The sequence below is a fragment of the Streptomyces sp. NPDC046197 genome, from assembly GCF_040646295.1.
GTDB lineage: Bacteria > Actinomycetota > Actinomycetes > Streptomycetales > Streptomycetaceae > Streptomyces.
In genome coordinates this window covers 1-56,806 of the sequence record NZ_JBEYZY010000001.1, presented here as the reverse complement: position 1 = coordinate 56,806, position 56,806 = coordinate 1, and the positions used below count along the sequence as shown (strand labels likewise).

Below are 56,806 nucleotides of genomic sequence, written 5' to 3'. Positions count from 1 at the left end.
TCTTGACGAGGAGCAGCTGTCCGTACCGGGTACCGGTGAGCGCCGACCAGGAGCCGACTTGCCGCCAGGCCTGGTAGGTCCCGGTGGCGACCAGCGCGAGGACGGACCCGAAGGCGAGATTGGAGAAGCGGCGTACGGCCGGTGTCTCGATCGGGGTGTCCGCGGGCGCCCGGTACAGCGCCACGAGGAGGGCGACGAGCCCGCCGAGCCAGGCGGCGACCGCCAGCAGGTGGACGACGTCGACCGGCATCGCGATCCCCGGCTGCAGGCCGGTCGAGGCGTGCTCGGCCATCGCCCAGCTCGCCGCGAGCCCGGCGGCCACGACCACTCCGCCGATCGCGAGCCCGAAGGTCAGGTCCCGCTTCTCCTCGTCCTCGCGTTTGTCCCAGGCCCCGAACAGCACCGCGATGAACAGCGCCGCCGCGGCGAGCAGCAGGAGCCGGGAGACGAGGGCCGCGCCCGTCTTGGTCTGCAGCACCTGCCCGAGGAGGGTGAGGTCGAAGATGTCGCCGACCTTGCCCGAGGTGGTGTAGGAGCCGCGCAGCAGCAGCAGGGCGAGGGTCGCCGCGGTGAGCGCGACCCAGCCGGAGACGACCAGCCGCTGCACGGCCCGCACGCCCGACCCGCGGTGCCAGCAGGCCAGCACGAAGGCGGCGCCGCCGACCAGGACGATGAAGCCGGCATAGGACATGTAACGCCCGAGCCCGTACAAAAGGCCGACGACCCCGCCGCCCACGTTCTGGCCCCCGACCACGGCGGAGGTCTTGGAGGGGGCGCCGATGGAGAAGGTGTAGGCCCCGCCGACGGGGTGGCTGTCCGCCGACACCACCTGGTAGGTGACGGTGTACGTCCCCTTGGCCAGACCGCCGTGCAGCTGCACGCCGTACGTCGTCCCGCTGATGTTGGCCGGTTTGCCCGCGTCGACGCGTTTGCCCCGGGGGTCGAGCACGCGCAGCGAGTCGTCGTTCATGGCGACCTTCTCGGAGAAGGTCAGCGAGACCTGGGTGGGCGCCTTGTCGACCACCACCCCCTGCTGGGGGTCGCTGCCGGTCAGCGCGGCGTGCGCGGAGGCCGGGCCGGCGCCTGCCAGGAGCATGCCGGTGACGGCCAGGAGCAGCAGCACCAGGGTCCGGACGCGGGGGGTGATGGTCTGCGTCAAGGTGGTCCTTCCTCAGTGGCCGGTCACAGGGTTGTACGTGGCCGGCTCCACCGGCATCTCGACCCTGAGGTCACCGGATTTGGCGAAGTGCAGATCGACGGTGACCGTCTGGCCCTGTTTCGGGCTGCGCTTCAGCTTGTCGAACATCAGATGGTTGCCGCCGCTTTTGAACACGAGTCGACCATGTGCCGGGACGACGAGGCGGTCGGCCTCCCGCATGGTCCCCCCGACGGTCTCGTGCGCGGTGACGTCGCCCGCGATGTCGCTGCTGACCGAGGTCAGCTCGTCGTTCGCGCCCCCCTTGTTCGCGATGGTCAGGAAGCCGGCCGCCATGGTGTCCGAGACGGGCTGGGGCATGTACGCGGAGCTGACGGCCAGCTCGGCCCTGGTGCTGCCGGAACCGGATGCCGGGCCGCCGCAGCCCGTCAGGAGGGCGGTGCCGGCCAGGGCCGCGGATATCGCCGTCGCCGCGGGTGCGGGGCGCCTCACGGGTTCTCCCCCTTGACGATCCTGGGGAGGCCCTTGGTGTAGTCGTCGACGGTGGCGTCCTCGCCGTAGAGGAGGTAGCCGCCGTCGGTCCTGGGCGAGAAGGCGACGACCTGGGTGCCGTGCACCGAGACGGGCTTGCCGTTCTTGTCCTTCGTCGTCGGCTCGATGGAGATGCCGAGGGTGCGGGCGCCGGCCTGGATGGTGGGGAAGTCGCCGGTCAGGCCGACGAACTGCGGGTCGATGCCGCCCAGCCACTTGCCGAGTTCGGCGGGTGTGTCACGCGCCGGGTCGGTGGTGACGAACACGACGCGCAGCCTTTCCTGCTCGGCCTTGGGCAGTGCCTTCTTGGCCACCGCGATGTTGCTCATGGTGGTCGGGCAGACGTCGGGGCAGTGGGTGTAGCCGAAGTAGATCAGCGTCGGCCGGCCCGCGGTCTCCTTGCGGAGGTCGTACTTCTTGCCGTGCGTGTCGGTGAGCACCAGATCCGGCTTCTCGAACGGCTTGTCGAGGACGGTCGCGGCCTTGTGCGAGGTGTCCTCGGAGACGACGGCGACGGGGTCCTTGCCGGTGTCGCCGCTGCCGCAGGCGGAGAGGGTCAGGGTGGCGGCGGCGAGCAGCGCGGCCGCGGCGAACGTCTTCTTGCGCATAGAAAAATGTCCCAGATGTGAGAACTCCGGCGCGCACCGGGGTCGTATGCAAGAGTCGCACGACCCCGGTGCGCGTGACGGGTGGGCCGGATTCAGGCGGTGGTGCGTCGGCGCCCGGCGAGCACGCCGTACGCCACGCCCGCCACGCCGACGAGGATGCCGACGACGCCGAGGACGCGGGCGGTGGTGTCGGTGTCGTTCTTCGACGCGTCGGCGGCGGTGTCCTGGGCCGTGGCCGTGGTGTCGCCGGCGGCGTCCTTGGCGGCCGTGCCGTGGTGGCCGTCGCCCGAGGCGGCGGCCAGCTCCAGGACCGGCGCGGGGTTGTCGGGCTCGGCCCGGCCCTTCTGCGGCACCTCGATCCAGCGCACGACCTCGTTGTTGGAGTACGTCTGCAGCGCCTTGAAGGTGAGCTGGTCGGTGTCCTCGGGCAGCGCGCCGACGGAGACCGGGAACTTCTGGAAGTAGCCGGGTTCGATGCCCTTGCCGACGGCGGTCCAGGTGACCCGGGTGACGGCCTCGGAGATTTTCCTGCCGTGCATTTTCAGGGGCTTGGCCGGCTTCGACTTGGTGATGTCGATCTTCCAGCCGTCCATCGGCTGGGGCATCACCGAGGCCAGCGGGTGGTCGGTGGGGAAGTCGACCTCGACCTTGGTGGTGGAGGCGTTGTCGCGCTCGTTGGGGACCTTGAAGTCGACGACCGTGTAGCCGCCCTTGGCGGGCGTGGTCTCCGGCTGCACGGTGACGTGCGCGAACGCGGGGACGGACAGGGCGAGGACGGCCGAGCCCGCGACGGCACCGGCGACGGCGAGACGAGAAGCCTTCATGGCAGGGAGCACTCCACTTCGAGTGAGTTCCGGTGGTGAGGGAATGCGCGTGCGCCGGGGCGTCCGACAGCGGACTTCCGGGAGAAGGGCACGCGCGCGTGCCGCACGACGGCGGCCGCTCCCTCCGGCGGAACTCCGCTCGGTGGTGGGGGTCGCGTCGCGTCAGGCAGCGAGGGCGAGAGCGGCCGGCGGGCCGCGCCGGATCACCGTGTGCTGGAGTGCGGTGGTGAGGGGCGCAGGGAAGGTGAAGTGGGCGGTGCGCCGGAAGCGCGGGCCCGCCTGGGGCGCGGCCGGCAGCCCGGCGCGCAGGGCACGCACCAGCGCGAGCGCCCCGCGCAGTGACCGGAGGGGCGCCCCCTCGGCGACTCCGTGCGCCGACAGCTCGATCAGCCGCAGCAGGGCCAGGTCGCCGCGGCGCAGCAGCCAGCCCGCCGCGACCGCGGCGAGGACATGGCCGAGCAGCATGGGCAGGGACGGCAGCAGCGAGGCCAGGGCCCCGGCGCTCGACAGCGCGTCCGCCGGGTGGTGTGCGGCACTCACGCCGCTGCCCGTGCCGTAGTGGATCCGCGTGTCGTCGATCCGCGCGTCGAGGAGGATCCGGTGGGCCTTGGCGGGGCTGATCGACGCCGCCGTGGCGCCGCACAGGAGCCGGGCGGCCCGTTCGACGAGTGCGGCGTCGCTCGTGGCGGCCATGGAACCCATGCCGGGCATCGAGCTCATGGCGCCCGGCGAGCGCATCGGCATCGCACCGGAGGTCATGGCGGCCGTGCCGTACTGGCCCAGGCCGAACAGCGTGTGCAGCACGGTCTGGCCGACCGCGAGCAGCGCCGCGATGCCCGGCAGCGAGCGCTCGCGTCCGGCGAGCGGCACGACCACGGCCAGCGCCCCGAGGAATCCGGCGCCCAGCGTCCACAGGGGGACCGTGGCGCAGGAGGCCAGCGTGTGACCGGCCGCGGCCAGCACGACGCAGACCGCGGCGAACACCGTGGCCCGCAGGATCCGGATGTCGCTTCCGGAGCGCGCCGTGCGCGGCTGGGGGGCAGTCATGGCGGCCTCATCATCCCACTGGCCCGCGCGCGCCGTGCGGCAGGCCCGCAAGATGCCGTACGACCGGAAGGCGTCGCCTGTCCCTGAAAGTCCGACATCTGCCCACATACACCGATTCTGTTTCGACCGCATCCGCCGATCGGGCGGTGGTCCGTCAACTCAGTGCTTACCGCAGGGCCCCTGGGGCAATACGTAACGGTATGTCGAGCCGCAGCCAGGAGGCTGGAGCATGAGCATCTGGTGGTCACTCCATCTGCGGCGGGAGGCTGCGAGCGTGCCGCTCGCCCGGCGACTGCTTCTCGGCACGATGGAGACCGCGGGCGTCGATCCCGAGATCTCGTTCGACCTGTCCGTCGCCCTGAGCGAGGCCTGCGCCAACGCCGTTGAGCACGGCGGGGACGGCGGTTCGTCGGAGGCCTACCGCGTCACCGCGTACCTCGACGGGGAGAAGTGCCGCATCGAGGTGGCCGACGCGGGCCCCGGATTTCCGCCGGGCGGCCACCGCGGCCCGATCCGCGCCGCGCACGTCGAGGCCGAGCACGGCCGCGGTCTGTGCCTCATCCAGGAGCTTGCCGACCACGTCCAGATCGGCAACAAGCCGGGCCGGGGCGGTGCGGTGGTGAGCTTCGACAAGATCCTGAAGTGGCGCAAGGGCGCGCCGCTGATGGCGGTTTAGAGCCCGGTCTACGACGCCGTTTCCGCGTCTTCGGTTCTCTCTCCCCACCGTGATGAACAGCACTCCTGCCTATGCGGGGGATATTTTGCGCCATGATCAACTCCCGTTGTAGGAATGGGATCCGCACGCCCCGCCCGTCGATCCGGGTGCGGCGGGCTGACGGTTTCCTGATCCGGAAACCGCTTTCGGTATTTCACGGGGAGACAACTGAATGACCAAGGGCATACGTATGCGCCTGATGTCCGGGGCTGCCGCCGCGTTCGCGGCCGGGGCACTCGTGCTGACGGCCTCTCCGGCCCAGGCCACCTCGGCCTCCACCACGGTGGGTCTGCCGGGCGGCAACAAGATCTCGATCAACGCCTGGCACTGCGGCTTCTACGTGACCGCCTGCGACTGGAAGGCGTCCACGAAGATGTCGGGCAGCAACCCGCGCAAGGCGAAGTGGATCCAGAACCGCGCCGAACTGCAGGCGCACGGCGTCAGCGTCTCCATCAAGATCTCCAAGAACCCCGAGGCCACGCTCACCATGAAGAGCCGGTCCCTGGGTGAGGTGCGCTGGAAGAACACCAACGCCAACATCTCCGACACCTGGGGCCAGATGCGCCCGGGTGGTGCCACGACCTATGTGTCGACCAGGAGCTGTGGTTCGGCGCAGGTGACGAACTCGATCAAGGTCAGCGAGAAGTGCGCCTACGCGGGCGCCGCCTGATCCGATTCCGATGAAGGTGTCACACCGTCAGGGCCCGGCGGTGTGGCACCTTTTCGCGGGTTGGTTTCCGGGCCTTGGAAAACGACGCACGGGGGCGTTCGGTGAAGTTCGGTGCGGCGACGATTGGCGCAAAACGTGCGTCGCGGTTCGTCGGGGCGGCCGTGTGTGCCGCTCTCATGACGTCATGCACATCCGGTTCCGCGGACTCCGGAGGCCGTGAACCGGCCGCCGCCCGGCAGTTCGACCTTCTGGTCAGCAAGCAGAACGGCTACTACTACCACCCGTTCCTGCGCCTGCAGCCCGCGGGCCCGCGGGAACAGTCCTTCGCCCTGCGGACCCTGTCCGAGCTGGGCCGCGACCCCAGGACCAGCATCGACTCCGCCCAGGCGCGGTCCCTTCGCCAGGACGCGCTCGGGGCCTCCTCGCTATGGGGCCGCGACTGGCTGATCCCGCTGCGCCGGGCCGGCGCCGACGAGGCACTGGGCGACGCCGATGTCACGGACGTGAACAGGTCCCGGGCCAAGGGCGGTTGGTACGTCGACTCCGCTCTGGGCGACGACGGCGTGGCGGCCCGCCTGGGAGCGACCTGGGCCGCCCTCGAAGTGCTCGACGCGCTCGGGCGCCTGGACGACGTCCCGGCCGCGGACCGCTCCGGCACCGTCACCTGGCTGCGTTCCCTGGCCGGCGCGCCCCGCCCGCTCGACCAGAGCAGCGCCCTGGCCCGCTCGCTGCAGTTGCTGAAGCAGCCCGTCCCCGCCGCCCTCACCCGGATCCCGGCACCACGCACGGACGACTTCGCCGGCCTCACCCCCGACGCCCGGGCGACCCGCCTCGCCGACACCTACAGCTATGTGCTGATCCAGGAGGCGGCGGGCAGACGGCCCGCCGTGCACCGCGAGGTGTGGGAACCGGTGCTCCGGGACGGCGCGGCGACGCTTCCCTACGAACAGCTCTACGAACTGGTCCACGCGCTCAAGGCGGCCGGCTCGCCGAAGAGGGTGTTCGCGCCGGTGCTGAAGAGGCTCGAGGGCGAGCGGCTCGACGACGGGACGGTACGGGACCCGGACGCCTACCTCGGCAACCCGGACGCCTCCCTGTTCGTGCAACGGCTGCGGACGCTGGCCGGCTGGTCGCAGGAGGACCCCGGACTGCTGGCCGCGCTGGACCGCGAGGAGCACTCCGGTGACGTCAGCCAGGAGGGCGCCGAGCGCCTGAACCGGGCCGCCCTGCGCAGGGTCACCACGGGCGCAGACACCAGCGCAGCGGCCCGGCAGCTGTGCGCCGACCCGCGGCTGCTGCCCGCCACCGTGACCGAGGCCAACGCCACACAGTGGCAGCGCACGACTCTCAACTGCGCCGACGCCGGCGTGCCGACCGGTACGCCGAAGACCGGCACCTGGAGCCTGGACACCCCGGACCGGGTGGCCGCGGCCGCCACCGTCACCGTGGGGCTCGCCGACAGCGGCCACCGAGACGCCGTCCCGTCCTGGATCACCGCCGCCGCCCTGAGGCAGTGGGCCCAGAACCCGGGCCGGTTCACCTCCGTCTACCCCTACACGCTGGTCGTACGGGCCTACTCGCTCCTCGGCGGAGCCCTGGACCCGGCGTTGCGCGACGCACTCGGGCGCGGTGTCACACCGTACCGGGGCTGCCCCGGGCTGCCCGACCTGTACCAGGTCGGCGGCGGCGACACCGCCTGCGACCTGAAGACGACCTGGGGTGTGTGGTCGCTGGACCGTCAACTGCACGGCGCCATGGGATGGTTGCCGGCCCGTACCCCGAAGAAGAGAAAGTGAGCGACAGTTCGGTGAGCGCATTGCTGAGGGCCGAGGGTGTGGGCAAGTCCTACACCCTGCGGGGGAGGAGAGTCGACGTCCTGCACGGCGTGGACCTCGCCGTGCGAGGAGGCGAGGTCACCGCCCTGGTCGGCCACTCGGGCTCCGGGAAGACCACCCTGCTGCACATCCTCGGGCTGCTGACCCCGCCCGACAGCGGCCGGGTGCTCCTGGAGGGCACCGACGGCACGGGCCCCGTCGACACCTCGGGCCTCTCGGACGGTGCGTTGGCGGACCTGCGCCGCAGCCGGCTCGGGTTCGTGTTCCAGTCGTACAACCTGCTGCCCCAGCACTCGGCACTGCGCAATGTCGTCCTGCCGTTCACCGGTCGCCGCGGGGAAGGCGAGGAACGCGCCCGCGGCCTGCTGGAGCGGGTCGGTCTGGCGGACCGCGCCGACCATCTGCCGGGCGAACTGTCGGGCGGCGAGCAGCAGCGAGTGGCGCTGGCCCGCGCGCTGGTCAACGACCCGCCCGTGGTGCTGGCCGACGAACCGACCGGGAACCTCGACACCGACAGCGAGGAGGTGCTGCTCGGACTGTTCCGCGAACTCGCCGGCGAGGGCCGGGCGGTGCTGCTCGTGACGCACAACCCGGCCGTGTCGGACGCCGCGGACGTCGTGCACCGCCTGGAGAAGGGCGCGTTCAGCTCCGCGGACGCGACCACCTCCGCGGACGCCACCTCCGCGGACGCCACCTCCGCGGACGCCAGCTCCGGGGACGCGGCCACCTCCGCGGGCGCGACCACGCAGACGGCCGCGGAGACGGAGAGCACGCAATGAACCCCTTCACTCTGGCGCTGGCCAACGTCCGCGCCCTGCGCCGCCGGTTGTTCGGCCTGGTGGCGCTGGTCTCCGTCGCGGCCGCCGTGTGCCTCGGCGCGCTGGGCATCGCCGACCGCGCGCAGGGCGCCACCGACACGGGCGTCAAGGAGAGCAGTGCCAATCGCAGCATCACCGTCGACAAGCCCGACGGGCGTCCCGACACCCCGCAGCTGACGGACCGTACCGCTGCCCGACTGGCCAGGCTGCCCCATGTGGAGTCGGTGCAGCACCGGGCGCAGGTGTCGTTCGGCGTCATGACCAAGGCGGGTGACACGGTGCTGCTGTACGCGACGACGTACCGCCCGGCGCTGACCCCGCCGGTCACCAAGGCCGTGCGCAAGAACCTCTTCCCGCTGCGCCCGGGCGAGATCGTGGCCCCGGCCGCGTCCCAGGGCGCGGACCTGAGCAAGCTGGTGGGGCAGGAGGTCGACATCGAGACCACCCGCTTCGTACGGCAGGGCGAGGGCACCGGGGTCAGCGGCCGCGCCCGCCTGGTCGGCGTGTACGACCCGAGCTGGCAGCTGGACAACCCGGATGCCGCGTACGCCGACGACGCCACGGTGATCAAGTGGGCGGCGCAGCGGTCCGGCGAACCGGAGAAGAGCTACCTCGCCACCATCGGCTACGACCAGCTGACCGTGGTCGCGAAGACGGCCGCGGACGTGCCCGCCGTGACGCAGTCCGTGCAGCGGCTGGGCTATCCGGCGGTCACCCTGCAGCAGCAGCTCAGCGCGCTGCCCGCGGTACTGGAGATGATCAAGGTGGTCGGCCGGGTCCTGCTCGGCGTGCTCGGCGTGCTCGCCTTCGTCGGCGCGGTCACCGTGACCGGTGCGCTGTCGCGGCAGCGGGCGCAGGAGATCGGCATCCTCAAGGCGGTCGGTTTCCGCACCAGGTCGGTGCTGGCGATGCTGGTCACGGAGATGGCCCTCGTCGGGGCCGTGGCCGCGCTGATCGGCACCGTGCTCGGCGCGGTGCTCGGCGGTGGCGTCGCGGCGCTGCTGCGGGGCAGCGCGGATCTGGCGCCCTACGTCCAGGGCTGGGTGCTGCTGCCGCCCGCGGGCACCCTGCTTCTGCTCCTCGGCCTGACGGTGCTGGTGGTGGCGACGGGTTCGCTGGTCCCGGCCCGCAGAGCGGCGAGGCTGTCCCCCACAGATGCGATGAAGGACTGGTGAGTCAACCCCCATGCCGTACCTCACGACACCCGGGCGCGCCGAGCGCCGTCCACGGCCGGCCGGTCCGGCCCGCGCCTCCGCCGTCCTGGTCGCGCTCGGCTCGGCCCTCGCGCTGACCACGGCCTGTTCCGGGCCGGGCGGAGTGGATCTGGGCAAGGACTGGAAGGGCTCCGGCACCTTCGCGCTCGCCAGGGTCGACGGCCTGGTCACGGTCGTCGGGATCAACCCGGACCAGGCCAGGGCGGAAAGCCTGGCCGTCGTGCCCCAGCAGGCCGACGACACCGACGCGATCAGCCCCCACATCGTCCGGCTCGCCGACGGACGCTGGCTGCTGACCGTGCCCCGCAAGGGCGGCAAGCCCGACCGGCGGTACGAGATCAACCGCACCGAGCACACCCTGGACGGGCTGACGGGCGACGAACGGCTGCGCCGGATCCTGCCCGGCCGGAGCCTGGTCGCCGAGGTCGCGGGGCTGCCCGACGCCAGGTCCGCCGACGGCGCCGCCGCGTCCACCGTGCTGGTGAAGGAACCGGCCCACTGGACCACCCGGCGTGAACTCAAGGTTCCCGGCACGGTCGACTTCGCGGCCTCCGACCCGGCCTCGGACACGGTCTGCCTGGGCAGCACGCCGAACGGCGGCGACGGCACCACCATCTCCGTCGCGGGCCTGGCCGACGGGAAGATCACCCCCGTACCGGCGCCGAGCGGGCTGGAGGTCAAGGACCTGCTGTGTCCGTCCGGCCGTCCGGTCGTCGTCGGATCCCCGGCCAAGGCGAAGACCGGCGACATCAAGGTCACGCTCAAGCGCACCGCCGTCGGCGCCGTGGTCACGGTGGACGGCGGCCGGGTCGACGCGACGGCGGCCACGGACCACTCGGTGGTCGTCGCGGCGGCCGTGGGCAACGACACCGAGCTGGTGGAGGTCGACGCCGCCAACGGCAAGGAGCTGCACCGCGCCCGCATCAAGGGGCTGTCCGCGTCGCTCAGCCTCACGTCCACCTCGGCAGGCTGGCTCGTCTACGCCGAGAAGACCGTGACCCGGGTGGACCTCACCACGGGCCGGTCCAAGCAGTTCGACCTGCCGGGAACCCTGCTGGACTCCTGAACCCGGCCGGAAACGGGCCCGTTCCGGACCGGGGACCCGGGACGGACCGGGGCCCCGCTCCGGACCGCGGCGGAACGTTTCACGCTGCGGTGAGGACCTTCACCAGCACGTCCAGCGCCTCCGGATACATCCGCTCCCGGGGCGTCCCGTAGCCGACGACCAGCCCCTGCCGCCGCCCCTCGTCCGGCGCGTGCCAGTGATCGCCCAGACGGCCGACCGCCAGGCCCTCGGCCTCCGCGCGCGCCAGCACCTCGGCCTCGTCGGTGACCTCCACCAGCGCGTGCAGCCCCGCCGCGATCCCGCGCACGGGCCGCCGGGAGCCCAGCCGGTCCAGAAGCTGGTCCCGTCGGCGCCGGTAGCGCAACCGGCACGCGCGTACGTGCCGGTCGTAGGCATGGCTGTCGATGAGCTCGGCGAGCGCCAACTGGCCGATGGACTCGGTGTGGTGGTCGCTGTGCAGCTTGGCGTCGGCCACCGCGTCGACCAGCTGGGGCGGCAGCACCATCCAGCCGAGCCGCAGCGCGGGCCCGAGGGTCTTGGAGGCGGTGCCCAGGTACACCACGTGACCGGGCGCCATGCCCTGGAGCGCGCCGACCGGCTGGCGGTCGTAGCGGAACTCCCCGTCGTAGTCGTCCTCGACGATCAGCCCGCCACGCGCGCGTGCCCAGTCGGTGAGCCTACGGCGCCGCTCGGGGTGCAGGATCACGCCGGTCGGGTACTGGTGCGCGGGAGTGACGACCACCGCTCTCTCCTCGTCCAGGTCCTCGGCGCAGGCGCCCCGCTCGTCCACCCGCACCGGCACCACGCGCCCGCCGTTGCGCCGCACCACCTCACGGTGGAAGGGCAGCCCGGGATCCTCCATGGCGACGGCACCGCCCTCCAGTACGCGGGTGAGCAGCGCCAGCCCCTGCACGTACCCGGAGGTGATCACGATCCGCTCCGGCGGCGCCGTCACCCCGCGCGCCCGGGCCAGGTAGCCCGACAGCGCGGTGCGCAGCTCGATCCGGCCGCGCGGGTCGCCGTAGTCGTAGGCCAGCGAGGGCGCCGTCGCGATGGCGCGGCGCAGCGCCCGCAGCCAGGCCGCCGCCGGGAACGCCCCGACGTCCGGGCTGCCGGGCCGCAGATCGAAACGGGGCGCACGCGCGCGTGCCGCCGCGCCCGGTTGCTCCGCGGCCACGGTGGTCAGCGCGGCGACCTGGGTGCCCGAGCCCTGCCGTGCCGTCAGATACCCCTCGGCGACCAGCTGGTCGTACGCCGCCTTCGCGGTGCCCCGCGAAATGCCGAGCTCGGCCGCGAGCCGCCGGGTCGCCGGCAACCGCGTCCCGGGCGCCAGCCGCCCGTCGCGCACCGCGTCCCGCAGCGCCTTCTCCAGCCCGGCCCGACGGCCGGCCGCCGGTTCCGGTTCCCGATGCAGGTCCATACCGAGCCCGGACCAGAAGTCGTTCACGATCCCCCCACGTCAGTACCGCGCCCCAACGGGGGCGCGGGGCAGCAACATCATGCGGCTCCGCCGCGCGGACGCGATCTGCCACCGACCACCCCGCGAACGACTCAAGCCACCGACCACCCGCAGACGAATGGCCGGGCACCACAGCAGTACCCGGCCATCCTCGATGTCACGTCAGCCCTTCAGCGCGGCCATCCACTCCTCGACCTCGTCCGAGCGGCGGGGCAGCCCGGCGCTGAGGTTCCGGTTGCCGTCCTCGGTGACGAGGATGTCGTCCTCGATGCGGACGCCGATGCCGCGGTACTCCTCCGGGACGGTCAGGTCGTCGGCCTGGAAGTACAGGCCCGGCTCGACGGTGAGCACCATGCCCGGCTCCAGCGTGCCCTCCACATAGGTCTCGGTGCGGGCGGCGGCGCAGTCGTGGACGTCCATGCCGAGCATGTGGCCGGTGCCGTGCAGCGTCCAGCGGCGCTGCAGGCCGAGCTCCAGCACCCGCTCCACCGGCCCCTCGGCCAGGCCCCACTCGACGAGCCTCTCGGCGAGCACGCGCTGCGCGGCGTCGTGGAAGTCGCGGTACTTCGCGCCCGGCTGCACGGCCGCGATACCGGCCTCCTGGGCCTCGTACACGGCGTCGTAGATCTTCTTCTGGATCTCGCTGTAGCGGCCGTTGACCGGCAGCGTGCGCGTGACGTCGGCGGTGTACAGCGTGTGCGTCTCCACACCCGCGTCCAGCAGGAGCAGGTCGCCGGAGCGGACCGGGCCGTCGTTGCGCACCCAGTGCAGCGTGCAGGCGTGCGGGCCGGCCGCGCAGATGGAGCCGTAGCCGACGTCGTTGCCCTCCACGCGCGCGCGGAGGAAGAACGTGCCCTCGATGTAGCGCTCGGACGTCGCCTCGGCCCTGTCGAGGACCTTCACCACGTCCTCGAAGCCACGCACGGTCGAGTCCACGGCCTTCTGCAGCTCGCCGATCTCGAACTCGTCCTTGACCAGCCGCATCTCCGAGAGGAAGACGCGCAGCTCCTCGTCGCGCTCGGCGGTGACCTTGTCGGTCAGTGCCGCCTCGACGGCGGCGTCGTAGCCGCGCACGACACGGACCGGGCCGGTGGCCTCGCGCAGCCCGTCGGGCAGCTCGCGCACGTCCGAGGCGGGGATGCCGTACAGCTGCTCGGCCTCGGCGAGGGAGTGGCGGCGGCCGACCCACAGCTCGCCGTGGCCGGAGAGCCAGAACTCGCCGTTCTCCCGGTCGGAGCGGGGCAGGAGGTAGATCGTCTCCTGGTGGCCGGCGGTCCCGTCCGGGGCGGTGGTGGGCTCCAGGACCAGGACACCGTCCTCGGTCTGGTTGCCGGTGAGGTAGGCGTACTCGACGGAGGACCGGAAGGGGTACTCGGTGTCGTTCGAGCGGGTCTTCAGGCTGCCCGCCGGGATCACCAGACGCTCGCCCGGGAAGCGCGCGGACAGCGCGGCGCGGCGGCGCGCGGTGTGGCCGGCCTGCTCGACGGGCCTGACGTCGCGCAGCTCCGTGTCGGCCCAGCCGGACTTCATGTTCTCGGCGAGCTCGTCGGACACGCCCGGGTACAGGCCGTTCTTGCGCTGCTTGGTGGGCTCGTCTTCAGCGGCCTCGGGGGTCTCCGGGGTCTCCGGGAGCTCTTCCGCCACGGTCATCCTCCTCGATACGGCACTGGACCACCGTCCATCGTACGGTCGCACGGAAGAGGGCCCAGAGCCGTACAGGACGTTGCCGGGGAGCCGCCCGGGAACTACTCGGAGAGCTACTCGGAGAGCTACTCGAAGGGCTGGTCGAAGACCTGGTCGAAGAGCTAGTCGAAGAGCTAGTCGAAACGAGCCGCGACCAGCGCGACGTCCTCCGCTCCGTTCGTCGCGTCCAGGCCGTCGGGCAGCACCGTGCGCAGGACGTGGTCGGCGACGGCCCCGGGGTCACGGCGCAGGGTGCGCGGGACGCTCGCGGCCGCGGCGTGCAAGCGGGCGAAGGCCCGGTCCACGGAGTCGCCGGTGCGGTGCAGCAGCCCGTCGGTGTAGAGCAGCACCGTTTCACCCGCCTCCGCCTGGAACTCCACGCTCGGCGCCTCCCAGCAGGACAGCATGCCCAGGGGTGCGGACACGGACGTCTCCACGAACTCCGTGCGCCGCTCGCCGACCAGCAGGGGCGGGCTGTGTCCGGCACCCGCCAGCGTGACCCTGCGCAGCACGGGCTCGCAGTAGGCGAACAGGGCGGTGGCGCAGCGGGCGGGCTCGGTCAGGCGCAGCAGCAGTTCGAGGTCGGACAGGACGGCGACCGGGTCCTCGCCCTCCATCACGGCGTACGCGCGCAGCGAGGCCCGCAGCCGGCCCATCGCGGCGACGGCGCAGGGCCCGGAACCGGTGACCGAGCCGACCGCGAGGCCGACCGCGGCGTCGGGCAGCGGCAGCGCGTCGTACCAGTCGCCGCCCCCGCGCGGCCCGCTGCGGTGCCGGGCGGCGAGCTGCACGCCGGGCACGCGGGGCAGCCGCGAGGGCAGCAGCCCCTCGGCGATCGTCGCCATGCACGCGCGCGTGCGCTCGACGTCGAGGAGCCGTGCCAGGTGCTCCGTGGCGTAGCGGACGTACAGCCCGGCGAGGTGGCGCCGGCGGTCGGTCGGCGCGGCCGGTTCGTCGTAGAGCCACACCGCGGCGCCGAGCCGGCCGGCGCTCTCGGTGGACAGGGGCAGCGCGTAGCTCGCTGCGTAGCCGAGGCGGGCGGCCACCTCGCGGTGGCGCGGGTGCAGACCGTCCTCGGTGAACAGGTCGGAGTGCACGACCTCGCCCGCGCCGCCCGGCAGCCCGGCCGCCGTGTCGAGGAGCGCGCCGTACGGCATCGCGCTGCGCGGCACGGTCTCCATGTGGCCGAGATCGGCCCGGGCCAGTCCCAGACCGATGGTGGTGGCCGGGCCCAGGCCGTCGTCCGGTTCCAGGACGGCGAGACCGCGCCGGGCGCCCACGAGGGCGGCACCGGCGCGCAGCAGCTCCTTCAGGGCGGCGTCGAGTCCGTCCGTACGGGCCAGCCGCTCGGTCAGTTCGTGCAGAGTCGTCAGGTCCGAGACCCAGCCCGCGAGCCGGTCCTGGATCATGGCCCCGGCCGCGTAAGGGCTGTGGGGAGGGTCCGCGCTGTGCGGGGGGTCGACCGGAGAGGTACCCGGGGCGGCGGACACGGGCGCGACAGTGTGTGCTGGTGCGGGAACCGTTGAATCGATTCCAGCCACTTTCGGAGGGTGAGGGGCATTCATGTTGTCCGGCTTTCCGACCGGTGCGTACTGCTCAAAAGCATCGCAAACCCCCATGTCTTCTGCGCCACCGGCAGTGTCTCCACATGTACACGCACTCGTAAGGGGATGTCCAGCATTGTCCTGCCGGGATTCCTGGTGTCAGAACGCCTCCCTGGTTCTTGCTCCCGCACCCTTGCGGATGAGCAAAGTTGGCTTAAAACTGCCTCGGGTAAGGCCTTATTGCGGTCGACTGGGTTTGCTCCACGGAGCGTCACAGCGGTCGTGATGGGTACGTACTCGGAGAAGGCCAGGGGTGGTTGGGGGTCACCCGGAACCTGGCGACGGACCCGGGCGTCTTAGCCACCGACGACCGTGCCCCATCCTCCGTGGTGGAGGCGGAGAGCAAAACGCGCGACGGCAAAACGCCACGCTCCGCCACCCCACGCCATGCCCGTGCTTTTGGCGGACGCAGTATGAATTGGGTACGCCGGGGCAGTCGCGGCAGCAGCACAACGCTCGGCCCATGGGGGTTCCCCGTGCCTGAAGGCAGGGGTGTGATGCGCCAATAGGTACGCACAGTGAAGTGATCGACACATGGTGTGATGTGGTCCTCGGTGTTGCCAGCGGTGCAACGGAAAGGAACGAGCGCTCATGCGCGAGATCCTCGGAAGGCGACGCAGGCCCCTGTCCCAGCGCAGCGACGGGAAGCCTGAGTTGCTCAGCGCGGCCCTGACCTTCGCGACGCAATGGCAGTGGCCCGTACTCCCGGGCGTGGCAACGGATCCGCAGCGGCGGGACCGCTGCGGCTGCCCCGACCCGGAGTGCACGGTGCCCGGGGCGCACCCCTTCGACCCCGGTCTCCTCGCGGCCACCACCGACGCCCGCATGGTCCGCTGGTGGTGGACCAACCGGCCCGCCGCGCCCATCATCCTGGCCACCGGGGGCACCGCCTGCTCGAGTCGCCCGAGCGGAGCAGGCGGCGGGGCGTGCAAGGCCCCGTGCGCCGTGAGCCTGCCGGCCCTCGCGGCCGCCCGCGCCCTCGAAGCCCTCGACCGCGTCGGCATGCGTCTCGGCCCGGTCGTCGCCTCGCCCTCGCGCTGGGCACTGCTGGTGAAGCCGTACTCCCTGGAGCAGCTGGGCGAGCTGCTCTACGCCAAGGACTTCGTGCCCGGCTCCCTCCGCTTCCACGGCGAGGGCGGCTATCTCGCCCTGCCCCCCTCCGGGACCGGGGCCGGGGTGATCCGCTGGGAACGCGCCCCGCTGCCCGGCTCCGCCTCACCCTGGGTGCCCGACGTGGAGGCCGTCGTCGACGCCGTGGTGGAAGCCCTCACCCGTACGGGTGTGAGCGCACCCGAGTTGTAGGGGTTTCGGGCGCGCACGGGACCGGGCGCCCGTCTTGGGCCGTTATCTTCCCTTCATGCTGCGTCATTCTGGGCGGCACGGCAGCAGGCTGCCGTCGCGCGGACCAGATCCCCGAAGAATCCGTCTGCTCGCTCTCGTGGGCGTCGTGACATGTGCCGTCGTGCTGCCGCTCGCCGTGGCGTCCGCGGGCCCGGTGAGCGAGGGGGGCCGTGCCGCGGCGCGGTCTGCCGTGCGTTCCCTGCCGCGCGGGGCCGGTGACGACAAGGTGCCGTCCGCCCTGCCCAGCCGCTCCCCCCTGCTGCTCGGCCTGGGGCTGGCCACGGCCGCCCGCTGCGGTCCCGAGGTCTCCTCGCCCGACGGCATCGAGGCGCAGACCTGCGTGCTGACGCAGGGCGAGGAGACCTGGGCGCGCACCTACTACCGCAACGCGACCGGCGAAGCGCTGGAAGTCGCGCTGAGTCTGATGGGCCCGGGCGACCGCACCGTGCAGATGCGCTGCCTGCTGGACGGGGGCGACGAGCCGGGGATGTGCGAGACCCCCCGGGAGCCCACCCGGGGTGCGCCGACCACGTACACCGCCGTTGCGGAGTTCGCCCGGCCCGACGGCCGCGGACCGCTCCTGCTGCGTTCCGGAAGCAACGAATCTACGACCACAGACGGTTGACGCGCGCCTGCACGCCGTGAGCGTCGACGCGTATGGGAAGACCCGGTTGCTGGCGACGGGGGATGCACCAGCAACCGGGCTACTGGAACGGTAACAAGAGATCGGCGGTTCGCAAATTCGATCTCGGCTTTCCAGTCACCGCGTGGGTCGTCATTCCGGTCACCGACTCGCCCACGGCGAGCGGGAGTTACGACTGCGGCAACCCACTCGACACGGCCCGTGCGGCTGACCGGTCGGTCAGCCGCAGCCGTGGATCAGCTGAGCGTTACCTGGCGGTTGGTGAGGCCTCCGCGGGCCCGCCGCTCGTCCGCGGTGAGCGGCGTTTCCGCCGCCAGTGCGGCGGCCAGGCGCTCGGCGAACTCGACGGCCGGCTTCTCGACTTCCTCCGCGCCGACCCCGGTCGGCAGGTCCCACACGGGCACTGTCAGGCCATGGGCGCGGAAGGAACCCACCAGGCGGGTGCCCTCGCCGAGGGTCGACCGGCCCGCCGCGTGCAGCCGTGCGAGAGCGTCCAGAAGCTGCTCCTCCGGATGCGGCATGACCCAGCGCAGATGGTTCTTCTCCGGCGTCCGGCACCAGTACGCGGCCGCCACACCCTGCAGGCGCACGGTCGGGATGGCCGCGGCGTTGGCCCGCTCCAGGGAGGCGGTCACCTCGGGCGACGCCTGCTCGGCGTCCGGCACCCAGAACTCGAAGCCGGTGTGCACCACCGGTTCGAAGGGGTCCTCGGCGGCGAGCAGGTCCTGCAGCCGCGGCCCGTCGGCCGGAGCGCGGCGGCCCGGCACGGGCGTGCCGGGCTCGGCCTCCAGCGCGCGCAGCAGGGTGTCGGCGATGTCGCGGCTGATGTCGCCCGACGCCGTGTCGTTCTGCAGGCCGAGCAGCACCGAGCCGTCGTCGCGGCGCAGCGCGGGCCAGGCCATCGGCAGCACCGTGGCCAGCGTGACCGACGGGACGTCCTCGGGCAGGCCGTCCCTGAGCGTCAGCGCCACCGTGGCGGCCGGCACCAGCTCGCGCAGTGCCACCCAGTCGCACTCGCCGGGCAGCCCCTCGAACGGACGCTGCACCAGCTCGGTCGCCGCGTGGGCGGCGGCCCGGCCGTGGCAGGCCTTGTAACGGCGGCCGCTGCCACAGGGGCACGGCTCGCGGGCGCCGACGACCGGGATCTCTCCGTCCGTCAGCTGCGGGCGCTTGGCCTTCGTCTGGGGTCGCTTCTTGGCCATCTGGGTGTCTCCCGGTTACGGCTCGTCTCGTACGGGCGGGAGCCTAGTCGGTCAGGCCAGAACCGACGGGATGCTGTGGACAACGCACCGAATGTGGACAACACGGCTACCTGTTGGGGGGATGCCGCCGCCGATCGCCGGCCGGCGCGCTGCCGGTCGGGGGCGGCAGGCCCGGGGCCGCGAGTCGGCGCGCTGGCGGTCCGGGGTCGTGGGTCCGGGGTGGTTGGTCCGGTCCGTGGGTCCGGGGTGGTCGGCCCGGTCCGGGGTGGTCGGTCCGGTCCGTGGGTCCGGGCCGGGTGGTTCGGATCCGTTGGACCGGCTCGGTCGGTCCGGGATCGTGGGCCTGGGGTGGTCGGTCCGGTCCATGGGCCCGGTTCGTCGTCCCGAGCGATCAGTCCAGGTCGTCGAACGCGTCCGCGAAGTCCAGCTCGGGGATCGCGGACACCGCGGGCGCGGTGACGCGCGTAGCGAAATCGTCGCGGCGGTGCCCGGCATCAGGGTCGTACACGTCGTCGTGGACCACCACCCACACGGTGACCTCACCGCGGGCGTCGTCCCGTACGCCCCAGTCGTCGGCGAGCGCGGTGACGATGTTCAGCCCGCGGCCGCCGTGCGCGGTGACCGAGGGAGTGGCCGGGGCGGGGCGGGTCGGGCCGCCGCCGTCGGTCACCTCGACGACCAGCCGGCCGCCGGCGTCCACCCGCCACGCGGCCCGGACGTCGCCGTCGCCCGAAAGAGCACCGCCCAGGGGGCGACCGTGTTTGCACGCATTGCTCAGGAGTTCGGAAAGGATCAGTACGGCATCGTCGATGACCGGTTCCGCCACGCCACCGCTGCGCAACTGATCACGCATCCGGTGTCTTGCTGCCCCCACGCCCGCAGGGCCATGGGGTACGGCCATGCTCGACGACGTGGGCACCTCCTGTGCCACCACCAACGCCACCCCCGAGACCTCCTTTGCCCCACGCCACGGTGTGGATGCCCCATTGGCCTGTACCGGAAACCGGCCAATCCCTGTCCGGCGACGCATTCGCAACGATCGAACACGCACCGAACGCGCCGGAGCACTCCCTGCCATCGTGTGGCTGGATTTCTGCGGTGTGGCCCGGAACCGGAGGATGCTGCAGTCGGACGCCCCGGTCAAGGGCTGCGACCGATCAGCGGCCGAGCTGATGCAGAACCGCGCGCGGGCGGTTGGTGATGATGGCGTCGATGCCCAGGTCGAGGCAGAGATCGACGTCCTCGGGCTCGTTCACGGTCCACACGTGCACCTGGTGTCCGGCCTTCTTCAGCCGCTCGACGTACGCCGGGTGGTTGCGCACGATCCGGATCGAGGGGCCCGCGATCCGGACGCCCGCCGGCAGTCGTCCGTCGCGCAGCCGGGGCGAGACGAACTGCATCAGGTAGACGGTCGGCAGCGTCGGCGAGGCCGCCCGCACCCGGTGCAGGGAGCGCGCGGAGAAGCTCATGACCCGCACCGGCGACGCGGCGGGGGAGGCCGGGGCATCCAGGCCGAACCGTTTCAGGAGCATCAGCAGCCGCTCTTCGACCTGGCCCGCCCAGCGGGTGGGGTGCTTGGTCTCGATGGCCAGCTCCACCCGGCGTCCGGCGTCGGCCACGAGTTCGAGCAGGCGCTCCAGGGTGAGCACGGAGGTGTCCTCGGGGTCCTCGGGGCGCACCTCCCAGTCCGGCTCCTCGTCCCGGCCCCGCCAGGACGCGCGGGTCTTCCAGGAGCCGAAATCCAGCGTGGCGAGGTCGGCGAGCTCGAGGGCGGACACCGCTCCGCGGCCGTTGGACGTACGGTTGACGCGACGGTCGTGGACGCAGACGAGATGGCCGTCCGCGGTCAGGCGTACGTCGCACTCCAGGGCGTCCGCGCCGTCCTCGATCGCCTTCTTGTAGGCGGCCAGGGTGTGCTCGGGTGCGTCCTCGGAGGCGCCGCGATGGGCGACGACTTGGATGTGGTGCGTGCGTGCGTGGGTCACCGCGTCATGGTGCCACCGCACCGGGGCACGCGTGACTGCGAACGGCCGTCGATAATGTGTCCGTTTCATGTGAGATGACCTATATAAAGAATGACCCTGGACCCACAGCCACCGCTTATGGTGCTCTGACGGCCCGTGGGAAAAGCTGAAGACATACACATGCACATGCACAGCTGGAACACGCCGGGTCGCCCGGCAAGCGTGAACGAGCGTGACCGAGTGCGACCGACAACAACAGCCGTGGATCGAGGAGAAGAGCTGTGAGCACCGAGAACGAGGGCACCGCGGTACCTCCGGCCCCGTCTGCACCCCCCGTGCCGGTGGCCTCTCCCGCTGCTTCCCCGCCGGAGTCCGCCCCGCAGGGCGGAGCCCCCACACCTCCGCCGCCCAGCGTGCCCCCGCACGCCCCCGGGGCGACGGCGTACGACGTGGCGCAGCCCGGCCCGCCGTCCGCCCACGCGTCGGCGGGCGCCCCCGAGGGCGTGGGCGCGCCCGGACCGCAGGGTCACGGCATGCCTGCCGAGGGCTCCTGGCCGCCCCCGCCCCCTCCGACCCCCACCTATGCCGACGGCGGCGCCGGTTCCGGTTCCGGCTGGGGCAGCCCCTACGCCCAGCCCGCGCCGAAGCCCGGTGGCCGGCGCGGCGGACTGGTCGCCGCGGTCCTGGTGGCCGCGCTGGTGGCCGGCGGCCTGGGCGGCGGCCTCGGCTACACACTGGCCAAGAACAACGACGACACCGGCTCCACCACGGTCGCCGCATCCGACACCGGCGCCTCCCAGGTCAAGCGGGATCCGAACTCGATCGCGGGCGTGGCCGCCAGGGCCGTGCCGAGCACGGTCACCATCCAGGCCGAGAGCACCAACGGCCAGGGCGGCACCGGCACCGGCTTCGTGTTCGACACCCAGGGGCACATCGTCACCAACAACCACGTGGTGGCCGAAGCCGTCGACGGCGGCAAGCTCACCGCGACCTTCCCCAACGGCAGGAAGTACGACGCCGAGGTCGTGGGCCGCGCCCAGGGCTACGACGTCGCCGTCATCAAGCTCAAGAACGCGCCCTCCGATCTCAAGCCGCTGGCCCTCGGCGACTCCGACAAGGTGGCCGTCGGCGACGAGACGATCGCCATTGGCGCCCCCTTCGGCCTGTCGAACACGGTGACGACGGGCATCATCAGCGCCAAGAACCGCCCCGTCGCCTCCAGCGACGGCAGCTCCGAGAGCAAGGCGTCCTACATGAGCGCCCTGCAGACGGACGCATCGATCAACCCGGGCAACTCCGGCGGCCCGCTCCTCGACGCACGCGGCGCGGTGATCGGCATCAACTCCGCGATCCAGTCCACGAGCAACGGCGGCTTCGGTGGCTCCGGCCAGTCCGGCTCGATCGGCCTCGGCTTCGCCATTCCGATCAACCAGGCCAAGTACGTCGCCCAGCAGCTGATCAAGTCCGGCAAGCCGGTCTACGCGAAGATCGGCGCGTCCGTCTCCCTGGAGGACTCCGGCGGCGGCGCGAAGATCACCGACCAGGGCGTCGGCGGTGCCGCCGCCGTCGAGTCGGGCGGCCCGGCCGACAAGGCCGGCCTCAAGCCGGGTGACGTGATCACCAAGCTCGACGACATGGTGATCGACTCCGGGCCCACCCTCATCGGCGAGATCTGGACCCACAAGCCCGGCGACAAGGTCACGATCACCTACACACGCGACGGCAAGGACCACACGGTCGACCTGACCCTCGGCTCCCGCGTGGGCGACAGCAGCTGACAGGCCCCCATGCGCGCGGGGACCCGTTGGTCGTGTCCCCGCGCCGCCGATCACGGCAACGCGTGGACCAGAGTCTCCCTCACAACTCGCCTTCCACGTCTGTTGGCCTTGATCGTAGGTCCGTCCAAGGCCGTTCACCTGCGTCTACTCGTCTCAGGCGAATGAGACAGAAGATGAGACAGGGGCATTTGTAGTGCGCTGCCGGTCGGGGGTGGTTCCTCGCCCACGCGGATCTCAGCCGGGCGGGGCCTGAAGTCCTGCGCACGCTGCGAGTCGGCGCTGGGGAAGACAGCCAGTGGACCTCGCGTGGACCACGACCCCCGCGCAACGCGTGAGGCCGGTAGTCTGTACCCGCTCCGCCCCAGGTGGGACGGGGCCGAGGTGGGTTGCCCGAGCGGCCTAAGGGAACGGTCTTGAAAACCGTCGTGGCAGCGATGTCACCGTGGGTTCAAATCCCACACCCACCGCGCACGTGAACGGCCCCTGACCAGGTGAAATGGTCAGGGGTCGTGCTGTTGCCCGGTGCCCGATCGTCACCGTGGTTCCTCGTGGCTTCCCGCCCGCTCGGGCACGGATGGCTGTCGGGCCTGCCGCGTGCGCCGCGCACTGCACCGTCGCAATCTGGACGTATGACCCATCGGTGCGGGACGAGAGAGCGCCGATGAAGTTCGCCGTCATCGGCGGTACCGGCCTGATCGGGTCGCAGGTCGTGAAGAAGCTGAACGCGGCCGGGCACGAGGTGTTCGCCGCCGCCCACGGCGATGCGCTCATCGCCAAGGGCGGCGCCCGCAACGCCCCACCATTACGGCGACTGGCCCTCGTCGACGACGAAGAGCTGGCTCAGCGTCAACATCTGCGAGCTCCCCGCCCAGGCACTTGACCCGCCGCTGATGCGGGAACTGGACATCAAACACTTCGGACCATGGTCGGTCGGGGGCGTTTTGGCTTGCGCCCTGGGCGGGATTCGAACCTGCGGCACCCGCTTCAGGAGGGTTTGAGACGCCGTCCTTTCGCTGCCGGGGATCACGGGCGGTGCCCCGTCATGCGGGCCGCGGAGGCGATGGTCGCGCGGGCCTCGCGTTCGGTGAGGCCGGTGTTCAGGGCCGCTTCGACCAGCGGGGCCACGAGGGCGGGGCCGATCCCGTTCTCGTATGCGCGGCAGGCGGCCCAGAAGAGGCGGGTGTTGCGCTGCCCTTCGTGGGCGCCGAGGACGAACTGCACCAGGCCCTGGCCATGACGGCCCGCCGATGTCGGCGTGTGCGTGTGGTGCGTCGGCCGGGGCGGCGGCAGCAGCAGGCGTAGCAGGGCCGGTGGGCAGGGCGCGGGCGCGAGGTGCGCCGTACCGGGAGCGGTGCCGTACACGCCGTGTTCGGTGCGGGAACCGGGCCCGACAAGGTACCCGCCGGCACCCCGGATGTCGATGCCGGGGGCGAGCCGGCCCGCCGAGTTGGGGACGACGATGTCCGCGGGCCCGGTCAGCCACAGGTGGCGGCCGCCGCTGGGGGTGAGGACGACCACGGTCTCGGGGATCGTGAACAGGTGGCGCAGGGCGAGTTCGCGCAGTGCGGCCGAGGAGTCGGTGCCGCACTTGGTGTCGAGGTCGATGCCGATCAGGTGGTACGGGGACAGCCCGCAGGCGATGCCGTAGCCGGTGGCCCAGGGCGCGGCGGCGAACATCTCACGGATCCGGGCCGGGTCGATGGAGGCGTCGTACACACCGTGACCGAAGCGGCCGCACGCGCCGTGGCAGGGCTGCCCGGCGGGGTCCTGGTCGTCACGGTGGGGGGAACGCAGAGCCGGGAGCTTCGTCCGGGACAGGGGGATCACGGCCAGTCCGCGTTCGGCGGCTGACAGGGCGTGCGCGAGGGCCAGCGTCGTGGCCTGCCGGTCAATGGTGGCCATGCTTCATATTCGTACGTGTGTTCGAAAAAGGAAAGGGGAGAGGGGTGGTGACATGCCCAGGGGGCGAAGTTGGCCGGAAAGGTGCTGGAACGGTTCAGCTCTTGTGGGGCCTGGGGGTATGGGGGCCCGAACCATCCCGGTTCATACCATTGGTGCGGTTAATATGGCGAAATGGGTTTATCGACGTGTTCTCACGCTTGCGTGCTAATCGCGGCTTCCGGGGTGGTTCGCCGGGGATTCGGTGGGCAACTCTGGTCTCGCGACGTCGTGAGAAACCGCCGGGGTGGTCGGCCAACTTCCCTGGCAGCAGCCTTACTTCATGTGTTCTGGAGGAGCAACATGGCAAGTATCCGTACTGTCCGCGCCATCGCCGCCGTCTCGGCTCTGCCGCTCGCGACCGTTCTTTTCGGCGGCGTCGCGGCCGCGGACAACGGCGCCATCGCGGACAACGGATCGAACGCCGGTGCCGCGAGCGTCGTCGGCAGTGGTGTCGGCCACGACAACAGCGGCAACTCGTCCACCACCCAGCAGCAGGCGGTCGGCGGCGCCTCGAACCAGAGCAATACCGCCCAGGTCAACGGTTCCGCGCCCACGGCCCTCCAGCAGGGCAACAGGAACGTCGCCGTCCACTTCGCCCACCTCTGGTGAGCCGTAAGGGCCGGGCGGCAGTTTGGGGACCACCGGCCGGCCCTGAAATCTCGTGGGTGTGCTTTTGAGGGGAATTCACACGTCTGCGCGGTGGTGCTTCGGCGCCGCCGCGCAGACGTTTGTGCCGTAGATGACCTCGACGGTGCCCGGAGGTGACCTTGACAGTGCCCCCTTACCTGACGGACAGTCAGAAACTGCCGTCCCCTGCGGGATTCAGCGGAGCCGGGCGCGGCCAAGGTGAGTCACGGCGAGGCGACGCCGAGGGGGCGCAGGCGGTGGTGAGGAACCAGGCGCACGGCCGGGCCGACGAGTTGGGGCCGCGGCTCAAGGCGTACGAGGGGCGGTCCGCCGCCGTCGCCGGGACCGGAAGGGACCCGGTGAACGCGCCGATGATCCGGCACTGGTGCGAGGCCATGGGCGACGCCAACCCGGCGTACACCGGGCCGGACGCGATCGCCCCGCCCACCATGCTCCAGGCGTGGACCATGGGCGGACTGTCCGGGCACACGGGGCGCACGGAGGCCCTCGACGAACTGCTCGCCCTGCTCGACGCCGCCGGGTGCACCGCGGTGGTGGCCACCGACTGCGAACAGGAGTATCTGCGGCCCCTGCGGCCGGGCGACGAGGTCACCTTCGACGCGGTGATCGAATCGGTTTCCGAGCGCAAGACCACGAAGCTCGGCACGGGCTACTTCGTCACCACCCGGATGGACGTACGGGTGGGACCCGAGCTCGCCGGGACGCACCGCTTCCGCATCCTCAAGTACGCCCCGGCCCACCGACCGGCCCGGCCCGTGGCGGCCCGGCCGGAGGTGACCCGGCCCGAGGCGACCCGGGCACGCCGCCCCCGCCCCGTGGTCAACCGGGACAACGCCGGCTTCTGGGAGGGCGCCGCCCGGCACCAGCTGCTGATCCAGCGCTGCACCGGCTGCGGGACCCTGCGCCACCCCTGGCTGCCCGGCTGCAACGCCTGCGGCTGCCCGGAGTGGGACACCGTCGAGGCGAGCGGCGAGGGCACCGTGTACTCCTACGTCGTGATGCACCACCCGCCCTTCCCGGCCTTCGACCCTCCCTACGCGGTCGGCCTGATCCAACTGGCGGAAGGGGTGCGGATGGTGAGCAACGTCGTGGGGGTGCCGTACGACGAGGTCCGCATCGGACTGCCGGTCAGAGTGGAGTTCCAGCACTACGAAGAAGAGGGGGCCGGGGCCGCGGGGGACGACCCGGTGGTCCTGCCGGTCTTCCGGGTCACCGGCGGCGAGGCCGGACGTGGGGAGTGAGGGATGACGGTGCCGAGGGCCGGCGCACAGCTGCCGCCGCTGGAGATACCGATCACGCGCACGCTGATCGTGGCGGGTGCGATCGCGTCGCGGGACTACCAGGACGTGCACCACGACCCGGAGCTGGCGCGCCACAAGGGCTCGCCGGACGTCTTCATGAACATCCTCACGACCAACGGCCTGGTCGGCCGCTACGTCACCGACCACTTCGGGCTGGCGGCCGTGCTCCGCACGGTCGCCATCCGGCTCGGGGCGCCGAACTACCCCGGTGACACCATGGTGCTCACGGGCACGGTCGAGGAGACGGACGGCGGCACCGCCACGATCCGCATCGTCGGGGAGAACGGCATCGGCCGGCATGTGACCGGCACGGTCACCGTCACCCTCCCGCCGGGGGGCGCGACATGAGTGCGCGGATGCGGGACGCCCTGGGCTCGCGCGCGGCGATCGCCGGCATCGGTGCGACGGAGTTCTCCAAGGACTCCGGGCGCAGCGAGCTGCGGCTGGCCGCCGAGGCGGTGCGGGCGGCGCTCGACGACGCGGGGCTGACCGCCGAGGACGTGGACGGGATGGTCACGTTCACCATGGACACCAGCCCGGAGATCACCCTGGCCCAGGCCTGCGGAATGGGGGAGCTGTCCTTCTTCTCCCGCGTCCACTACGGCGGCGGGGCCGCCTGCGCGACCGTCCAGCAGGCGGCGCTCGCCGTCGCGGCGGGCGTGGCCGAGGTGGTGGTCTGCTACCGCGCCTTCAACGAGCGGTCGGGCCGGCGGTTCGGCTCGGGGGTGCAGCAGCGCGAGCCGTCGGCGGAGGGCGCGGCGCTCGGCTGGTCGCTGCCGTTCGGGTTGCTCACCCCGGCCTCCTGGGTGGCGATGGCGGCGCAGCGCTATCTGCACGCCCACGGTCTGACGCCGGAGGCCTTCGGGCATGTCGCGGTGGTGGACCGCGCGTACGCGGCGACGAACCCGGCGGCGTACTTCCACGGCCGCCCGATCACACTCGCCGACCATGCCGCATCGCGCTGGATCGTCGAACCGCTCAGGCTGCTGGACTGCTGCCAGGAGACCGACGGCGGGCAGGCGCTCGTGGTGACCTCCGTGGCGAGGGCGCGCGACCTGCGGCACCCGCCCGCCGTCATCGCGGCCGCCGCCCAGGGCTCGGGCCGCGCCCAGGAGCAGATGACGAGCTTCTACCGTGACGACCTGACCGGGCTGCCCGAGACGGGCGTGGTCGCGCGCCAGCTGTGGCGGACCTCCGGGCTGGCTCCTGCCGACATCGACGTCGGGATCCTCTACGACCACTTCACGCCGTTCGTGCTCATGCAGCTGGAGGAGTTCGGATTCTGCGGCCGGGGGGAGGCGGCGGACTTCGTGGCCGAGCGCCAGTTGCCGCTCAACACCCACGGGGGACAGCTCGGTGAGGCGTATCTGCACGGGATGAACGGCGTGGCGGAGGCGGTACGACAGGTGCGCGGCACGTCCGTGAACCAGGTGCGGGGAGCGGCCCGGACCCTGGTCACGGCAGGGACGGGGGTGCCCACCTCGGGCCTGGTCCTCACGGCGGACGGCTGAGCCACCCTGGGGTGAACCCGCAGGGCGCGCCGCCCGCTCGTCCACCTACAGGAGGTGCGGTCGACCCCACCCGTACAACCTGAGTCGGACTCTGCTTCGGGACTTGGGGCCGATCCGCCGCGGTGGCAGCCGCTCATAGCGTGGAGCCATGACCACACCCGTCTGCACCAGCGCGTCGCACGCCGCGGTACCGACGACGCAGACCCCGGCTTTTCCTTCGTTCGCGTCGTACGTGAGGGCCCGCCGGCCCGTGCTGCTGCGCACCGCCCGCTCGCTGACCGCGAACCCGAGCGACGCGGAGGACCTGCTGCAGACCGCGCTCGCCAAGACGTACGTCGCGTGGGAGCGGATCGAGGACCACCGGGCGCTCGACGGCTATGTGCGCCGCGCGCTGCTGAACACGCGCACCTCGCAGTGGCGCAAGCGCAAGGTGGACGAGTTCGCGTGCGACGAACTGCCCGAGCCGGAGCCCATGCCCGACGCGGCCGACCCGGCGGAGCAGCAGGCGCTGCACGACGCCATGTGGCGGGCGATCGCGAAACTGCCCGCCCGGCAGCGGGCGATGGTCGTCCTCAGGTACTACGAGGACCTCTCCGAGGCCCAGACGGCCGAGGTGCTCGGGGTGTCCGTGGGCACGGTGAAGTCGGCCGTGTCACGGGCACTCGGAAAACTCCGCGAGGATCCGGAACTGGGCCTCGTCCGCTAGGCCCCTCGTCCGCTGGGCCCCTCGTCCGCTAGGCCCCTCGTCCGCTGGGCCCCTCGTCCGCTAGGCCCCTCGTCCGCTGGGCCCCTCGTCCACGTCCCGCCTACGCCGCGGCCAGCCCTGGCCTGCCTCGCGACGCCCTGCACACTCCCCCACCCGGAACCCCACCCGGAACCCCACCCCGACCCCCAACCGCACCCCCACAATCCACCCCGCATCCACCCTCACCTCCACCCCCACGCTCGGCCTCGCGCGAGCAGGACCTGCACGGCGACGCGTGATCGATCGCCCTGCCCTAGTGACATACCGCGCGGTATGTGCGCAGAATCAGCGCATCCTTTACCACCGCGTAGGCAATGCCGCCCCGGGAGGACGCCGTGCTGAGCACCATGCAGGACGTACCGCTGACCGTCACCCGCATCCTGGCCCAGGGAGTGCTGGTGCACGGACGGTCCCAGATCACCACGTGGACGGGGGACGGCGAGCCGCAGCGGCGCAGCTTCGCCGAGGCGGGTGTCCGCGCCGCGCAGCTGGCCAACGCCCTGCGCGACGACCTCGGCGTCCGGGGCGACGACCGGGTGGCCACGCTGATGTGGAACAACGCCGAACACGTCGAGGCGTACTTCGCGATCCCGTCCATGGGTGCGGTGCTGCACACGCTCAACCTGCGCCTGCCCGCCGAGCAGTTGGTGTGGATCGTCAACCACGCGGCCGACCGGGTGATCATCGTCAACGGTTCCCTGATTCCGCTGCTCGCTCCACTGCTGCCCAAGCTGCCGACGGTCGAGCACGTCGTCGTCTCCGGCCCCGGCGACCGTTCCCCGCTCGACGGCGCCCACGCACGGGTGCACGAGTACGAGGAACTGATCGCGGGCAAGCCGGCCAGGTTCGACTGGCCGGAGATCGACGAGCGGCAGGCCGCCGCCATGTGCTACACCTCCGGCACCACGGGCGACCCCAAGGGCGTCGTCTACAGCCACCGTTCGATCTACCTGCACTCCATGCAGGTCAACATGACCGAATCCATGGGCCTGACCGACCGGGACACCTCCCTGGTGGTGGTCCCGCAGTTCCACGTCAACGCCTGGGGTCTGCCGCACGCGACCTTCATGACCGGCGTCAACATGCTGATGCCGGACCGGTTCCTGCAGCCCGTCCCGCTCGCCGAGATGATCGAGCGCGAGAGGCCGACCCACGCGGCGGCCGTCCCCACCATCTGGCAGGGCCTGCTCGGGGAGCTGACCGCGCGGCCCCGGGACGTCACGTCCCTCACCCAGGTCACCATCGGCGGCTCCGCCTGCCCGCCCTCCCTCATGGAGGCCTTCGACCGGCTCGGCATGCGGGTCTGCCACGCCTGGGGCATGACGGAGACCTCCCCGCTGGGCACGGTGGCCCGTCCGCCGGCCCACGCGGTCGGCACCGACGAGGAGCTCGCCTACCGTCTCACCCAGGGCCGCTTCCCGGCCGGTGTCGAGGCCCGTCTCACCGGACCCGGCGGCGAACGCCTGCCCTGGGACGGCGAGTCCGCCGGTGAGCTGGAGGTGCGCGGCCCGTGGATCGCGGGCGCCTACTACAACGGTCCCGACGCCGAACCGCTGCGTCCCGCCGACAAGTTCAGCGAGGACGGCTGGCTGAAGACGGGCGACGTCGGCACCATCAGCCCCGAGGGCTTCCTCACCCTCACCGACCGGGCCAAGGACGTCATCAAGTCGGGCGGTGAGTGGATCTCCTCGGTCGAGCTGGAGAACGCCCTCATGGCCCACCCGGCCGTCGCCGAGGCCGCCGTCGTCGCCGTCCCCGACGACCGGTGGGGCGAGCGCCCGCTGGCGACCGTCGTCCTCAAGGAGGGCGCCACCGCCGACTTCGAGACCCTGCGCGCCTTCCTGGTCGAGGAGGGCAGGATCGCCAAGTGGCAGCTGCCCGAACGCTGGACGGTGGTCGAGGCGGTGCCCAAGACCAGCGTCGGCAAGTTCGACAAGAAGGTGCTGCGCCGCCGCTACGCGGCCGGTGAGCTGGACGTCACCCAGCTCTGACCGGCGAGAGGCCGAACACCCCGGGTGGGGAGCTCCGGACTGCTCCACAGCTCCCCCCCGCCGCCCGTCCCCGGTGCGACAGCCCCACGGCCCATCGGGCACCGCATGGGGCACACGCATGGGGCACCGCACTCACCGCCGTCCCGGGCGCAGCCCCACGGCCCATCGGGCACCGCATGGGGCACACGCATGGGGCACCGCACTCACCGCCGTCCCGGGCGGGCGGTCGTACCCCACCCCACCGCCAGCCACACCGCGGCCACCGCGCAGACACCGGTCCAGCCCCAGTGGGCGAACGCGGGGCCGGCCACGGACGAGGCGAGGGCGGCGCCCGCGAAGCCGGAGACGACGTAGGCCGTGTTGGCGGTCGCCGGGGTGGACGTGGTGGTCAGGGCCAGGGTCTGGTTGGCCACGTGGGAGGTCACCAGGGCCGCGTGGACGGCGACCGCGGCCGCGCACAGCGCCGCCATCGCATGCCCGCCGAGCCAGAACAGCGGCACGGACGCGGCGGCCAGCAGGTACGCCGACCGTACGACCTTGGCCGCGCCGAACCGGTCGACCAGGCCCCCGGCGAGCGGGGCCACCGCGGTGGCGGCCAGCCCGAAGAGGCCGAACAGACCGGCGGTCGCGGTCGACAGGCCGTAGGACCGGCCCGTCAGCAGCAGGATGAGCGAGGTCCACAGGGCGCTCCAGGCGCCGAACATCCCGGCCTGCCGCAGGCACGCCCGCCACAGGTCGGGCGAGCGCCGGACGAGTCCGGGCAGGGCGGTGACGCCGGCCAGTAGCGGACCGGTGCGGCGGCGGCGCTCCGACGGCAGGGCGAGGGCGGTCGCCAGGCCGAGGGCGAGCGTCAGCACGGCCGCGCCCACGAACACCCAGCGCCAGCCGAAGGCCTGCCCGGCCAGTCCGCCGAGGACACGGGCGGCGACGATGCCGGTGAACAGGCCCGCGATGACGGCCGCGACATGGCGGGCGCGGCGGTCGGCGGGGGCGCGTTCGGCGACCAGTGGGACCAGCAGCTGGGGGACGACGGTCGCGGCGGAGGCGACGAACACGGCGGCCGCGAGGGCGCCGGTGCCGGGCGCCGCGGCGGCGGCCACCAGGGCGGCCGTGGTCACCAGGGACAGTGCGGCGACCAGCGGTCGCCGGTTGACCCGGTCGCCGAGCGGAGCGAAGAAGAGCAGGCCGGTCGCGTAGCCGAACTGGGCGACCGAGGCGATCCAGGTCACGGTCGAGGGGGCCGAGCCGACGTCGTGCGCGATGAGCGGGAGCATCGGGGCCGCGAGGTAGATGTTGCCCGCGGTGACGGCGGTGCACAGGGCGATGAGGGCGAGGAAGAGCGTGGGCCGGTGCGTTCCGGTCGTGGTCGGCCGGGCGGGCGTCCGTTGCGCTTCGAGGACAGGGGACGGCATGGGCGGAGGGCCTCCGATCCGCTTATAACCAACTGGTTGGTTGGACGATGGAACAGTCTGCTCGGGCGGCGGATTCCCTGTCAACCAAATAGTTGGTTACTTGAGCGCTACGCTGTCACCATGGCAGCAAGGGACCCCGAGGCCACCAAGGCCCGGATCTTCGAGGCGGCGGTCGCCGAGTTCGCACGCCATGGCATCGCGGGCGCCCGCATCGACCGCATCGCGGCCGAGGCCAAGGCCAACAAGCAGCTGATCTACGCCTACTTCGGCAACAAGGCGGAGCTGTTCTCCCAGGTGCTCGGCCGTCGCATGGTCGACCTCGCGGCCGCCGTCCCGGTCGACCCGGACGACATCGAGGGCTGGATGGACCGGCTGATGGACTACCACGCCGCCCACCCCGAACTGCTGCGCCTGCTGTACTGGGAGGGCATCGAGTACGGCACCGCCGAGCTGCCCGACGAGACCGAGCGCCAGAACCACTACGCCCGCAAGGTCGCCGCCGTCCAGGACGGCCAGGACCGAGGCGTGATCACGGACGCGATCCCCGCCCGTGACCTGCTGTTCCTGCTGGTCGCGCTGGTCAACTGGGCCACCGTCGTCCCGCAGATGCGGCGCATCCTGGTCGGCGGCGCGGACGACGACCGCGAACGCCTGCGCGCTTCCATCCGCGAGGCGGCCCGCCGCCTGACCGCCAGGCAGGCGCCCTGAGGGGATGCCTGCCTGAGGGGTGCCCTCAGGAGTGCGCCTGCCCGAGGGGGGCGCCCTCAGGCGCGGGCCCTCCTTGGGGTGTTTCTGCCGAGGGGGTGCCTAGTGCCCCGGCAGGCAACGTTCGCCCCGTCGCGACGCCCGGCGCTCCCCCAAGCCCTTCGAGCAGGGGGGACCCTCACTCGCCGCACCGGCCGAAAGCCCAAGTACGTCCAGTACGAGGACTTCCGGCCGGCACGCCGAGAGCACGCTCCCCCAGGCTCTCGGCTTCGCTCGAGCAGGGGGGACTCCCATGACGCCACTCCTTGACGGGCGAACGTTGCCTGCCGGGGCACTAGTTGGTGCCGATACGGGACAGCAGGTCGACGATGCGCGTCTGCACCTCGCCGCTGGTGGACCGTTCCGCGAGGAAGAGCACCGTCTCGCCGGAGGCCAGGCGCGGCAGGTCGGCCTGGTCGACGGCGGCCGTGTAGACCACGAGCGGAGTGCGGTTGAGCTGCCCGTTGGTACGCAGCCAGTCGACGATGCCCGCCCGGCGCCGGTGCACCTGCATCAGGTCCATCACGACCAGGTTCGGCCGGAACTGCCCCGCCAGCGTCACCGCGTCCGCGTCGCTCGCCGCGCGCGCCACCTGCATCCCGCGCCGCTCCAGCGTCGCCGTCAGGGCCAGCGCGATCTCCGCGTGCTGCTCGATCAGCAGCACGCGCGGCGGGTGCTGCTCGCTGTCCCGCGGAGCGAGGGCCTTCAGCAGGACGGCCGGGTCGGCGCCGTACGCCGCCTCGCGCGTCGCCTGTCCGAGGCCCGCCGTGACCATCACCGGCACCTCGGCCGCGACGGCCGCCTGGCGCAGGGACTGCAGTGCCGTACGGGTGATCGGCCCGGTCAGCGGGTCGACGAACAGCGCCGCGGGGAAGGCCGCGATCTGCGCGTCCACCTCCTCGCGGGAGTGCACGATCACCGGCCGGTAGCCACGGTCGCTGAGCGCCTGCTGGGTGGTGACGTCCGGGGCGGGCCACACGAGCAGCCGGCGCGGGTTGTCCAGCGGCTCCGGCGGCAGCTCGTCGTCCATCGGCTGCGGACGGGGGGTGTCCGCGATCTCGACGGCACCGCCCGGACCGTCCAGCGGCTCGGGCCCCTCGGCGGCGTTCTCGTCCGGGGCCCCTATGGCGTACGACCGTCCGGCGCCCTCGGTGACCTGCACGAGCCGGGACTGCCCGGCCAGGGACGGCTGAACGGGGGATCCGCCCGGCGAGGGCTGGGCGGACCGCTGCTCGGCGGGCGGGTGCGGGCGGCCCGCCTGCTCCGGCCGCTGCTCCGCACGCGCGGCCGCGGGGTCCGGCGGCGTGCCCAGCTTGCGCCGACGGCCGGAACCGCCCGGCGCGTGCGGGGGCGGGGTGGCCGACTGCGGCTGCGGCGCCTGCACCTGAGCCGCCTGCCGGCTGAACGGCACGCCCTGCCCCAGCGTCCGCACGCTGATCGCGCGCCCCTGGGTCGAGTTCGGATCGACCGGGGCGGCCTCGGCCGGCAGCGGCTGGGCCGCGCGGGGGGCGCCGACCGTCTGCCCGACCGGCTGCGCACCGGCGACCTGCTGGGGCGGGAGCGGGGTGCCGGGGGCCCGCGTGCCCTGAGGCGGAGTACCGGAGCCGGGGACCGCCGCCGCTGCCTCCGGCTGCGGGGAGGCGGCGGCCTGGGCCGTACCCGCGGGAGTCCCGGTGGCGGCCGGTGGCAGTGGGGCGCCGGTGGCGTGCGGCGGGAGGGGTGCGCCCGGCGCGTTCGGTGCGTGCGGCGGGAGGGGTGCGCCCGGCGCGTTCGGCGGTGCGACGGGTGCGGCGCCGTTCGGCGGCATGGGCATGGCCGCGGGGATCGGCGGCACGGCAGTACCCGCGCCGGAGGTGTCGTCCGTGCCGGGCCACTGCTGGGCGGCCGGGGTACCGGCGGCGGGGGTCGCCTGTACGGCAGGGGCGCCCTGGCCCTGGGCGGGAACGCCCTGCCCCGGCCCCCCCGGGTGCTGCACCGGGGCGACTGGGGTGGACGCGGCGTCCTGCTCCGGGAGCCCCTGGCCGGCACCGCCCGCGGCGGGCAGAGCCGTCTGCCCGGAAGCATCCTGTACCGGAAGTCTCTGGCCGGGCACCTGCCCACCCGGCACCTGCTGCACCCCGACCGGCTGGCCGGGGGCTGCCTGGGGCGCGACCGGCCGGCCCACGGCGGCCTGGGCCGCGACGGACTGTCCGGGCACCGCCGGAACGGCCTGCGCGGCGCCCGGTACCGCCTGCCCCTGGCCCACCGCAGTCCCCTGCGGCGGCACGGGACCGCCCTGTCCGGGTGGGCCACTCCGGGGCACCACCGCCTGCGCGGGAACGCCCTGCGCGGGCGTGGCGGACGCAGCGGCGGCCTCGGCCGGCTGGGCCACCGCCCGCCGCCGACGGCCGGTCGGCGCGCTCGTGGGATGCGGCTGGGGCGGGGTGTGGTCGTGGGCTTGGTCGTGGAGCACCGCGTCGTGCCGCCCCTCTTCGGAGCCGACGGCGGGACCAGCGCCCTGCGCAGGCATCTGGGCCTGCTGCCCCGACGGGTCCTGGACCGGCCGGTCCGCGTCGGCGGGCGGCAGTGCGAAGACCGTACGCGGAGCCGCCTCCTGCGCCGCGGCCCGCTCGGTGGCCGCGGCCAGGGCACGCCTGCGGCGCCCGGTCGGCTGCGGGGCCGACGGCTCGGCCGTCGTCTCCTCCGTCACCGCGGGCAGCGCCGGGGGCAGCGCCTGCGGTGCGTCACCGTCACGCCGGGCGCGCCGTCCGGTGGGCGCGGGCACGCCCTGCGGCGGGACCGTGCCCCCCAGGCCCGTACCCGAGGCCGCGGTCCCCGCGGCGTGCTCGGCCGCGGTGACGACGGCGCCCTCGGTCACGGACGCGTCCTCGGCGGGCCGTCCACGCCGCCGTCCGGTACCGCCGGAGCCCTCCGTCTCCTGGGCCGCCGACTGCGCGGGCAGCTCGGGCTGCGCCGGCTGCGCGGGCTGCCCGGTGGTACGCCTGCGGCGCCGCCCCGTCGGGGCCGACCGGGCGTCGGGAGCCTCGCCCTCTCGGTCCCCCTCGAGGAACGCGTCGGTGGACGCCCGCCGGGCCCGCCGCCGCCCGCCGCCGGAGGCCGGTTCGGCAAGGGCGACCTCCGCGGAGGCCCCCTCCTGCGCACCCGCCGCGGCAGCAGGCGCCTGGGCGGCCGCCGTGGCGGCAGGGGCCTGCGCGTCCGCCGCAACGGTGCCCGCGCCGCCCCCGAGGGGGACCTCCAGGACGAAGGCACTGCCGCTCATCCCCGGCACCTCGTGCGTCTGCAGCACGCCGCCGTGCGCCCGGACGATCCCGCGCACGATCGGCTCGTGCACCGGGTCTCCCCCGGCATACGGCCCACGCACCTCGATGCGCACGACCTCGCCGCGCTGCGCCGCCGCTACGACGACGGTGTTGTCCATGTAACCGCCCGCCGACACGGGTGTGTTGCCGGTCGCGTCGACGCCCGCCACATCCGCGACGAGGTGCGCGAGCGCGGTCGCGAGGCGCTGCGGGTCGACCTCGGCCTCGATGGGCGGCGCGTGCACGGCGAACTGCACCCGTCCGGGACCGATGAGCTCCACGGCCCCGTCGACACCCGCCGCGACGACCGCGTCGAGCATCACCTTCGTACGGGTGATCGCGTCACCGCCGGAGTCGAGGAGCTGGTAGCCGAGGACGTTGTCGATGAGGGTCGTGATCCGCGAGTAACCGGCCGACAGGTGGTGAAGAACCTGGTTGGCCTCGGGCCACAGCTGTCCGGCGTCGTCGGCGGCGAGGGCGGCCAGCTCGCGGCGCAGTTCGTCGAGCGGCCCGCGCAGGGAGGCGCCGAGCAGGGTGAGCAGCTGCTCGTGCCGGGCGGCCAGCGCCTCGTACCGGTCCTTCTCCCGCTCGCCGAGCGCGGCGTAGCGCTCCTCGTTCGAGGCGAGCTCCTCCGCGTGCCGCTCGGTGAGCTCCTCGGTCTCGGCGACGTGCTGCTGGCGCAGGGCGGTGAGCTCGGAGGCGTGCTCCTCGGCGAGCCGCTCCAGCTCCTTCGCGTGCCGCTCGGCCGCGGACTCCTTCTCCTGGACGAGGGAGTCGAAGGGCCGCCGGTCGGCGAAGGTCATCACGGCGCCGACGAGCTGGTCGCCGTCGCGCACCGGCGCGGTCGTCAGGTCGACCGGCACCTTGTCGCCGCTCTTGGACCACAGCACCTGCCCGCGCACCCGGTGCTTGCGCCCGGAGCGCAGGGTGTCGGCGAGCGGGGACTCCTCGTACGGGAAGGGCGAGCCGTCGGCGCGCGAGTGCAGTACGAGCGTGTGCAGCTCGCGGCCGCCGAGCTCGCCGGCCCGGAAGCCCAGTATCTGGGCGGCGGCCGGGTTGACGAGGACGATCCGCCCCTCGGTGTCGGTGCCGACGACGCCCTCGGACGCGGCCCGCAGGATCATCTCGGTCTGCCGCTGGGAACGCGCCAGCTCGGCCTCGGTGTCGACGGTGCCGGACAGGTCGCGGACGACCAGCATGAGCAGTTCGTCGCCGGTGTAGCCGTGGCCGTCGTAGGCCTGCTGGCCGTTTTCCAGATTCGCGCTCGTGACCTCGACCGGGAACTCGGTCCCGTCGGTGCGCCGCGCGATCATCCGCGTCGGCTTCGTCCGGCTCCTCGGATCGATGTGGTCGGGCCGCCGCATCGAGCCGGGGATCAGCCTGGAGTCGAATTCCGGCAGCAGGTCGAGCAGCCCTCGCCCGACGAGGGCGGTACCCGGGGTCTCGAAGGCCTCCAGGGCGATGGTGTTCGCGTTGACGACCGTCCCGTTGGCGTTGACCAGTACCAACGCGTCGGGCAGCGCGTCGAGTATGGCAGCGAGGCGAGCAGCGCCTCGGGATGGCCTGCTGCTCACGAACGCTTCCTCCCTGTTACCGCACCTTGCCGACCGCCGGGGCCATCTTGCCAACCGGCCCGCAGCGTGTCACGCGAGGGAGTCTATGCGCAGAGGTTGCGCTCGCGACGCCGGATGAGAGGGAGGTCGCACGGTGAAGTGAGGGGGGACCTGTGACCGCCCCGCCCACCTTTCGCTTTCGCTTCCCCAGACCTTCGCGGCACTTTTACGGAGGCCCCGCTTCCGCGACACGGAGCCGACGAGCGGGGGGTTGTTCACCCGTGAGGGGGTGGGGGCGTACGTATGGACGTCAGCGGGGGGCGGGGTGGCGGCGGGCGGGCGGATCACGAACCCAGGTCGGGCAGCAGCGGCACAAGCCGGTTCCAGCGGTCGATCCGGCAGCCGTCGCGGCGGTCGTACGTCGCGTCGACGGGACGCCCTGCCCAGCTGCCGGTGACACGGGCGGTGGCAGGACCGCCGTACAGCGTGGTGCAGGCGCTGTCCGCCGGAACGGGCGCGAAGACGTCCCGTCCCCAGCGCGTGCTCCGCTCGAGCACGCCGCAGGCACCGCGCGGGTCGGGATGGCTGCCGCCGGCGGGATGGCAGTACAGCTCGTACGTCCCGTCCCTGCCGCCGCCCGCGTCGCGCACGGTGACCGTGAGGTGGTCGCCCGCCCGGTCCTCGTCGCGGACCGGTGGGGGCGCGGCCACGGAGGCGGTGGCGGGCACGACGGGGAGCGAGGCGAGGGCGGCGGCGAAGGCGCCCAGAAGGAGCCACCGGGGGGTGGGAGAGGACGCGGAGGAGGGGGAGGACGCGGAGGAGGGGGAGCTGAATGAGCCGGCCTGCACCATGCCGGGACTAACGCGGCACGCCCCGGGATGTTGCGCCCCGCCACCACGACGACAAGGGCTTTGCCCTGCGACCCGCCTGCCTAGTACCGTGGGGGGCGATTGGTGACACGACGCTCGACTGTGTCATCATCTGCACGCACCACTCGCGCGCTCGCGGGAGCGGTTGTGCTGGAGGCGTCGCCTAGTCCGGTCTATGGCGCCGCACTGCTAATGCGGTTTGGGCCTTAAAGCCCATCGAGGGTTCAAATCCCTCCGCCTCCGCGCGTGATCACCGAAGCCCCGGTCAACCCGACCGGGGCTTCGCCGTTGCACGCCTCCCGGACATATGCCTCAGGATGGCATTTCCCCAGGTCACAAGGGGTATGCGGAACGGATTTCACATGACGGCGGCAGTCATGTAATGTTCTTCCTGTCGCCGCGAGCGGGCCGGAAGGGCCGGGAGCGAAGACAAAAAAACAGAACAAGCACTCGTAGCTTAACGGATAGAGCATCTGACTACGGATCAGAAGGTTGCAGGTTCGAATCCTGCCGAGTGCGCACAGGCCAGAGGCCCCGGATCACTCCGGGGCCTCTGGCATTTCGGGGCCGTACAGCAACGAAGTACAGCAACGGTTGATGTCAGCGGTTGATGTGAGCCGGTTCCCGTACCGGTGCCGCCCATCGCAGCGGACAGCCTGCCGAGCGCGGCCCGCACCTCTTCCTCGCTCGCTTCGGCGTAGCCCTCCATCGTCATGGCGATCTGCGAGTGCCGCAGGATCCGCTGTGCCGCCTTAATGGCCGTTCCGTACTTCGTGGTGAAGACCAGGCCCGGGGTGTACTGCCACAGTTCCCCGGCCGCCTTCTGGTCTCCGATCCGCTGAGCGCGACGCATGCGGAGCGCCTTGAGGCAGAACTCGGGGAGGGGAAGGTAGTCGTCGGACTCATCCGTCTTGGTCTCCCGGTGGAGGATCTGGCGGCCTGCCCGCTGGATCTGGTGGTCCACGTACAGCTCGCCAGTCTCGAAGTCGATCGACTTCCAGGTGAGCCCGAGTACTTCGCCCCGCCGCAGCCCCAGGCAGAGCACCAGCACCCAGGCCGCGAACAGAGGATCTTCGCGGGCGAGGGAATCGGCGAGGAAGCGCCCCGCTTCGACCACGGACCACGGCTTGATCCGGCGGCGACGAGGCTTGGGGACCTTGACCAAAGAGGCCACGTTCCTGCTGATCTCCTCCTCGGTCACGGTGTGGGTGAGAGCGGCGCGAAGGGCATCGCGTGCGGCCTGGACCACCCCTCGGGATGGGAGCTGGGGAGAGCGGTGGGCTGAGCAGGCGGGGAGCCCGGAAAGCGGGAGTTTCGTTGCGCGGACCGCTCGCTCACAGCGGCGGACATAGGCGCGTGCACACTCACCAGCGGCGGCCAGCGGACTTCTGCTTCCAGTGCGGCGGCGAGCATCCGCCCGGCGCCTTCCCGGGCGATCTCGTCGATCAGGAAGCCGGTAGCGGTGGAGCCGTCGTCGTTGACTACGCCGAAGCCGCCCTGCTCGGCGGGGGCTCGATGGAGCTGCGGTACAGCAGCGAAGTACAGCAACCACCGCAACCGCAGTCAGTCATCACCGACCGCGGGTACGCGGACGACCGGCCGAGCAGCCCGTAGTTCGCATTACGGCGGCACGGCCGCAAGTGGGCTCTGCGTAGACGGACGACGGCAAGCCGCACGAGGAGCGACAGTTGAAGCACAGAGCCTGCCGCGCGGTCCACCCGGTGCTCGCCGTGCCAGATGCAGGGGTCAGCAGCGGTCAACAAGGGTGGTCGGCGGGTACGTCCGTGACCGCAAGCTCGGCCGGCGAAGCGGCAGGTCACTGGCGCGGCTCCCCAGCCTCTCTCCCAAAGCGGTGGCGGGCGTGGCAGCCTCCTCCCCGAGGCCGTGGCTTCAGATACCGCCCTCTGCCGGCACACGAAACACCGGGCCTCGGGCACCCAGCAGCCCGGGCACGGGCTGCCACAGGTCTGCCCCGTTCACCCGCTCCCACTCCGCGGTCGCCCGGGACTGCGCCCACTGGGCCACGGCCACCGGAACCAGCATGAGGGGCGGCATCAGCTGATGCGATGCCAGGCCGATGAGTATCATCCAGCAGACCGCTCCACCCACGAATCCGGCCGTGCGCCGTAGCGACAGCCGCTGCGCCACGTCCTGGCCGGCGTGCGGTTGTTCTTCGGCGCTGTCGATCCGCGCGGCATGCTCATACGTGCGGCGAAGCCGGGCGGGTCACGCTTGCCGCGTCGACTGTGAGTTCAGTGCGCGGGGGCCGATTCCGGTGCGGTGGCGGGCTCGTGCACGCGCTGGACGTCCGCCTTGGTCACCGCCAAGTAGGAGACCACCAGCATGATCAGGGCAAGGAGGACCAGCGCCACCGGCCCGTCGCCGAGGCCGAGGCCTCCGACGGAGCGGGGCTTGGCGAGGCCGTCGGCGACCGACGCGCCGAGCGGACGGGTGATCACGTAGGCGGCCCAGAAGCAGAACACCGGATTCCAGCGCAGCCGGCGGTACCCCACCGCCGGAATGAGGATCAGCACCGCGAACACGGATGCGGAGGTGAAGTAGCCCAGGTGCAGGGTGAAGGCGGTGAAGTCGCCCAGCGCGGTGCCCATGGCGAAGGTGGCGACCACTGTCGCCCAGTAGAACGCCTCACGGCGCGGGGAGTCGATGGTGTGGATCGACAGGGTGCCCTCGGTACGCCGCCACAGCCAGAACACGGCCAGCAGCAGCACCGCGTACAGCAGACTGGAAGTGGTGTAGGACACGCCGAGGGCCACGTGCATCACGTCGGCGGCCATCGTCCCGAAGATGCCGACCATGGCGACGGCGAACCAGTACGTCCACGCCCGGTAGCGAGCCTGGCGGAACTGGACGACAAGCGCGACGAGGAAGGCGACGAATCCGAGCACCACGGCGAGCTGGGGCACCATGGCCTGGACGAGGTAGTCCGAGGCCCCTTCCCCCAGCGCCGTCGACAACCCCTTTGCCATCCAGAAGGCGGTGACGATTCCGGGAACGCGAACCGCGCCTCGGAATACGCCTGCGGCAGTGCTGCCCGAACGGGCATGACGAGCAATCGAAGTCACCCGGCGACCCTACGGATCCGAGGCCGCACTTGTCTACACGCTTGTAGACGGCCTAGCGTGACGCGGACGGGAGGCGCGCCCCCTCCGTCGGTCAGCGAAGGAGAACTGCGGTCGAGTTTCGCCTCACGACATCTCGAATCCCCAGGTCAGCGGCTTGAGACGGTTGTTCTCCTTTGGATCTGTGCCGACGGCCACAGCGAACCGGATGCGCGTAGGCTCATACTGAGTCATGACAAAGCCTCCTGCACCGAAGCGTCATCTGCCCACCAGCCCCTTCAAGGCCCCGGTCGCACCGGCTCCCAAGCACTTCGCCATGGGTGACCAGGTCACACATGACGTCTACGGCCTCGGCCGGGTGATCGGCATCGAGGACGGAATCGCGGCGCTCGTGGATTTCGGCTCGGCGAAAATGCGGATCTTGAGCCCGTACGCCAAGATGACCAAGCTGTAGGACCGCTGTGCCCGGTCACGGCACACCGGGCCCCTTCAGGGACCTGTAACGAAAGAGAGACCTCTCATCGATCCGACCTCGCTGTTCTCCGCTCTGGAAGAGCAACCCCGCCGCTCCGCTGCAACGTCGCCGCCTCCGGCGACAAACCCCTTCCAGGCCCCGGACTTCGGGGAAGCCGAGACCTTCCTGCCCGACGATGCACAGGAGCCCGCCTCGGGCATGCGTGCGGCACGACCCAAGGCGGCTTAGCTCCACGAGCGACGGTCGCTTCGACAACTGACCGCGGTCGTCGCCGGTACCGCGGTGTGGCGCGCGGCCGTCTCAGCTCCCGTCTGATTCAGCCCCGTCCACCGTCGTTCGGACGAGCCCGTGTGCCGGGTCCTTCGGCCCGATGACCTTCTTGAGGAGGTCCTCACAGCTGAAGCCGGGGTTCCAGGAGTCGTCGTGGTTGAGCATGCGGTCGATGAAGGGGGTGTCGTCCGCGACGTCGTGGGTGGGCTCGTACTGGCAGAACTCCTGGTCGACAACGTCTTTGGAGTCGGCGGTCAGCAGGACTCCGTTGGAGGACAGGACGGTCTCCGAGGTGCCGTCGTCGTCGAGCACGTAGCCGACGAAGGTGTAGTGACCGTCGTGCTCGACGTTCAGATGCGGGAATTTTGGGTCCTGCTGAATGCCCTCCTGCGTGACCAGGGCCGGGACACCGTTGAGAGTGATCACCTGGGCGGGCAGCCACATGCGGTCGTCGGACTGCTTGAGCAATGACCATGTCATCAGAACGGCAACCGGGAGAAGGGTGTACGTAGCCGCTCCCCACAGACGCCAGGGGCTACGGGCGGGCGCAGCCGGCGTCTGAGCCTGGTCCGGGGCGCCGATGCCGGCCGTGGTGCCGGCCGTGGTGCTGTCCGTGGTGCCGGCCGTTGTGCCGTCCAGGCTCGGTCGTCGGGACGCGGACCGGCGTCGCCAGGCACGGACAGCCGGCGCGCGGCCGACATACAGCACCGCGAGCCAGGCGTAGATCCTGAAGAGGTCGACGGGCTGACAGGTCCACCTGTTGTCGGCGTCGTAGAACTCCTCCAGGTAGGCGGTACTGATGAACGCCGCGAAGGTGCCTGCCAGCAGCCAGAGGGCCGGGCGGCGGTGGTTCCAGATGACGCGGCGGAGCCAGGAGCGGGGAGGGGATTCCGGGCGTTCGAGGAGGAGGCGCACCAGGAGGAACGCCGTCACAGCCCCGCCGATCACACCGATGAAGCGGATGAAGGTGTCCAGCACCAGAGCGCTCACGTTCAGCGTGCCGAGCAGTTCCAGCATGGTCGTACGGTCGCCGTGAGCGATCAGATAGATCCGTATGCCGGCGATGAGTGTGGGCAGCAGGCCGAGGAAGAAGAACAGGTACTCGGTGAGGCCGGCTTCGCCCTGCCCCGGATCGCCTCCCGCTAAGTGGTCCGGCCCGTCACCCGGGTCGGGCTGCGCGTCCGGGTCCGGCTGCGGATCCGTGCCTGGTGTGGTGTCCGTATCGGCTGTTGTGGCGGCAGACGTACCGCCGCCGGGCTCCCCGCTCGTCACGCCTGGCCCCTCTTCTTCTGTCCAGTTGTGCGCAGACGCCAACGTAGTGGGGGCGCGGTTGGTGCGGCCAGGTGCCGCCCCCGGCCTAGCGCCCGGCGGCCCGCACCGCTGGTGACCCGCCGTATTTGTCGCTCCCTCAACAACTTGCGCGCGGGACGGCACCCATTTCCATGGAATGAGGAGAAACGCCTGACCATTGCACGCGGCTCTGCCATTGCGCACGGTCAGCCGGGCGGGGCGAGCCGCGCTGGGCCCGCCCCGTCCGCTTCAGCTTCCGTTCCTGTTGTCGCGGCGGCGGCGCACCGTCACCAGAACGCTTCCCAACCCGACGGCTGCGGCTGCCGCTCCCGCGAGCAGGGGAGTGGCCGAGGCACCTGTGTGCGCCATCGAGCCGCCCGGTGTGTCGGAGGTGTCGGCTCCGCCCGGGGCCGACGGCGAACCGCCGGACGTGCCCGCGGAGGCGGTGGGCGATGCCGAGGCGGTGGGCGACGCGGAGGCGGAGGCGTCGGGCGACGGGCTGGGGCTGCCGGACGGCTCCCCTGCGACGATCTCCACCTTCACCGGCGCCGTGTTGTTCGAGGCGTTGGGGTCGACGGAGCCCTCGGGTGCGACGAGCCGCACCGTTCCCTGCGCGCCGGTGACCAACTTGTCGATGCGTACCCGCAGGGCCGACCAGGGCGCGTTCTGGGTGCAGCGGACGGTCTTGCCGTTCTCCGCGTACCGGCAGTAGTCGACCTCCGGATCGTCCGTCGGTGTCGGCGGGACCAGCGTGACGCCTTCCGGGAGGCTGACCTCCAGGAGCTTCACCCGCTGCTCCGGCTTGTCGGGGCCGAGGTTCTTCGCCATGGGGACATCCACCGTCACCGGCTCACCGACCTTGCCGCGCAGGGTGATGCCGTCGACCGTCCAGTCCGCCTCCCACTGCCCGGCGGAGACGAATGCCATGGTGCCCGTGTCGTTCTGCACGGTGTCGATGCCGACCGGCTTCAGGCCGAGCACGCGGCCGTTGCCCCTCTGGCCCTCCTGGTCCGCCTTGGACGGGCCGGACCCGGACTCGGGCGGGTTGCCCATCGGCCGGACGGAGTAGCTGTAGCTGCCCCTGACCCGGCAGCAGGGATCCGTCGCCCCCCGGAAGGCGCCGTCCGTCTCGAACGCCGCTCCCGGCGGAAGATCACCGGAGAACCGGCACTGGGCGGTCTTGCCGTCCGGTGAGTAGAAGCAGTTGCTGTATCGCTCCCCCGTGAAGGTGCCTGCGGACAGGGACACCGCGAGCACGAACCCGTCGGGCACCTGCACCTGGCCCTTGTTGCCGAAGGCGGGCGTGATCGCGGGCAGGGAGCCGCGCTCGGACTCGGGGATGGTGTACGGCGCGTGCCGGGCCGTCCGCAGTTCCGGTTTGCCGACGAAGACCCGTCGGGTGTGCTCCACCGTGCCGGCGTTGGCGCTGGTGATCCGCTCCTGGACCCGGCCGGCCTCACCGACCGGGACGCCCTTGACCGAGTGCAGGACGAAGGGGTCGATGTAGGTCTGCTGGTAGAAGTCCTCGGTGGTGCAGGTGACGACCCAGTTCGCGCGGGTGCAGTTCCTGCCCACCCCGTCGATCGTCACTTTGCCTTCGAGGGACGACAGGTCGTAGACCGCCTTGACGTCCTTGGCGAAGAGCTCGTCCCGGCCTGGGGGGTTCTCGGCGTAGAGGACGGTTTCGTACCTGTTGGCCTGCTCGACCTTGCCCTCCGGGGCGAGGAAGTAGAACTCCTGGGGGTTGTACTGCCTGAGCTTCGGCCATGTGCCGGAGGCGCCCTGGGTGCCGGCCCCGGCCGTGCCCGCCCCCGCGGCACCGGCGGCTGCGATCAGCAGCGTGGCCGCAGCGGTGATGAGCGTCCCTCTTAAACGCATTCTTCGCGTCCCCTCGTGGTCTTCGGGATGGACCCGTGTCACGCGACATGTCTCCCGACATGTATGAGGACCGGTGAGAGGCGCCGGACGTTGTACACCCGGCCTTCGATTTTGCGGTCGCCTTCCGTCATGACCTTCATGAACTTCGTGACATCCATGACCTCCATGAGGGCGGACCAGACAGCGATGAGGGCCTACGGCCGTGAGAGCTCGTTCGGGGCGGGGCCCGATGTCAGTGGTGGCCTCTAGATTGGAGGCGATGGCACAGGCGTGGAAGTGCGCGGGGCTGCGGTGGTCGGCGGACGGCCCCTCGTTGCTGTGGAAGGGCGGCCGTTCGAGCGGGCTGCCCCGGGGGAAGCGGGTGGCCTTCGAGGTCGCTGAAGGGGGAGTGCGGACATGCGTGGGGGCACGGGGGTACGGGTGTCCGGTGCGGGCGGTCGTGCCGGGGCGGAGTACGGGGGCACGGTGCGAGGAGTGCGCGCGGCTGGACCGGGCGCACTCCGTGGCCGCCGACACGATCGCGGACGACCCGCGGCCGTACCACGTATATCTGGCGTGGTTCGGGCCCGGCATGGTCAAGGCGGGGATCACCGCGCTCGACCGGGGCCCGGCGCGGCTGCTTGAGCAGGGCGCCGTCTGCTTCAGCTGGCTCGGCGCCGGGCCACTGATGGCCGCGCGGCGTACGGAGGAGCTGCTGCGCGCCGCGCTCCGGGTACCCGACCGGATCCCGTACCCGGACAAGCGGGCCGTGCGGTCGGCGTTGCCGCCGACGCCCGGGGAGCGGGCGGCCGAGATCGAGGAGCTGCACGGGCGGGCCCACGGACTCGCAGGGTGGCCGGAGTCCCTGGAACGGGAGCCGTTTCGGCCCGTCGATCACGCGGGGGTGTTCGGGTTGGACGGCGTTCCGGCCGCCCTGGGCGAGGTGGGCGAGCTCGTCGCCGGGGGCGTGGTGAGCGGTGAACTGGTCGCGGCCGCCGGGCCGGATCTGCACCTGGCGACCGAGGGCGGGGTCGTGGTGCTGGACACGCGGCTGATGACGGGGTGGGAGCTGCGACCCACCGAGCGGCGCGCATTCACCATGCCGGTAAGGGTGTTCAGGGAGGTGGCCGAAGTGCAGGACGGGCTGTTCTGAGGAGGCGCGGGTGGATGGACAGGGCTGGATCCGCGAGGGATCCCTGTGGGTCAGGAGGGTCAGGAGGTGGGCCCGGAAGCTGGACGCGATGGGCCACCGGGAGCGATCGTGGTCGACATGAGCGATCAACGTCATGCACCCGGGTTTGAGGGCGCGCCCATGACCAACGAGGCAGGCGAGGTCCGGCGGTTCTGGGAGCGGCTCGGGCTGCCCGGGCTTGTCGACGTCCACACCCACTTCATGCCCGATCGGGTGCTGCGGAAGGTCTGGGACTACTTCGACGGGCTGGGCCCGCTCACCGGCGGTGTCGCGTGGCCCATCACCTACCGGGAGGAGGAGGACCGGCGGATCGCGCGGCTGCGGGAGTTCGGGGTGCGCGCCTTCACCGCGATGCTCTATCCGCACAAGCCCGGCATGGCGCGATGGCTCAACGGCTGGGCGGTCGACTTCGCCCGCCGCACACCCGACTGCCTGCACACCTCCACCCTGTTCCCCGAGCCGGGCGTCGAGACCTACGTCCAGGAGGCCGTCGATGCGGGTGCCCGGGTCTTCAAGGCGCACGTCCAGGTGGGTGCCTACGACCCCACGGACCAACTCCTCGATCCGGCCTGGGGACTGCTCGCGGACGCCGGTGTGCCCGTCGTGATCCACTGCGGTTCCGGACCGGCACCCGGCAAGCACACCGGGCCCGAGCCGATCGCGCGGGTGCTGGCCCGGCATCCACGGCTGCGGCTGGTGATCGCGCACCTCGGGATGCCGGAGTACGAGGACTTCATCGATCTCGCCGAGCGGTACCAGGAGGTGCGGCTGGACACGACCATGGCGTTCACCGACTTCAGCGAGCGGTTCGCCCCGCTCCCCCGGCGTGCCCTGCCCCGGCTGGCCGACCTGGGTGAACGGGTGCTGCTCGGCTCGGACTTCCCCAACATCCCGTATCCCTACGTCCACCAGCTGGACGCCCTGGACCGCCTCGGTCTCGGCGACGACTGGCTGCGGGCGGTCTGTCACGACAACGGAGCGCGGCTGTTCGGCCTGCACTGAGACTGCACTGCAGCCTCCCGGCCGTGCGGCCGGACGGACGCGAGGTCTTCCCGCCGTGCGGCCGGACGGACTTGCCGCGGCCGGGCCGTCCGGCGGCAGCCCTTTCCCAGGTGTTCCCTGAGAGGAACCTGTGGGTTTCTCAGACAAATCACAGACGGGTGAAAGGGCACTCTCAGAGGACGCCGACAAGGTGTCCACCATGACCACGACCTCGCCCCAGGGGCGCACCGAACTGCTCAGGCCGGACGGGAGCCCCGTCCGGGTGCTTGTGGTGGACGACGAGCTGTCGATCACCGAACTGCTGTCCATGGCCCTGCGTTACGAGGGCTGGCAGATACGCAGCGCGGGTGACGGGCAGGGTGCGATACAGAACGCGCGCGAGTTCCGGCCGGACGCCGTCGTCCTCGACATGATGCTGCCCGACATGGACGGCCTCGCCGTCCTGGGGCGGCTGCGCCGCGAACTGCCCGACGTGCCCGTCCTCTTCCTCACCGCGAAGGACGCGGTCGAGGACAGGATCGCCGGTCTCACCGCCGGGGGCGACGACTACGTCACCAAGCCGTTCAGCCTGGAGGAGGTCGTCGCGCGGCTGCGCGGCCTGATCCGCCGCTCCGGCGCGGCCGACCGCCGCTCCGACTCCGTCCTCGTCGTCGGCGACCTCACCCTCGACGAGGACAGCCACGAGGTGTCGCGGGCCGGGGAGAACATCCACCTCACCGCCACCGAGTTCGAGCTGCTGCGCTTCCTGATGCGCAATCCCCGGCGCGTGCTGAGCAAGGCGCAGATCCTGGACCGGGTGTGGTCCTACGACTTCGGCGGGCAGGCCAACGTCGTCGAGCTGTACATCTCCTATCTGCGGCGGAAGATCGACGCCGGCCGTGAGCCGATGATCCACACCCGGCGCGGGGCGGGTTATCTGATCAAGCCAGCGACGTCATGAGCGGACGAGGGCCGCGACCGCGGAGACGGCGAGCGGGACAGCCGCGCACTCTGCGGACCCGGCTCGTCGTCGCGTCCGTGGCGCTGATCGCCGTGGTGTGCGCGGTCATCGGCACCGTGACGACGCTGGCGCTGCGGTCGTACCTGTACGACCAGCTGGACGGCCGGCTGAAAGAGGTGGCGGCGCGGGCGTCCGGAGGTTTGCGGCCGCCCGACGGGCACGAGGAAGAAGTGGTGCTGCCCCAGCGGCGGGGCCGTGCCGTCAATCTGTCCGACTTCGTCACCCACGCCCCGCAGCCGGAGTACACGATCGCGGCGAGGGTCGAGAACGGCTCCGTCACCGAGGCCGAGGTCGGCAGGAAGGCGAAGGACGACAACGACGTCCCGCAGATGGACGCCAAGCCGCTCAACGGCGCGCAGATCGCTGCCCTCGGCTCCGTCCCCCAGGACGGTGACAAGCACACCGTGGACATCCCCGCCCTGAGCGGCTACCGCGTCCAGTACGTGACCGGTCCCAACGGCACCTACTACGTGGCGGTCCCGACCTCCGAGGTCGACGGCACCGTTGGCACCCTGATCCTCGTCGAGATCAGCGTCACCGCCGCCGGCCTCATCGCCGCCTCCCTCGCGGGCGCCGCGATCGTCGGGGTCGCCCTGCGCCCGCTGCGCAAGGTCGCCGCCACCGCCACCCGCGTCTCCGAACTGCCCCTGCACAGCGGAGAGGTGAACCTCAGCGAGCGCGTACCCGGGTCCGAGACGGACCCGCACACCGAGGTCGGCCAGGTCGGCGCCGCCCTGAACCGGATGCTCGACCACATCCACGGCGCGCTGCTCGCCCGGCAGCAGAGCGAGACGCGGGTACGGCAGTTCGTCGCGGATGCCAGCCATGAGCTGAGAACACCCCTGGCCTCCATTCGCGGGTACGCCGAACTGACCCGGCGCGGACGGGAACAGGTCGGACCCGACACCCGGCACGCCCTCGGCCGTATCGAGTCCGAGGCCGGCCGGATGACCCTCCTCGTCGAGGACCTGCTGCTGCTCGCCCGGCTGGACGCCGGCCGGCCGCTGCAGTTCGAGCACACCGATCTCGTACCGCTCGTCGTGGACACCATCAGCGACGCCCGCGCGGCCGGGCCGGACCACGTCTGGCGGCTCGACCTGCCCGACGCGCCGGCCCTCGTCTCCGCGGACGCGGCCCGTCTGCAGCAGGTGCTGGTGAACCTGCTGGCGAACGCGCGCACCCACACCCCGCCCGGTACGACGGTCACCGCGCGGGTGCAACGGCGCGGGCCGTGGCTGTGCGTGGACGTGGCGGACGACGGCCAGGGCATCCCGCCCGAGCTGCTGCCGCACGTCTTCGAACGGTTCGCGCGCGGTGACTCCGCGCGCTCCCGCTCCACCGGCTCGACCGGTCTGGGGCTCGCCATCGTGCAGGCCGTCGTAGCCGCGCACGGCGGTGCCGTGACCGTCGACAGCGTTCCCGGACGGACCGTGTTCACCGTGCACCTGCCTGCCCTCACGCCCGTCGTGCCGCGGCCGGCGTCCGAAGCGGACCGGCAGCCGTACTCACAGGGGCGGCACAGCCTCACCACATGGGTGCGACAGGGCACTTGAGTTGAGTCGGTGCCATGCGAACCGACTCTTCTCCCGGCACCCTGCCGGCGCGGGAGCATCTCCCGGCCACAGACGCCGGTACGCCTGTCCTGGACGTAGTGATCCCCGTCTACAACGAGGAGAAGGACCTCCGGCCCTGTGTGCTCCGCCTGCACGAGCACCTCAAGCGCACCTTCCCGTACGCGTTCCGCATCACGATCGCGGACAACGCGTCCACGGACACCACTGAGCAGGTGGCCGCGTGGCTGGATGCGGAGATCGCCGAGGTCAGGGCCTTCCGGCTGGAGCAGAAGGGCCGCGGCCGGGCGCTGCGGACCGTCTGGTCCGCCTCGGAGGCCCCGATCCTCGCCTACATGGACGTCGATCTGTCCACCGACCTCAACGCACTGCTGCCGCTGGTGGCGCCGCTGATCTCCGGCCACTCCGACCTGGCGATCGGCTCCCGGCTCGCCCGCAGCTCCCGGGTGGTGCGCGGCGCCAAGCGCGAGTTCATCTCCCGCTCGTACAACCTGATCCTGCGGGGCTCGCTGCAGGCCCGTTTCTCCGACGCGCAGTGCGGATTCAAGGCGATCCGGCGTGACGTCGCCCAGGTGCTGCTGCCGCTGGTCGAGGACACCGGCTGGTTCTTCGACACCGAGATGCTGGTGCTGGCCGAGCGGGCCGGGCTGCGCATCCACGAAGTGCCGGTCGACTGGGTCGACGACCCCGACTCGACGGTGCACATCGTGCGGACGGCGACCGACGACCTCAAGGGGGTGTGGCGGGTGGGCAGGGCGCTGGCCACCGGTTCGCTGCCGCTGGACCGGCTGGCCCGCCCCTTCGGCGACGATCCGCGCGACCGCGACCTCACCAACGTCCCCAAGGGCCTGGCCCGCCAGCTCGTCGGCTTCTGCGTCGTCGGCGTCCTGTCGACCCTCTTCTATCTGCTGCTCTACGGAGTCTTCAGGCAGTTCTCCGGTTCCCAGGTCGCCAACGCGCTCGCCCTGCTGGTGGCGGCCGTCGCCAACACCACGGCCAACCGCCGTCTGACCTTCGGCGTGCGCGGCCGCGGCGGGGCCGTCCGCCACCAGGCGCAGGGCCTGCTCGTGTTCGGCGTCGGCCTGGCACTGACCAGCGGTTCGCTGGCCGCGCTGGACGCGGCGACCAGCGACCCGGCGCACTCCACGGAGCTCGCCGTCCTGGTGGCCGCCAACCTCGCGGCGACCGTACTGCGCTTCCTGCTCTTCCGGGCCTGGGTCTTCCCGGACCGGCGCGAGCCCGACCCGGCGACGACCGTGGCCACGGCCTTCACGGTTTCCACAGCCGTTTCCACAGCCTCCGCGGCCTCCATGCGCACCCCGGCGCCCCGCTCCGCGTACGCGCCGTACGACTCCACCCCGTTCCGCGCCGGTGAGGCCGCGGACGGCACCTGGGGGGACGCCACCCTGCACCTGCAGCCGGTGCGTCCGAACGACACCGATCCGAGGGACTGACGATGACGACCGACCACGACCGCACGAGTGGCCCGGCGGGTGCGGGGCCGTCCTCCTGGGGCCCGCCCCCGGCCGCGCCGCCGACGGCTGCTCCGGCGAGGCAGCCCTTCGCGCGCCGCCTGTGGCGCGGCCGGCCCGAGGACCCGCGCTGGGCGCGCCCCGCGTTCCTCGGCCTGCTGCTGGCCACCGGCCTGCTCTACCTCTACGACCTGAGCGCCTCCGGCTACGCCAACTCCTTCTACTCGGCGGCCGTGCAGGCGGGCAGCAAGTCCTGGAAGGCGTTCTTCTTCGGCTCCCTCGACGCGGGCAACTCCATCACCGTGGACAAGCCGCCGGCCTCGCTGTGGCCGATGGCCCTGTCGGTGCGCGTCTTCGGCCTCGGCTCGTGGGCGATCCTCGTACCCGAGGCCGTCATGGGCGTCCTGACGGTCGCCGTGGTCCACGCGGCCGTGCGCCGCCGCTTCAGCCCCGCCGCCGGACTGATCGCGGGCGCGGTGCTCGCGCTCACCCCGGTCGCGGCGCTGATGTTCCGGTTCAACAACCCCGACGCGCTGCTCGCACTGCTGATGGCGCTCACGGTCCACTTCGTGCTCCGGGGCCTGGAGGACGGGCGTACCAAGTGGCTGGTGTGGGCGGGGGTCGCGGTCGGCTTCGCGTTCCTGACGAAGACCCTGCAGGCCTTCCTGATCCTTCCGGCCCTGGCTCTCGTCTACGGGGTCTGCGCGCCGGTGAAGCCGAGGAAGCGGCTGGCGCAGCTGGCGCTCGCGACCGTGGCGCTGGTCGTGTCCGGCGGCTGGTGGGTCGCGATCGTCGAGCTGTGGCCCGCCTCCTCCCGTCCGTACATCGGCGGTTCGCAGAACAACAGCTTCCTGGAGCTGACCTTCGGCTACAACGGCCTCGGCCGCATCAACGGCGACGAGACGGGGAGCGTCGGTGGCGGCGGAGGAGGAGGTGGCGGTGCCGGTGCCGGTGGCAACGGCGGCCGGTGGGGTACGACCGGCTGGGACCGGATGTTCAGCTCGGAGATCGGCAGCCAGGTCTCCTGGTTGCTTCCGGCCGCGCTCATCCTGCTGGTCGCCGGACTCGTACTCACCCGCCGGGCCAAGCGCACCGACCCGGCCCGCGGTGCCTTCCTGGCCTGGGGCGGCTCGCTGCTGATGACCGCGGTCGTCTTCAGCTACATGGCGGGCATCTTCCACCAGTACTACACAGTGGCCCTCGCCCCCTGCATCGCCGCCCTCGTCGGCATGGGCGCGACCGTCCTGTGGGAGGAGCGCTCGAAGACGTGGGCGTCGCTCACCCTGGCCGGCGCGGTGACGGCGACCGCGGCCTGGGGCTACGTCCTGCTCAACCGGGTGCCGGACTACCTGCCCTGGCTGAAGTGGCTGGTGCTGATCGGCGGCCTGGCGGCCGCACTCGGCCTGATCTTCGCGGCCCGGCTGGGCCGGCAGCTCGCGCTTGCCGCGGTCGCCGTGGGCCTCGTGGCCTCGCTGGCCGGTCCGGCGGCGTACACGCTGAGCACGGTGAACTCCGCGCACACCGGCTCCATCCCGACGGCCGGGCCCCGGGGCGCGAGCATGATGGGCTTCGGCGGCCGGGGCGGTGGCTTCGGCGGCGTCATGAGGGGCGGCTTCGGCGGCGGCATGCCCGGCCAGAACGGCCAGAACGGCCAGAACGGCCGGAACGGCCAGATGGGCCGGAACGGCCCGAACGGCCAGGGCCAGGGCGCGCCGGGCAACGGCAACGGCAACGGCTTCCCTGGCGGCATCGGCGGCGGCACCGGCGGTTTCCCCGGCGGCGGCATGCCGGGCCAGGGCCCGCAGAACGGCGGCGGCACCGCCCAGGGCCGGAACGGCGGCGGCTTCCCCGGCCGCGGCCGGATGGGCGAGGGCGGCCGCCATGGCGCCGGGGGCGGCATGGGCGGTCTGCTGGACGGCGCCCGCGTCAGCTCCGCGGCCAAGAAGCTGCTGGAGAAGGACGCGTCCCGGTACACCTGGGTCGCCGCGTCCATCGGCTCGCAGAACGCGGCCAGTTACCAGCTCGCCACCGGCGACCCGGTGATGGCCATCGGTGGCTTCAACGGCACCGACCCGTCCCCGACGGCGGCCCAGTTCCAGAAGTACGTGGCGCAGGGCGAGGTCCACTACTTCATCTCCGGCGGCGGAATGGGCGGCATGGGCGGCATGGGCGGCATGGGCGGCGGCAATGGCACCGCCTCACAGATCACCTCGTGGGTCGAGAAGAACTTCAAGAAGGTCACGGCCGGTGCGGCCACCTTCTACGACCTCACGCAGAGGACGAGCAGCAGCTGACGGCGTCCTGTACACCGTATAGGCGATCCCTGTACGGTGTACAGCATGTCCCTCACCTCTCAGCGGCAGCCCCCTGCCCAGGCCCAGGCCGGCCATCCCCGGCGCTGGCTGATCCTCGGTGTCATCTGCCTGGCACAGCTCACCGTGCTGCTCGACAACACCGTCCTGAACGTCGCCATCCCCTCGCTCACCCGCGAACTGGACGCGACCACCGCCGACGTCCAGTGGATGATCAACGCGTACTCGCTCGTGCAGTCCGGTCTGCTGCTCACGGCGGGCAGCGCCGCCGACCGCTACGGCCGCAAGAAGATGCTGGTGGCGGGGCTGACCCTGTTCGGCGCCGGATCGCTGGCCGCCGGACTGGCGGACTCCACCGCCCAGCTGATCGCGGCCCGCGCGGGCATGGGCATCGGCGGCGCGCTGCTGCTGACCACCACCCTTGCCGTGGCGATGCAGATCTTCACGCCGGACGAGCAGCCGAAGGCGATCGGCATCTGGAGCGCCGTGAACGCGCTGGGCTTCGCCGCCGGCCCGTTGATCGGCGGCCTGATGCTGAACCACTTCTGGTGGGGCGCGATCTTCCTGATCAACCTGCCGGTCGCGGCACTGGGTCTGGCCGCGGTGGTGGTCCTGGTGCCGGAGTCGAAGCAGCCGCAGGGCGGCCGTCCCGACCTGCTCGGCGCCCTGCTCTCCACGATCGGCATGGCCTCGCTGGTCTACGCGATCATCTCGGGCCCCGTGCACGGCTGGACCTCGGCGAGGGTGCTGCTCCCGGCGGCGGTCGCGGTCCTTGTCCTGGCGGGGTTCGCGTACTACGAGAGCCGGATCCCGTATCCCATGCTCGACACGCACTTCTTCCGCAACCGTCGCTTCACGGGTGCGGTCACGGGTGCGGTGCTGATCACCTTCGGCATGGGCGGGGCGCTCTTCCTGCTCACCCAGCACCTGCAGTTCGTCCTCGGATACGGCCCGTTGGAGGCCGGAGTGCGCACCGCGCCGCTCGCCCTGTCGGTCGTGGTGCTGAACTTCTCCGGCGTCGCGGCCAAGTGGACGGCGCGGCTCGGGACGCCGGTGTCGATCGCGCTCGGCATGGTGCTGATGTCGGCGGGCCTCGTGTCGATCGCGACGCTCGCCTCCGGCGGATACGGCGGCACGCTGTTCGGGCTGGTGCTCATCGGTGTGGGCTGTGCGGTCGCCAACCCCGCCATGGCGCACGCCGTCATGAGCGCCATTCCACCGGCGAAGGCGGGGGTCGGCGCGGGCGTCAACGGAACGCTCGCGGAGTTCGGCAACGGGCTGGGGGTTGCCGTGCTGGGGGCGGTCCTCAACTCGCGGTTCGCGGCGGTGTCCCTGCCGGTGGCCCTGGCGGAGGCCGGCTCGGCCGCGGAGCGGCGGCAGGTCACCCACGCGTTCTCCTCCGGCCTGGAAACCGCTCAGTCGGTGGGGGCGGCGGCCGTGCTGCTCGGGGGCTTGCTGGCCGCCGCGTTGCTGCGCAGGGCGGAACGGGCAGACTCGGGGCAGGCGGGAGTCTGACGACAGCGCCCGGGGGCGCGGCAGGCCGGGTCCTGGTGCGACTGCGGATCCGTCTCCGTCGTGGCTGATCGCCCCCTGCGGCGGAGCCGCGCACGGGTGCGGTCCCGCGCCTCCTGAGGGGCGCTTAGCATGACCGGCACTGAAAAATGATCTGGGAAGGTGCGCCATGGTGAAGGCAGCCCAAGGGGCCAAGGGCGCGGCGCGGACCAGCGTCTGGCTGGAGGGCAAGGCGCGCCGGGGCGGGCGGGGCGGCGGGCAGCCGTCCGGGCTCGACCGGGAGCGGATCACCGAGGTCACGGTCCGCCTGCTGGACGCCGAGGGGCTGGCCAAGTTCTCCATGCGCCGGCTCGCCGCCGAGCTGAACGTCACGGCCATGTCCGTCTACTGGTACGTCGACACCAAGGACGACCTGCTCGAACTCGCCCTGGACGCGGCCTTCGGCGAGCTGCGGCTGCCCGAGCCGGACCGCGACGAGGACTGGCGCGACCAGTTGCGCCGACTCGCCACCGAATACCGGGCACTGCTGGTGCGCCACCCCTGGCTGTCACCGCTGGCCGGGACCTTTCTCAACATCGGCCCGAACTCGATGGCGTTCTCGGGCACGGTGCAGCGCGTCATCCGCCGGACCGGACTGCCCGAGCACGGCCTGACCGGCGCGATCTCCGCGGTGTTCCAGTTCGTGTACGGCTACGGCACGATCGAGGGGCACTTCATCGCGCGCTGCGCCGACGCGGGCATGGCCCCGGACGACTACTTCCAGCACGCCATGAGTGCGGCGACCCGGGCTCCGGACGCCGCCGAGGTGCTCCAGGAGTCCGCCAGCCTCATGGCGGCCCGCGGCGGCGACACGGTCCAGGAGATGCTGGACCGCGACTTCACCTTCGCCCTGGAGCTGCTGGTGGCGGGGATCGAGTCCATGGTGCAGCAGGCCGGGACGGGGAACGCCCCTCGGGCTTCCGAGGCCCCTTGAGGGGCGCGACCTCTCAGCCGTCCCAGGCCTCGACGGGTGCGGACCCCTCAGCCTTCCTGGTCCTGCACCAGTCGTGCGGGGAAGCCGCCCGTGGCCACCGGCCCCCAGCGCTCCGGTGTGATCCGGATGACCGACTTGCCCTGCCTGACCATGGCCGCGCGGTACTCGTCCCAGTCGGGGTGCTCGCCGGCGATGTTCCGGTAGTACTCCACGAGCGGCTCAACGGAGTCGGGGCAGTCGACGACCTCGGCCGTGCCGTCGATCTGCACCCACGGCCCGTTCCAGTCGTCGCTCAGCACGACCACGCTCACGCGTGGCTCCCGCCTGGCGTTGCGTGTCTTGGCCCGCTCCGGGTACGTCGAGACCACGATCCGTCCCGAGTCGTCGACCCCACAGGCCAGCGGCGAGGCCTGCGGGCCGCCGTCGGCCCGCCGGGTCAGCATCAGGGCGCGGTGGCGGGGCCGTACGAAGTCCAGCAGCTCATCGAGCGATACCCGTGTGTTGGTCGCGATGTCCGGTGCCATGTCAGCAGCCTAGAAGACTCATGAAGATCTTGGGGTTCTGGCCCCGCCGCGTGAGCGGCGGGGCCAGACTCTTTGTTGTGGTGATGGGGGAATGGGCCGGGGAG

At 71.9% G+C, this 56,806-nt stretch carries 46 protein-coding genes, 3 tRNA genes and 2 pseudogenes (1 of these 51 cut by a window edge); 30 read left to right on the top strand and 21 right to left on the bottom strand.

Going from position 1 to position 56,806, the window contains the following annotated elements:
* The 5 genes from AB0A61_RS00255 to AB0A61_RS00235 all read right to left on the bottom strand — a co-directional run.
* Positions 1-1,159: the 5' portion of a copper resistance protein CopC gene (locus AB0A61_RS00255; RefSeq protein WP_361283652.1), read on the bottom strand. 752 nt of this gene lie to the left of the window's left edge; 1,159 of the gene's 1,911 nt are visible here — the first part of the coding sequence; the start codon lies at positions 1,157-1,159; its stop codon lies beyond the left edge, outside the window.
* 12 nt (positions 1,160-1,171) lie between these two features.
* On the bottom strand, positions 1,172-1,648 hold the full coding sequence (locus AB0A61_RS00250; protein ID WP_361283649.1) for a copper chaperone PCu(A)C: 477 nt from the start codon (positions 1,646-1,648) through the stop codon (positions 1,172-1,174).
* Positions 1,645-2,295, bottom strand: coding sequence for an SCO family protein (locus AB0A61_RS00245; RefSeq protein ID WP_361283646.1), 651 nt, complete (start codon positions 2,293-2,295; stop codon positions 1,645-1,647). Before AB0A61_RS00245 ends, AB0A61_RS00250 begins: the two co-directional genes overlap by 4 nt.
* A gap of 92 nt (positions 2,296-2,387) precedes the next feature.
* The gene (locus AB0A61_RS00240) at positions 2,388-3,119 is read right to left on the bottom strand and encodes a YcnI family protein (RefSeq protein WP_361283644.1); all 732 of its coding nucleotides are present in this window, start codon (positions 3,117-3,119) and stop codon (positions 2,388-2,390) included.
* A 162-nt stretch (positions 3,120-3,281) separates the two neighbouring features.
* Positions 3,282-4,166, bottom strand: coding sequence for a hypothetical protein (locus AB0A61_RS00235; RefSeq protein WP_361283641.1), 885 nt, complete (start codon positions 4,164-4,166; stop codon positions 3,282-3,284).
* Positions 4,167-4,395: 229 nt separating this feature from the next.
* Here AB0A61_RS00235 and AB0A61_RS00230 point away from each other — a divergent pair, with 229 nt between their 5' ends.
* From AB0A61_RS00230 to AB0A61_RS00205, 6 genes are all read left to right on the top strand, one after another.
* Positions 4,396-4,842: an ATP-binding protein gene (locus tag AB0A61_RS00230; protein WP_361283638.1), complete on the top strand. Its 447-nt coding sequence runs from the start codon at positions 4,396-4,398 to the stop codon at positions 4,840-4,842.
* 211 nt (positions 4,843-5,053) lie between these two features.
* Entirely contained in the window at positions 5,054-5,551 is a 498-nt protein-coding gene (locus tag AB0A61_RS00225) for a hypothetical protein (protein WP_361283635.1), read from the top strand.
* A gap of 176 nt (positions 5,552-5,727) precedes the next feature.
* Positions 5,728-7,347: a hypothetical protein gene (locus tag AB0A61_RS00220; RefSeq protein ID WP_361283632.1), complete on the top strand. Its 1,620-nt coding sequence runs from the start codon at positions 5,728-5,730 to the stop codon at positions 7,345-7,347.
* A gap of 11 nt (positions 7,348-7,358) precedes the next feature.
* A complete protein-coding gene (locus AB0A61_RS00215) occupies positions 7,359-8,165 on the top strand; it encodes an ABC transporter ATP-binding protein (protein ID WP_361284943.1) in 807 nt (268 codons plus the stop codon).
* Complete coding sequence (locus tag AB0A61_RS00210; protein WP_361283629.1) at positions 8,162-9,379, top strand: ABC transporter permease; 1,218 nt, start codon at positions 8,162-8,164, stop codon at positions 9,377-9,379. The genes AB0A61_RS00215 and AB0A61_RS00210 overlap by 4 nt, the downstream gene beginning before the upstream one ends.
* A gap of 10 nt (positions 9,380-9,389) precedes the next feature.
* The gene (locus AB0A61_RS00205) at positions 9,390-10,484 is read left to right on the top strand and encodes a hypothetical protein (RefSeq protein ID WP_361283626.1); all 1,095 of its coding nucleotides are present in this window, start codon (positions 9,390-9,392) and stop codon (positions 10,482-10,484) included.
* Positions 10,485-10,563: 79 nt separating this feature from the next.
* Here AB0A61_RS00205 and AB0A61_RS00200 read toward each other — a convergent pair whose 3' ends face one another.
* The 3 genes from AB0A61_RS00200 to AB0A61_RS00190 all read right to left on the bottom strand — a co-directional run bounded on the left by AB0A61_RS00200 (position 10,564) and on the right by AB0A61_RS00190 (position 15,191).
* Positions 10,564-11,931: a PLP-dependent aminotransferase family protein gene (locus AB0A61_RS00200; RefSeq protein WP_361283623.1), complete on the bottom strand. Its 1,368-nt coding sequence runs from the start codon at positions 11,929-11,931 to the stop codon at positions 10,564-10,566.
* A 174-nt stretch (positions 11,932-12,105) separates the two neighbouring features.
* Positions 12,106-13,593: an aminopeptidase P family protein gene (locus AB0A61_RS00195; RefSeq protein ID WP_361283620.1), complete on the bottom strand. Its 1,488-nt coding sequence runs from the start codon at positions 13,591-13,593 to the stop codon at positions 12,106-12,108.
* Between the two features lie 167 nt (positions 13,594-13,760).
* Complete coding sequence (locus AB0A61_RS00190) at positions 13,761-15,191, bottom strand: PP2C family protein-serine/threonine phosphatase (protein WP_361283617.1); 1,431 nt, start codon at positions 15,189-15,191, stop codon at positions 13,761-13,763.
* A gap of 630 nt (positions 15,192-15,821) precedes the next feature.
* Here AB0A61_RS00190 and AB0A61_RS00185 point away from each other — a divergent pair.
* Complete coding sequence (locus tag AB0A61_RS00185) at positions 15,822-16,532, top strand: bifunctional DNA primase/polymerase (RefSeq protein ID WP_361283614.1); 711 nt, start codon at positions 15,822-15,824, stop codon at positions 16,530-16,532.
* Positions 16,533-16,677: 145 nt separating this feature from the next.
* Entirely contained in the window at positions 16,678-17,196 is a 519-nt protein-coding gene (locus tag AB0A61_RS00180; RefSeq protein ID WP_361283611.1) for a hypothetical protein, read from the top strand.
* Between the two features lie 254 nt (positions 17,197-17,450).
* Here the strand turns inward: AB0A61_RS00180 and AB0A61_RS00175 are convergent, their stop codons facing one another.
* The 3 genes from AB0A61_RS00175 to AB0A61_RS00165 all read right to left on the bottom strand — a co-directional run bounded on the left by AB0A61_RS00175 (position 17,451) and on the right by AB0A61_RS00165 (position 20,401).
* A complete protein-coding gene (locus tag AB0A61_RS00175) occupies positions 17,451-18,416 on the bottom strand; it encodes a DUF5926 family protein (RefSeq protein ID WP_361283608.1) in 966 nt (321 codons plus the stop codon).
* 391 nt (positions 18,417-18,807) lie between these two features.
* Positions 18,808-19,446 (bottom strand): ATP-binding protein, encoded by a 639-nt coding sequence (locus AB0A61_RS00170; protein ID WP_361284940.1) that lies wholly within the window; start codon positions 19,444-19,446, stop codon positions 18,808-18,810.
* Positions 19,447-19,573: 127 nt separating this feature from the next.
* Positions 19,574-20,401, bottom strand: a complete 828-nt coding sequence (locus AB0A61_RS00165; RefSeq protein ID WP_361283605.1) for a glycerophosphodiester phosphodiesterase — start codon at positions 20,399-20,401, stop codon at positions 19,574-19,576.
* Positions 20,402-20,661: 260 nt separating this feature from the next.
* On the opposite strand from AB0A61_RS00165, the gene AB0A61_RS00160 reads away from it, so the two are divergent.
* From AB0A61_RS00160 to AB0A61_RS00150, 3 genes and pseudogenes are all read left to right on the top strand, one after another.
* On the top strand, positions 20,662-22,158 hold the full coding sequence (locus AB0A61_RS00160; RefSeq protein ID WP_361283602.1) for a trypsin-like peptidase domain-containing protein: 1,497 nt from the start codon (positions 20,662-20,664) through the stop codon (positions 22,156-22,158).
* A gap of 380 nt (positions 22,159-22,538) precedes the next feature.
* A tRNA-Ser gene (locus AB0A61_RS00155) sits at positions 22,539-22,625 on the top strand.
* A 194-nt stretch (positions 22,626-22,819) separates the two neighbouring features.
* Positions 22,820-22,912, top strand: a pseudogene (locus AB0A61_RS00150) (NAD-dependent epimerase/dehydratase family protein); the annotation flags it as partial.
* Between the two features lie 269 nt (positions 22,913-23,181).
* Here AB0A61_RS00150 and AB0A61_RS00145 read toward each other — a convergent pair.
* Positions 23,182-24,060, bottom strand: a complete 879-nt coding sequence (locus AB0A61_RS00145) for a bifunctional DNA primase/polymerase (protein WP_361283599.1) — start codon at positions 24,058-24,060, stop codon at positions 23,182-23,184.
* Between the two features lie 339 nt (positions 24,061-24,399).
* On the opposite strand from AB0A61_RS00145, the gene AB0A61_RS00140 reads away from it, so the two are divergent.
* The 6 genes from AB0A61_RS00140 to AB0A61_RS00115 all read left to right on the top strand — a co-directional run bounded on the left by AB0A61_RS00140 (position 24,400) and on the right by AB0A61_RS00115 (position 30,295).
* Positions 24,400-24,708, top strand: a complete 309-nt coding sequence (locus AB0A61_RS00140) for a hypothetical protein (RefSeq protein ID WP_361283596.1) — start codon at positions 24,400-24,402, stop codon at positions 24,706-24,708.
* A 275-nt stretch (positions 24,709-24,983) separates the two neighbouring features.
* Positions 24,984-25,988 carry an OB-fold domain-containing protein gene (locus AB0A61_RS00135; protein ID WP_361283594.1) on the top strand — a complete coding sequence of 335 codons (1,005 nt, stop codon included), beginning with the start codon at positions 24,984-24,986 and terminating at the stop codon, positions 25,986-25,988.
* Between the two features lie 3 nt (positions 25,989-25,991).
* A complete protein-coding gene (locus AB0A61_RS00130; RefSeq protein ID WP_361283591.1) occupies positions 25,992-26,396 on the top strand; it encodes a MaoC family dehydratase in 405 nt (134 codons plus the stop codon).
* Entirely contained in the window at positions 26,393-27,559 is a 1,167-nt protein-coding gene (locus tag AB0A61_RS00125; RefSeq protein ID WP_361283588.1) for a lipid-transfer protein, read from the top strand. Before AB0A61_RS00130 ends, AB0A61_RS00125 begins: the two co-directional genes overlap by 4 nt.
* Positions 27,560-27,707: 148 nt before the next feature.
* Complete coding sequence (locus AB0A61_RS00120; RefSeq protein WP_361283585.1) at positions 27,708-28,265, top strand: SigE family RNA polymerase sigma factor; 558 nt, start codon at positions 27,708-27,710, stop codon at positions 28,263-28,265.
* Between the two features lie 353 nt (positions 28,266-28,618).
* On the top strand, positions 28,619-30,295 hold the full coding sequence (locus AB0A61_RS00115) for a long-chain fatty acid--CoA ligase (RefSeq protein WP_361283582.1): 1,677 nt from the start codon (positions 28,619-28,621) through the stop codon (positions 30,293-30,295).
* Positions 30,296-30,498: 203 nt separating this feature from the next.
* On the opposite strand, the gene AB0A61_RS00110 is transcribed toward AB0A61_RS00115, so the two are convergent.
* Positions 30,499-31,707 (bottom strand): MFS transporter, encoded by a 1,209-nt coding sequence (locus tag AB0A61_RS00110; protein WP_361283579.1) that lies wholly within the window; start codon positions 31,705-31,707, stop codon positions 30,499-30,501.
* Positions 31,708-31,827: 120 nt separating this feature from the next.
* On the opposite strand from AB0A61_RS00110, the gene AB0A61_RS00105 reads away from it, so the two are divergent.
* Positions 31,828-32,415: a TetR family transcriptional regulator gene (locus AB0A61_RS00105; protein ID WP_361283576.1), complete on the top strand. Its 588-nt coding sequence runs from the start codon at positions 31,828-31,830 to the stop codon at positions 32,413-32,415.
* 331 nt (positions 32,416-32,746) lie between these two features.
* Here AB0A61_RS00105 and AB0A61_RS00100 read toward each other — a convergent pair whose 3' ends face one another.
* Both AB0A61_RS00100 and AB0A61_RS00095 read right to left on the bottom strand, forming a co-directional pair.
* Positions 32,747-37,324: a PAS domain-containing protein gene (locus AB0A61_RS00100; RefSeq protein WP_361283573.1), complete on the bottom strand. Its 4,578-nt coding sequence runs from the start codon at positions 37,322-37,324 to the stop codon at positions 32,747-32,749.
* Positions 37,325-37,647: 323 nt separating this feature from the next.
* Positions 37,648-38,154 (bottom strand): SSI family serine proteinase inhibitor, encoded by a 507-nt coding sequence (locus AB0A61_RS00095; RefSeq protein ID WP_361283570.1) that lies wholly within the window; start codon positions 38,152-38,154, stop codon positions 37,648-37,650.
* Positions 38,155-38,324: 170 nt separating this feature from the next.
* Here AB0A61_RS00095 and AB0A61_RS00090 point away from each other — a divergent pair.
* Both AB0A61_RS00090 and AB0A61_RS00085 read left to right on the top strand, forming a co-directional pair.
* Positions 38,325-38,415: transfer RNA gene (locus AB0A61_RS00090), tRNA-Ser, on the top strand.
* Positions 38,416-38,618: 203 nt separating this feature from the next.
* Positions 38,619-38,691, top strand: a tRNA-Arg gene (locus tag AB0A61_RS00085).
* A 109-nt stretch (positions 38,692-38,800) separates the two neighbouring features.
* Here AB0A61_RS00085 and AB0A61_RS00080 read toward each other — a convergent pair.
* A pseudogene (locus AB0A61_RS00080) lies at positions 38,801-39,433 on the bottom strand (site-specific integrase); the annotation flags it as partial.
* A 95-nt stretch (positions 39,434-39,528) separates the two neighbouring features.
* Between AB0A61_RS00080 and AB0A61_RS00075 the strand changes: the two are divergent.
* A complete protein-coding gene (locus tag AB0A61_RS00075; protein WP_361285013.1) occupies positions 39,529-39,786 on the top strand; it encodes a hypothetical protein in 258 nt (85 codons plus the stop codon).
* Positions 39,787-40,062: 276 nt separating this feature from the next.
* On the opposite strand, the gene AB0A61_RS00070 is transcribed toward AB0A61_RS00075, so the two are convergent.
* Both AB0A61_RS00070 and AB0A61_RS00065 read right to left on the bottom strand, forming a co-directional pair.
* Positions 40,063-40,260, bottom strand: coding sequence for a hypothetical protein (locus tag AB0A61_RS00070; protein WP_361283567.1), 198 nt, complete (start codon positions 40,258-40,260; stop codon positions 40,063-40,065).
* A gap of 164 nt (positions 40,261-40,424) precedes the next feature.
* A complete protein-coding gene (locus AB0A61_RS00065; protein WP_361283564.1) occupies positions 40,425-41,159 on the bottom strand; it encodes a hypothetical protein in 735 nt (244 codons plus the stop codon).
* 325 nt (positions 41,160-41,484) lie between these two features.
* Here AB0A61_RS00065 and AB0A61_RS00060 point away from each other — a divergent pair, with 325 nt between their 5' ends.
* Positions 41,485-41,706 carry a hypothetical protein gene (locus AB0A61_RS00060; RefSeq protein WP_361283561.1) on the top strand — a complete coding sequence of 74 codons (222 nt, stop codon included), beginning with the start codon at positions 41,485-41,487 and terminating at the stop codon, positions 41,704-41,706.
* A 321-nt stretch (positions 41,707-42,027) separates the two neighbouring features.
* Here AB0A61_RS00060 and AB0A61_RS00055 read toward each other — a convergent pair whose 3' ends face one another.
* Both AB0A61_RS00055 and AB0A61_RS00050 read right to left on the bottom strand, forming a co-directional pair.
* Positions 42,028-43,269, bottom strand: a complete 1,242-nt coding sequence (locus AB0A61_RS00055) for a hypothetical protein (RefSeq protein WP_361283558.1) — start codon at positions 43,267-43,269, stop codon at positions 42,028-42,030.
* A 267-nt stretch (positions 43,270-43,536) separates the two neighbouring features.
* Complete coding sequence (locus AB0A61_RS00050) at positions 43,537-45,165, bottom strand: hypothetical protein (RefSeq protein ID WP_361283555.1); 1,629 nt, start codon at positions 45,163-45,165, stop codon at positions 43,537-43,539.
* Positions 45,166-45,424: 259 nt separating this feature from the next.
* Between AB0A61_RS00050 and AB0A61_RS00045 the strand changes: the two genes are divergently transcribed.
* The 8 genes from AB0A61_RS00045 (at position 45,425) to AB0A61_RS00010 (ending at position 56,178) form a co-directional block, all read left to right on the top strand.
* Positions 45,425-46,297: a DUF2797 domain-containing protein gene (locus AB0A61_RS00045; RefSeq protein WP_361283552.1), complete on the top strand. Its 873-nt coding sequence runs from the start codon at positions 45,425-45,427 to the stop codon at positions 46,295-46,297.
* A 159-nt stretch (positions 46,298-46,456) separates the two neighbouring features.
* On the top strand, positions 46,457-47,338 hold the full coding sequence (locus tag AB0A61_RS00040; protein WP_361283549.1) for an amidohydrolase family protein: 882 nt from the start codon (positions 46,457-46,459) through the stop codon (positions 47,336-47,338).
* A gap of 199 nt (positions 47,339-47,537) precedes the next feature.
* Positions 47,538-48,278: a response regulator transcription factor gene (locus AB0A61_RS00035; RefSeq protein ID WP_361283546.1), complete on the top strand. Its 741-nt coding sequence runs from the start codon at positions 47,538-47,540 to the stop codon at positions 48,276-48,278.
* A complete protein-coding gene (locus AB0A61_RS00030) occupies positions 48,275-49,891 on the top strand; it encodes a HAMP domain-containing sensor histidine kinase (protein ID WP_361283543.1) in 1,617 nt (538 codons plus the stop codon). Before AB0A61_RS00035 ends, AB0A61_RS00030 begins: the two co-directional genes overlap by 4 nt.
* 14 nt (positions 49,892-49,905) lie before the next feature.
* Positions 49,906-51,363 carry a glycosyltransferase gene (locus AB0A61_RS00025; protein WP_361283540.1) on the top strand — a complete coding sequence of 486 codons (1,458 nt, stop codon included), beginning with the start codon at positions 49,906-49,908 and terminating at the stop codon, positions 51,361-51,363.
* Positions 51,364-51,365: 2 nt separating this feature from the next.
* Positions 51,366-53,675: a glycosyltransferase family 39 protein gene (locus AB0A61_RS00020; RefSeq protein ID WP_361283537.1), complete on the top strand. Its 2,310-nt coding sequence runs from the start codon at positions 51,366-51,368 to the stop codon at positions 53,673-53,675.
* 45 nt (positions 53,676-53,720) lie between these two features.
* Positions 53,721-55,208: an MFS transporter gene (locus tag AB0A61_RS00015; RefSeq protein WP_361283534.1), complete on the top strand. Its 1,488-nt coding sequence runs from the start codon at positions 53,721-53,723 to the stop codon at positions 55,206-55,208.
* Between the two features lie 166 nt (positions 55,209-55,374).
* The gene (locus AB0A61_RS00010) at positions 55,375-56,178 is read left to right on the top strand and encodes a TetR/AcrR family transcriptional regulator (protein WP_361283531.1); all 804 of its coding nucleotides are present in this window, start codon (positions 55,375-55,377) and stop codon (positions 56,176-56,178) included.
* A 47-nt stretch (positions 56,179-56,225) separates the two neighbouring features.
* Here AB0A61_RS00010 and AB0A61_RS00005 read toward each other — a convergent pair whose 3' ends face one another.
* Positions 56,226-56,702 (bottom strand): PPOX class F420-dependent oxidoreductase, encoded by a 477-nt coding sequence (locus tag AB0A61_RS00005; RefSeq protein ID WP_361283528.1) that lies wholly within the window; start codon positions 56,700-56,702, stop codon positions 56,226-56,228.
* Positions 56,703-56,806: the final 104 nt, after the last annotated feature.

Excerpts from the sequence above, each read along its gene's own strand:
- AB0A61_RS00245 (WP_361283646.1), bottom strand. The coding sequence starts at position 2,295 with ATGCGCAAGAAGACGTTCGCCGCGGCCGCGCTGCTCGCCGCCGCCACC.
- AB0A61_RS00240 (WP_361283644.1), bottom strand. The coding sequence starts at position 3,119 with ATGAAGGCTTCTCGTCTCGCCGTCGCCGGTGCCGTCGCGGGCTCGGCC.
- AB0A61_RS00235 (WP_361283641.1), bottom strand. The coding sequence starts at position 4,166 with ATGACTGCCCCCCAGCCGCGCACGGCGCGCTCCGGAAGCGACATCCGG.
- AB0A61_RS00230 (WP_361283638.1), top strand. The coding sequence starts at position 4,396 with ATGAGCATCTGGTGGTCACTCCATCTGCGGCGGGAGGCTGCGAGCGTG.
- AB0A61_RS00225 (WP_361283635.1), top strand. The coding sequence starts at position 5,054 with ATGACCAAGGGCATACGTATGCGCCTGATGTCCGGGGCTGCCGCCGCG.
- AB0A61_RS00220 (WP_361283632.1), top strand. The coding sequence starts at position 5,728 with ATGACGTCATGCACATCCGGTTCCGCGGACTCCGGAGGCCGTGAACCG.
- AB0A61_RS00210 (WP_361283629.1), top strand. The coding sequence starts at position 8,162 with ATGAACCCCTTCACTCTGGCGCTGGCCAACGTCCGCGCCCTGCGCCGC.
- AB0A61_RS00205 (WP_361283626.1), top strand. The coding sequence starts at position 9,390 with ATGCCGTACCTCACGACACCCGGGCGCGCCGAGCGCCGTCCACGGCCG.
- AB0A61_RS00195 (WP_361283620.1), bottom strand. The coding sequence starts at position 13,593 with ATGACCGTGGCGGAAGAGCTCCCGGAGACCCCGGAGACCCCCGAGGCC.
- AB0A61_RS00190 (WP_361283617.1), bottom strand. The coding sequence starts at position 15,191 with ATGAATGCCCCTCACCCTCCGAAAGTGGCTGGAATCGATTCAACGGTT.
- AB0A61_RS00185 (WP_361283614.1), top strand. The coding sequence starts at position 15,822 with ATGCGCGAGATCCTCGGAAGGCGACGCAGGCCCCTGTCCCAGCGCAGC.
- AB0A61_RS00175 (WP_361283608.1), bottom strand. The coding sequence starts at position 18,416 with ATGGCCAAGAAGCGACCCCAGACGAAGGCCAAGCGCCCGCAGCTGACG.
- AB0A61_RS00170 (WP_361284940.1), bottom strand. The coding sequence starts at position 19,446 with ATGCGTCGCCGGACAGGGATTGGCCGGTTTCCGGTACAGGCCAATGGG.
- AB0A61_RS00145 (WP_361283599.1), bottom strand. The coding sequence starts at position 24,060 with ATGGCCACCATTGACCGGCAGGCCACGACGCTGGCCCTCGCGCACGCC.
- AB0A61_RS00140 (WP_361283596.1), top strand. The coding sequence starts at position 24,400 with ATGGCAAGTATCCGTACTGTCCGCGCCATCGCCGCCGTCTCGGCTCTG.
- AB0A61_RS00130 (WP_361283591.1), top strand. The coding sequence starts at position 25,992 with ATGACGGTGCCGAGGGCCGGCGCACAGCTGCCGCCGCTGGAGATACCG.
- AB0A61_RS00125 (WP_361283588.1), top strand. The coding sequence starts at position 26,393 with ATGAGTGCGCGGATGCGGGACGCCCTGGGCTCGCGCGCGGCGATCGCC.
- AB0A61_RS00120 (WP_361283585.1), top strand. The coding sequence starts at position 27,708 with ATGACCACACCCGTCTGCACCAGCGCGTCGCACGCCGCGGTACCGACG.
- AB0A61_RS00115 (WP_361283582.1), top strand. The coding sequence starts at position 28,619 with ATGCCGCCCCGGGAGGACGCCGTGCTGAGCACCATGCAGGACGTACCG.
- AB0A61_RS00110 (WP_361283579.1), bottom strand. The coding sequence starts at position 31,707 with ATGCCGTCCCCTGTCCTCGAAGCGCAACGGACGCCCGCCCGGCCGACC.
- AB0A61_RS00105 (WP_361283576.1), top strand. The coding sequence starts at position 31,828 with ATGGCAGCAAGGGACCCCGAGGCCACCAAGGCCCGGATCTTCGAGGCG.
- AB0A61_RS00095 (WP_361283570.1), bottom strand. The coding sequence starts at position 38,154 with ATGGTGCAGGCCGGCTCATTCAGCTCCCCCTCCTCCGCGTCCTCCCCC.
- AB0A61_RS00070 (WP_361283567.1), bottom strand. The coding sequence starts at position 40,260 with ATGATACTCATCGGCCTGGCATCGCATCAGCTGATGCCGCCCCTCATG.
- AB0A61_RS00065 (WP_361283564.1), bottom strand. The coding sequence starts at position 41,159 with ATGGCAAAGGGGTTGTCGACGGCGCTGGGGGAAGGGGCCTCGGACTAC.
- AB0A61_RS00060 (WP_361283561.1), top strand. The coding sequence starts at position 41,485 with ATGACAAAGCCTCCTGCACCGAAGCGTCATCTGCCCACCAGCCCCTTC.
- AB0A61_RS00050 (WP_361283555.1), bottom strand. The coding sequence starts at position 45,165 with ATGCGTTTAAGAGGGACGCTCATCACCGCTGCGGCCACGCTGCTGATC.
- AB0A61_RS00045 (WP_361283552.1), top strand. The coding sequence starts at position 45,425 with ATGGCACAGGCGTGGAAGTGCGCGGGGCTGCGGTGGTCGGCGGACGGC.
- AB0A61_RS00040 (WP_361283549.1), top strand. The coding sequence starts at position 46,457 with ATGACCAACGAGGCAGGCGAGGTCCGGCGGTTCTGGGAGCGGCTCGGG.
- AB0A61_RS00035 (WP_361283546.1), top strand. The coding sequence starts at position 47,538 with ATGACCACGACCTCGCCCCAGGGGCGCACCGAACTGCTCAGGCCGGAC.
- AB0A61_RS00030 (WP_361283543.1), top strand. The coding sequence starts at position 48,275 with ATGAGCGGACGAGGGCCGCGACCGCGGAGACGGCGAGCGGGACAGCCG.
- AB0A61_RS00025 (WP_361283540.1), top strand. The coding sequence starts at position 49,906 with ATGCGAACCGACTCTTCTCCCGGCACCCTGCCGGCGCGGGAGCATCTC.
- AB0A61_RS00020 (WP_361283537.1), top strand. The coding sequence starts at position 51,366 with ATGACGACCGACCACGACCGCACGAGTGGCCCGGCGGGTGCGGGGCCG.
- AB0A61_RS00015 (WP_361283534.1), top strand. The coding sequence starts at position 53,721 with ATGTCCCTCACCTCTCAGCGGCAGCCCCCTGCCCAGGCCCAGGCCGGC.
- AB0A61_RS00010 (WP_361283531.1), top strand. The coding sequence starts at position 55,375 with ATGGTGAAGGCAGCCCAAGGGGCCAAGGGCGCGGCGCGGACCAGCGTC.
- AB0A61_RS00005 (WP_361283528.1), bottom strand. The coding sequence starts at position 56,702 with ATGGCACCGGACATCGCGACCAACACACGGGTATCGCTCGATGAGCTG.